This is a genomic window from Paenibacillus sp. JJ1722, from assembly GCF_048282685.1.
GTDB lineage: Bacteria > Bacillota > Bacilli > Paenibacillales > Paenibacillaceae > Paenibacillus > Paenibacillus polymyxa_B.
Genome location: NZ_CP182500.1, coordinates 4991490 through 5049160, shown reverse-complemented (window position 1 = coordinate 5049160; position 57671 = coordinate 4991490). Strand labels below are relative to the sequence as shown.

The 57671-nt window shown below is 46.0% G+C and carries 61 protein-coding genes and 1 riboswitch (2 of these 62 cut by a window edge); of the genes, 44 read left to right on the top strand and 17 right to left on the bottom strand.

What is annotated here, in order from left to right:
- The 4 genes from ACM1ND_RS22580 to ACM1ND_RS22565 all read right to left on the bottom strand — a co-directional run.
- Positions 1-688 carry the start of an amino acid permease gene (locus ACM1ND_RS22580; RefSeq protein WP_023990305.1) on the bottom strand. 779 nt of this gene lie to the left of the window's left edge, so only the first 688 of its 1467 coding nucleotides appear in the window; it begins with the start codon at positions 686-688; the stop codon falls past the left edge of the window.
- Between the two features lie 134 nt (positions 689-822).
- A riboswitch (Lysine riboswitch) is annotated at positions 823-1025 on the bottom strand.
- 121 nt (positions 1026-1146) lie between these two features.
- Complete coding sequence (locus ACM1ND_RS22575; RefSeq protein ID WP_264454534.1) at positions 1147-2280, bottom strand: virulence factor; 1134 nt, start codon at positions 2278-2280, stop codon at positions 1147-1149.
- Positions 2281-2608: 328 nt separating this feature from the next.
- A complete protein-coding gene (locus ACM1ND_RS22570; protein ID WP_023990303.1) occupies positions 2609-3841 on the bottom strand; it encodes an MFS transporter in 1233 nt (410 codons plus the stop codon).
- Between the two features lie 89 nt (positions 3842-3930).
- Complete coding sequence (locus ACM1ND_RS22565; RefSeq protein WP_023990302.1) at positions 3931-4485, bottom strand: MarR family winged helix-turn-helix transcriptional regulator; 555 nt, start codon at positions 4483-4485, stop codon at positions 3931-3933.
- A gap of 351 nt (positions 4486-4836) precedes the next feature.
- Between ACM1ND_RS22565 and ACM1ND_RS22560 the strand changes: the two genes are divergently transcribed.
- The 4 genes from ACM1ND_RS22560 (at position 4837) to ACM1ND_RS22545 (ending at position 8550) form a co-directional block, all read left to right on the top strand.
- On the top strand, positions 4837-6183 hold the full coding sequence (locus ACM1ND_RS22560) for a cytochrome ubiquinol oxidase subunit I (RefSeq protein ID WP_023990301.1): 1347 nt from the start codon (positions 4837-4839) through the stop codon (positions 6181-6183).
- Positions 6180-7211: a cytochrome d ubiquinol oxidase subunit II gene (locus ACM1ND_RS22555; protein ID WP_023990300.1), complete on the top strand. Its 1032-nt coding sequence runs from the start codon at positions 6180-6182 to the stop codon at positions 7209-7211. The genes ACM1ND_RS22560 and ACM1ND_RS22555 overlap by 4 nt, the downstream gene beginning before the upstream one ends.
- Before the next feature lie 6 nt (positions 7212-7217).
- On the top strand, positions 7218-7328 hold the full coding sequence (gene cydS / locus ACM1ND_RS22550; protein WP_007432143.1) for a cytochrome bd oxidase small subunit CydS: 111 nt from the start codon (positions 7218-7220) through the stop codon (positions 7326-7328).
- A 211-nt stretch (positions 7329-7539) separates the two neighbouring features.
- Positions 7540-8550 carry an MBL fold metallo-hydrolase gene (locus ACM1ND_RS22545; protein WP_028541835.1) on the top strand — a complete coding sequence of 337 codons (1011 nt, stop codon included), beginning with the start codon at positions 7540-7542 and terminating at the stop codon, positions 8548-8550.
- A 95-nt stretch (positions 8551-8645) separates the two neighbouring features.
- Here ACM1ND_RS22545 and isdG read toward each other — a convergent pair whose 3' ends face one another.
- The 4 genes from isdG to ACM1ND_RS22525 are packed head-to-tail and all read right to left on the bottom strand — an operon-like array spanning position 8646 to position 11774.
- A complete protein-coding gene (isdG, locus tag ACM1ND_RS22540) occupies positions 8646-8996 on the bottom strand; it encodes a heme oxygenase (protein ID WP_023990297.1) in 351 nt (116 codons plus the stop codon).
- 1 nt (position 8997) lies between these two features.
- Positions 8998-9789 (bottom strand): ABC transporter ATP-binding protein, encoded by a 792-nt coding sequence (locus tag ACM1ND_RS22535; RefSeq protein WP_071558250.1) that lies wholly within the window; start codon positions 9787-9789, stop codon positions 8998-9000.
- Positions 9786-10784 carry a FecCD family ABC transporter permease gene (locus ACM1ND_RS22530; protein WP_175405192.1) on the bottom strand — a complete coding sequence of 333 codons (999 nt, stop codon included), beginning with the start codon at positions 10782-10784 and terminating at the stop codon, positions 9786-9788. The genes ACM1ND_RS22535 and ACM1ND_RS22530 overlap by 4 nt, the downstream gene beginning before the upstream one ends.
- 9 nt (positions 10785-10793) lie before the next feature.
- Positions 10794-11774 carry an ABC transporter substrate-binding protein gene (locus tag ACM1ND_RS22525; protein WP_418026585.1) on the bottom strand — a complete coding sequence of 327 codons (981 nt, stop codon included), beginning with the start codon at positions 11772-11774 and terminating at the stop codon, positions 10794-10796.
- Positions 11775-12173: 399 nt separating this feature from the next.
- Between ACM1ND_RS22525 and isdC the strand changes: the two genes are divergently transcribed.
- The 8 genes from isdC (at position 12174) to ACM1ND_RS22485 (ending at position 22760) form a co-directional block, all read left to right on the top strand.
- On the top strand, positions 12174-12689 hold the full coding sequence (gene isdC, locus ACM1ND_RS22520) for a heme uptake protein IsdC (RefSeq protein ID WP_322156422.1): 516 nt from the start codon (positions 12174-12176) through the stop codon (positions 12687-12689).
- Between the two features lie 72 nt (positions 12690-12761).
- Positions 12762-13229 (top strand): NEAT domain-containing protein, encoded by a 468-nt coding sequence (locus tag ACM1ND_RS22515; protein WP_418026584.1) that lies wholly within the window; start codon positions 12762-12764, stop codon positions 13227-13229.
- A 32-nt stretch (positions 13230-13261) separates the two neighbouring features.
- Positions 13262-13759 carry an NEAT domain-containing protein gene (locus ACM1ND_RS22510; protein WP_418026583.1) on the top strand — a complete coding sequence of 166 codons (498 nt, stop codon included), beginning with the start codon at positions 13262-13264 and terminating at the stop codon, positions 13757-13759.
- Between the two features lie 89 nt (positions 13760-13848).
- On the top strand, positions 13849-17841 hold the full coding sequence (locus ACM1ND_RS22505) for an NEAT domain-containing protein (RefSeq protein ID WP_418026582.1): 3993 nt from the start codon (positions 13849-13851) through the stop codon (positions 17839-17841).
- A gap of 281 nt (positions 17842-18122) precedes the next feature.
- Positions 18123-19082, top strand: coding sequence for a heme ABC transporter substrate-binding protein IsdE (gene isdE, locus ACM1ND_RS22500; protein ID WP_053326090.1), 960 nt, complete (start codon positions 18123-18125; stop codon positions 19080-19082).
- 14 nt (positions 19083-19096) lie between these two features.
- Positions 19097-20080, top strand: a complete 984-nt coding sequence (locus ACM1ND_RS22495; RefSeq protein ID WP_028541843.1) for a FecCD family ABC transporter permease — start codon at positions 19097-19099, stop codon at positions 20078-20080.
- Positions 20070-20849 carry an ABC transporter ATP-binding protein gene (locus ACM1ND_RS22490; protein ID WP_023990285.1) on the top strand — a complete coding sequence of 260 codons (780 nt, stop codon included), beginning with the start codon at positions 20070-20072 and terminating at the stop codon, positions 20847-20849. The genes ACM1ND_RS22495 and ACM1ND_RS22490 overlap by 11 nt, the downstream gene beginning before the upstream one ends.
- 282 nt (positions 20850-21131) lie before the next feature.
- Complete coding sequence (locus ACM1ND_RS22485; RefSeq protein WP_023990284.1) at positions 21132-22760, top strand: ABC-F family ATP-binding cassette domain-containing protein; 1629 nt, start codon at positions 21132-21134, stop codon at positions 22758-22760.
- A gap of 180 nt (positions 22761-22940) precedes the next feature.
- Here the strand turns inward: ACM1ND_RS22485 and ACM1ND_RS22480 are convergent, their stop codons facing one another.
- The gene (locus tag ACM1ND_RS22480) at positions 22941-23126 is read right to left on the bottom strand and encodes a hypothetical protein (protein ID WP_013311941.1); all 186 of its coding nucleotides are present in this window, start codon (positions 23124-23126) and stop codon (positions 22941-22943) included.
- Positions 23127-23536: 410 nt separating this feature from the next.
- Between ACM1ND_RS22480 and ACM1ND_RS22475 the strand changes: the two genes are divergently transcribed.
- Both ACM1ND_RS22475 and ACM1ND_RS22470 read left to right on the top strand, forming a co-directional pair.
- Positions 23537-24406 carry a cation diffusion facilitator family transporter gene (locus ACM1ND_RS22475; RefSeq protein WP_028541844.1) on the top strand — a complete coding sequence of 290 codons (870 nt, stop codon included), beginning with the start codon at positions 23537-23539 and terminating at the stop codon, positions 24404-24406.
- Positions 24407-24597: 191 nt separating this feature from the next.
- On the top strand, positions 24598-25764 hold the full coding sequence (locus ACM1ND_RS22470; RefSeq protein ID WP_418026581.1) for an SH3 domain-containing protein: 1167 nt from the start codon (positions 24598-24600) through the stop codon (positions 25762-25764).
- Positions 25765-25889: 125 nt separating this feature from the next.
- On the opposite strand, the gene ACM1ND_RS22465 is transcribed toward ACM1ND_RS22470, so the two are convergent.
- Positions 25890-26057 (bottom strand): DUF1328 domain-containing protein, encoded by a 168-nt coding sequence (locus ACM1ND_RS22465; RefSeq protein ID WP_023990280.1) that lies wholly within the window; start codon positions 26055-26057, stop codon positions 25890-25892.
- Positions 26058-26317: 260 nt separating this feature from the next.
- On the opposite strand from ACM1ND_RS22465, the gene ACM1ND_RS22460 reads away from it, so the two are divergent.
- From ACM1ND_RS22460 to ACM1ND_RS22410, 11 genes are all read left to right on the top strand, one after another.
- Complete coding sequence (locus tag ACM1ND_RS22460; protein WP_339200896.1) at positions 26318-26839, top strand: DUF948 domain-containing protein; 522 nt, start codon at positions 26318-26320, stop codon at positions 26837-26839.
- Between the two features lie 51 nt (positions 26840-26890).
- Positions 26891-27409, top strand: a complete 519-nt coding sequence (locus ACM1ND_RS22455; RefSeq protein ID WP_418026580.1) for a hypothetical protein — start codon at positions 26891-26893, stop codon at positions 27407-27409.
- A 96-nt stretch (positions 27410-27505) separates the two neighbouring features.
- Entirely contained in the window at positions 27506-27847 is a 342-nt protein-coding gene (locus ACM1ND_RS22450) for a general stress protein (protein WP_023990277.1), read from the top strand.
- A 235-nt stretch (positions 27848-28082) separates the two neighbouring features.
- Positions 28083-29264 carry a PP2C family protein-serine/threonine phosphatase gene (locus ACM1ND_RS22445; protein WP_023990276.1) on the top strand — a complete coding sequence of 394 codons (1182 nt, stop codon included), beginning with the start codon at positions 28083-28085 and terminating at the stop codon, positions 29262-29264.
- Positions 29248-32967, top strand: a complete 3720-nt coding sequence (locus ACM1ND_RS22440) for a response regulator (protein WP_316244191.1) — start codon at positions 29248-29250, stop codon at positions 32965-32967. Before ACM1ND_RS22445 ends, ACM1ND_RS22440 begins: the two co-directional genes overlap by 17 nt.
- A gap of 79 nt (positions 32968-33046) precedes the next feature.
- The gene (locus ACM1ND_RS22435) at positions 33047-33916 is read left to right on the top strand and encodes a CheR family methyltransferase (protein ID WP_023990274.1); all 870 of its coding nucleotides are present in this window, start codon (positions 33047-33049) and stop codon (positions 33914-33916) included.
- 19 nt (positions 33917-33935) lie between these two features.
- On the top strand, positions 33936-35606 hold the full coding sequence (locus ACM1ND_RS22430; protein ID WP_023990273.1) for a response regulator: 1671 nt from the start codon (positions 33936-33938) through the stop codon (positions 35604-35606).
- A gap of 99 nt (positions 35607-35705) precedes the next feature.
- A complete protein-coding gene (locus ACM1ND_RS22425) occupies positions 35706-36044 on the top strand; it encodes an STAS domain-containing protein (RefSeq protein WP_023990272.1) in 339 nt (112 codons plus the stop codon).
- 18 nt (positions 36045-36062) lie between these two features.
- Positions 36063-36515: an anti-sigma B factor RsbW gene (gene rsbW / locus ACM1ND_RS22420; protein ID WP_023990271.1), complete on the top strand. Its 453-nt coding sequence runs from the start codon at positions 36063-36065 to the stop codon at positions 36513-36515.
- Positions 36512-37285, top strand: a complete 774-nt coding sequence (locus ACM1ND_RS22415) for a sigma-70 family RNA polymerase sigma factor (RefSeq protein WP_013311929.1) — start codon at positions 36512-36514, stop codon at positions 37283-37285. Before rsbW ends, ACM1ND_RS22415 begins: the two co-directional genes overlap by 4 nt.
- Before the next feature lie 120 nt (positions 37286-37405).
- A complete protein-coding gene (locus ACM1ND_RS22410; RefSeq protein WP_023990270.1) occupies positions 37406-38365 on the top strand; it encodes a magnesium transporter CorA family protein in 960 nt (319 codons plus the stop codon).
- Positions 38366-38480: 115 nt separating this feature from the next.
- On the opposite strand, the gene ACM1ND_RS22405 is transcribed toward ACM1ND_RS22410, so the two are convergent.
- From ACM1ND_RS22405 to ACM1ND_RS22390, 4 genes are all read right to left on the bottom strand, one after another.
- Entirely contained in the window at positions 38481-38957 is a 477-nt protein-coding gene (locus ACM1ND_RS22405; protein WP_068938233.1) for a DUF5665 domain-containing protein, read from the bottom strand.
- A gap of 93 nt (positions 38958-39050) precedes the next feature.
- On the bottom strand, positions 39051-39452 hold the full coding sequence (locus ACM1ND_RS22400; RefSeq protein WP_023990268.1) for a YtxH domain-containing protein: 402 nt from the start codon (positions 39450-39452) through the stop codon (positions 39051-39053).
- A 42-nt stretch (positions 39453-39494) separates the two neighbouring features.
- On the bottom strand, positions 39495-39752 hold the full coding sequence (locus ACM1ND_RS22395; RefSeq protein WP_013311925.1) for a GlsB/YeaQ/YmgE family stress response membrane protein: 258 nt from the start codon (positions 39750-39752) through the stop codon (positions 39495-39497).
- 137 nt (positions 39753-39889) lie between these two features.
- On the bottom strand, positions 39890-40594 hold the full coding sequence (locus ACM1ND_RS22390; RefSeq protein ID WP_264454541.1) for a phosphatase PAP2 family protein: 705 nt from the start codon (positions 40592-40594) through the stop codon (positions 39890-39892).
- 231 nt (positions 40595-40825) lie between these two features.
- Between ACM1ND_RS22390 and ACM1ND_RS22385 the strand changes: the two genes are divergently transcribed.
- Entirely contained in the window at positions 40826-41545 is a 720-nt protein-coding gene (locus ACM1ND_RS22385) for a pirin family protein (protein ID WP_418026579.1), read from the top strand.
- 193 nt (positions 41546-41738) lie between these two features.
- On the opposite strand, the gene ACM1ND_RS22380 is transcribed toward ACM1ND_RS22385, so the two are convergent.
- Positions 41739-41966 carry a DUF1128 domain-containing protein gene (locus ACM1ND_RS22380; protein WP_013373034.1) on the bottom strand — a complete coding sequence of 76 codons (228 nt, stop codon included), beginning with the start codon at positions 41964-41966 and terminating at the stop codon, positions 41739-41741.
- Between the two features lie 120 nt (positions 41967-42086).
- Between ACM1ND_RS22380 and yyaC the strand changes: the two genes are divergently transcribed.
- Both yyaC and ACM1ND_RS22370 read left to right on the top strand, forming a co-directional pair.
- The gene (gene yyaC / locus ACM1ND_RS22375) at positions 42087-42677 is read left to right on the top strand and encodes a spore protease YyaC (RefSeq protein WP_023990265.1); all 591 of its coding nucleotides are present in this window, start codon (positions 42087-42089) and stop codon (positions 42675-42677) included.
- Positions 42678-42766: 89 nt separating this feature from the next.
- The gene (locus tag ACM1ND_RS22370) at positions 42767-43561 is read left to right on the top strand and encodes an alpha/beta fold hydrolase (protein WP_023990264.1); all 795 of its coding nucleotides are present in this window, start codon (positions 42767-42769) and stop codon (positions 43559-43561) included.
- A 95-nt stretch (positions 43562-43656) separates the two neighbouring features.
- Here the strand turns inward: ACM1ND_RS22370 and ACM1ND_RS22365 are convergent, their stop codons facing one another.
- Complete coding sequence (locus ACM1ND_RS22365; RefSeq protein WP_418026578.1) at positions 43657-44223, bottom strand: pyridoxamine 5'-phosphate oxidase family protein; 567 nt, start codon at positions 44221-44223, stop codon at positions 43657-43659.
- Positions 44224-44620: 397 nt separating this feature from the next.
- Here ACM1ND_RS22365 and ACM1ND_RS22360 point away from each other — a divergent pair, with 397 nt between their 5' ends.
- Positions 44621-45277: a DUF6483 family protein gene (locus tag ACM1ND_RS22360; protein WP_069080833.1), complete on the top strand. Its 657-nt coding sequence runs from the start codon at positions 44621-44623 to the stop codon at positions 45275-45277.
- Positions 45264-46478 carry an SAM-dependent methyltransferase gene (locus ACM1ND_RS22355; protein WP_341056679.1) on the top strand — a complete coding sequence of 405 codons (1215 nt, stop codon included), beginning with the start codon at positions 45264-45266 and terminating at the stop codon, positions 46476-46478. Before ACM1ND_RS22360 ends, ACM1ND_RS22355 begins: the two co-directional genes overlap by 14 nt.
- An 81-nt stretch (positions 46479-46559) precedes the next feature.
- Here the strand turns inward: ACM1ND_RS22355 and ACM1ND_RS22350 are convergent, their stop codons facing one another.
- The gene (locus tag ACM1ND_RS22350) at positions 46560-46883 is read right to left on the bottom strand and encodes a hypothetical protein (protein WP_023990260.1); all 324 of its coding nucleotides are present in this window, start codon (positions 46881-46883) and stop codon (positions 46560-46562) included.
- A gap of 144 nt (positions 46884-47027) precedes the next feature.
- Between ACM1ND_RS22350 and ACM1ND_RS22345 the strand changes: the two genes are divergently transcribed.
- From ACM1ND_RS22345 to ACM1ND_RS22280, 14 genes are all read left to right on the top strand, one after another.
- The gene (locus tag ACM1ND_RS22345) at positions 47028-47642 is read left to right on the top strand and encodes a DedA family protein (RefSeq protein WP_013311915.1); all 615 of its coding nucleotides are present in this window, start codon (positions 47028-47030) and stop codon (positions 47640-47642) included.
- 1 nt (position 47643) lies between these two features.
- A complete protein-coding gene (locus ACM1ND_RS22340) occupies positions 47644-48213 on the top strand; it encodes a thioredoxin family protein (RefSeq protein ID WP_418026577.1) in 570 nt (189 codons plus the stop codon).
- A 3-nt stretch (positions 48214-48216) separates the two neighbouring features.
- Positions 48217-48846: an MBL fold metallo-hydrolase gene (locus ACM1ND_RS22335; protein ID WP_023990259.1), complete on the top strand. Its 630-nt coding sequence runs from the start codon at positions 48217-48219 to the stop codon at positions 48844-48846.
- A gap of 243 nt (positions 48847-49089) precedes the next feature.
- Complete coding sequence (locus ACM1ND_RS22330; protein WP_023990258.1) at positions 49090-49299, top strand: hypothetical protein; 210 nt, start codon at positions 49090-49092, stop codon at positions 49297-49299.
- Between the two features lie 80 nt (positions 49300-49379).
- On the top strand, positions 49380-49769 hold the full coding sequence (locus ACM1ND_RS22325) for a hypothetical protein (RefSeq protein ID WP_013311911.1): 390 nt from the start codon (positions 49380-49382) through the stop codon (positions 49767-49769).
- A 368-nt stretch (positions 49770-50137) separates the two neighbouring features.
- Positions 50138-50425 carry an Asp-tRNA(Asn)/Glu-tRNA(Gln) amidotransferase subunit GatC gene (gene gatC / locus ACM1ND_RS22320; RefSeq protein ID WP_013311910.1) on the top strand — a complete coding sequence of 96 codons (288 nt, stop codon included), beginning with the start codon at positions 50138-50140 and terminating at the stop codon, positions 50423-50425.
- 27 nt (positions 50426-50452) lie between these two features.
- Positions 50453-51910, top strand: a complete 1458-nt coding sequence (gene gatA / locus ACM1ND_RS22315) for an Asp-tRNA(Asn)/Glu-tRNA(Gln) amidotransferase subunit GatA (protein ID WP_023990257.1) — start codon at positions 50453-50455, stop codon at positions 51908-51910.
- 26 nt (positions 51911-51936) lie between these two features.
- Positions 51937-53382, top strand: a complete 1446-nt coding sequence (gene gatB / locus ACM1ND_RS22310) for an Asp-tRNA(Asn)/Glu-tRNA(Gln) amidotransferase subunit GatB (RefSeq protein WP_013311908.1) — start codon at positions 51937-51939, stop codon at positions 53380-53382.
- Positions 53383-53511: 129 nt separating this feature from the next.
- Entirely contained in the window at positions 53512-53973 is a 462-nt protein-coding gene (locus ACM1ND_RS22305; protein WP_418026576.1) for a GNAT family N-acetyltransferase, read from the top strand.
- Between the two features lie 98 nt (positions 53974-54071).
- On the top strand, positions 54072-54785 hold the full coding sequence (locus tag ACM1ND_RS22300) for an MgtC/SapB family protein (protein ID WP_028541862.1): 714 nt from the start codon (positions 54072-54074) through the stop codon (positions 54783-54785).
- An 82-nt stretch (positions 54786-54867) separates the two neighbouring features.
- A complete protein-coding gene (locus tag ACM1ND_RS22295) occupies positions 54868-55521 on the top strand; it encodes a hypothetical protein (RefSeq protein ID WP_254348993.1) in 654 nt (217 codons plus the stop codon).
- A gap of 7 nt (positions 55522-55528) precedes the next feature.
- On the top strand, positions 55529-56932 hold the full coding sequence (locus tag ACM1ND_RS22290; protein WP_418026575.1) for a DUF4097 family beta strand repeat-containing protein: 1404 nt from the start codon (positions 55529-55531) through the stop codon (positions 56930-56932).
- A 108-nt stretch (positions 56933-57040) separates the two neighbouring features.
- Positions 57041-57472 carry a Fur family transcriptional regulator gene (locus tag ACM1ND_RS22285; RefSeq protein WP_013311903.1) on the top strand — a complete coding sequence of 144 codons (432 nt, stop codon included), beginning with the start codon at positions 57041-57043 and terminating at the stop codon, positions 57470-57472.
- A gap of 185 nt (positions 57473-57657) precedes the next feature.
- Positions 57658-57671, top strand: the beginning of a protein-coding gene (locus ACM1ND_RS22280; RefSeq protein WP_310168916.1) for a glycosyl hydrolase family 18 protein. 1705 nt of this gene lie beyond the right edge of the window; only the first 14 of its 1719 coding nucleotides appear in the window; its start codon is at positions 57658-57660; its stop codon lies off the right edge, out of view.

Here is a 57671-nt window from a genome sequence, read left to right as displayed (position 1 = left end):
TTTCGCTCTCTCCAGCGGCTACCCCAATCAGCTCCGTTCCCTGAAAGGAAAAGCCCGCTGCCATGAATACGCCCAATACAGCAAAGAATCCGCCATGGAACGGGGCGTCTCCTACCGTGAAGTTGGCAAAGCCGATCGCAGGGCCACCCATAATGCCAAAGATCATCAGCACACCTACAGTCAAAAAGATGACGACGGTCACAATTTTAATCATGGCGAACCAGTATTCAGACTCACCGTAGCCTTTGACGGTCAACGCGTTCAGCGCGAAGATTACGGCTAGGAATAACAGACTCCACCAGGCAGAGTGGCTTTCCGGGAACCAGTATTTGATGAGCACGGTCGCTGCTGCCAATTCGGCAGCAATCGTCACCGCCCAGTTGTACCAGAAGTTCCAGCCCATGGCGAAACCAAAAGCCGGATCGACGAAGCGACCTGCATAGGTGTTAAAAGAGCCAGATTCAGGCATAAATGTAGCCAACTCACCGAGGCTGGTCATGAGGAAGTAGACCATGAGACCAACTGCTGCATAAGCCAGCAGGGCACCACCGGGTCCAGCTTCGGCAACCGCGCCTCCACTGGCGAGGAACAGACCTGTTCCGATAGAGCCGCCGAGGGCGATCATCGTCATATGGCGGGCTTTGAGACTTTTACGCAAGGTTGCGTCAGGTGTTGCTTTGTGTTGCACGTTCAAACACTCCTTCATGAAATTGTATTTCATGTCAGGGCAAGAGCCAGAAGGAGGGGGAGTATATAAATCAAAAAACCGCAGGGAATACGCCTGCGGTTTTGTCTATGCATTCCGCACCATACCTTCTTCTATAACAAGATAGCTCAACACACGTGTCTGTGTTAGGACAGCGTGTGACAGTTCTGCTCCTTTCGGTTAGCAGCCCCAGCATTCGGAGTATTTACAAAGAGTCAGCTCCGCATACTTCGGCGGGTGTACCTTTCCACTGGAATCTCAGACGGCTCTTATCGTCTCCTCCGGTGTACTGATTACATCCGCGACCTCTACCTCATCATAAAACAGGGTTGATGAGGTGTATGACATGATATTTTATTGTATAGCGAACTACAGTATATCGTACCTGTACATCTTCTGACAATCGACAATTTTTTGAAAATCACTCGTAGAATCTTAAATTAAGAGTTCCGCTTGGCCATCTGCTGCCAAACTGTTCCCGCGGCTTGTTCGCCTGATTCGATGCGCTCCAGCGCCATTTTAGCCTGTAGACTAACCTCGAATTCGGGATCATCGACGGCCTTCTCCAGCGCATCACGCGCATCCTCGGTTCCAACCTCGTATAAAAAACGTGCCGCCCGCCAGCGCACCAACTTGCTGCTATCCGACAGGGCTCCGATCATTGCGCTGGTAGCGACCGGGTCGCCGATGTCCGACAACGTGTCGCCTGCGGTGCGGCGTACTGCCGCTGAAGGATCGCGCAGTGCCTCGGCTAGCAGATCCATCGCCTCCGGTGAGCGAATATCGCCCAGATAGACGACGCCCAGCCGCCGCAGCTGCATTTTGTCGTCATGCAGCGCTTGCCGGATAAGCGGCAAATGCTCGGGCGTCGGTTCCAGCCGATCCAGCGCAGCGTAGCGTGTGCGCCAATCCTCGTGCTGCAGGGCCTGCCCCAACTCGGCATCGCTCCACTCGCGGCGTTCCTCCACGAATTCGCTGTTGTTTGCGCCGTGGGCAATCGCCTGTTGGATAATCTGCTCCAGCCGCTCTTGCGGAAAGGCAGCTTCCAGTTCCTGCTCGACCTCGCGTGCAATGTCCGGCAGTTCACCATAGCGGACGCCGTAATCACTCAGCTTGCGTTCCTTAATCAGCGTTGCACTCGCTACACGGGTAACGGCTTGCACAAAGCGGTCGGACAAGGAAATTCGTTCCTCCTGCTGCCCCGTCTTGACTCGAATTTGCATAGGAATGCCGCGAAAAAATTGCACAAAGACCTGTGCCTCGCCAAATGCTTCTCCAGAGGTTTCCTCTGGCAAATCCCAATTGGCGTCAGCGCCTTCCTCGCCTAGCCGATCCCGGACTTGACCCAAAATAGTGGACCAGTCTGCATTCCCTTTGCGGTCAAGGGCTACAAAGTCGGTCGTGTGAAACACGCTTTTGACCCCTTCAATGCCCAGCATGCGCCGGATAAATGGAGGAGCGGAACGCTCATTGTCCCGTGTATATGTTCTGCGGATACCCGCTTCCAGTCGCTCATCCAGATGCAGCATCATGGTGTTCGGACTGGGAGTTGGCTCAATAGATGTTATTTTCATAGCTCAGTACAGCCTCCTGTCAAAAGTTCTCCATATATAGCTTATCTGTATTGTAACTCATTCTGCGAATGTCTCCAAAGAGAAGTTCGTGTTTCCGAGGAAAACACAATGACATATCTCACACTAACTCACGTAAACATGGCTGATGAATATGGAGGTTTTTTTAATAAAAACAGGATGCTATATAAGCCGAACTCGAAAAATTAACATGAAAACGGAGTAGGTGGAATGGTGCTGTACAAGCGTAGCGGTGGCGATGGGAAGCACCATCCGACTGCGCAGTGGCGCTATAGGTAGCTTTTAAGTTTGGTTTATAGTTTGATGCTGTCTATGCATTCCGCTTCAGCGGATCGTTCTGGTGGCTGCGAATGAGCAGGGAGGCGATAAAGCCTAGAGACAGAACAGCTGCCAGCAGCATAAATGTAGTCGTCTGATTACCGCCATTATCCATCAAGCGAATGGAAAGCACAGGAGCTAGACTTGTACCAGCAAACAGGATGAAGGTATATAGTGAGACAGCTATAGCCCTCGCTGCACCGCCGAGCTGGCCGACGATTGCTATGAGTGAAGGAACACTCAGGGCAATGCCGCTGACAAAGCATACACTCAACACCACGATAGTCATAAGAGAGTGTGTCATTCCCATCAGCGCCAAACTCAGAATGGAAAGAATAAGAGCTGTACGTAATATAAGGTGCACACCGTATTTCTGGGCTAGCTTTCCGGCGAATGGTGAAAGGAGCATGCCGATGATACCAGCGGATCTGACATAAAGCATCTGTCGGCTATTCAGGCCAAATTCAGGGCCGCCAAGATAGCTACCCAAAACCGTATACATGCTCACAAAGGACATCAGGAGAACAAAAGCAACCGTATAGCTTAACCATAAAGGATACGAGCGCAGAACGGTCCCCAACTGACTGAAAGCTGCCCAAATGCGAACACCTCGTTGAGGGGAGGGGGTTTTAGGCAGGAAAAAAAGGACGATTAGGAAGGTAATTGCATACAAAATGCCTAGCATCCGAAATACCGTATTCCACCCCATTTGTTCGCTAATGACAATACTAAATACCTGACCAGCGATACCTGCTACTAGAAAACCGGTGCTGATAAAGCCGATAGCCGTTACCCGTTTTTCGGTCGGGAACATATCGACAGCGTATGCAAGAGCAACGGGAGAAAAGGTGGCCGCAGCTAAACCCTGAAGCAAGCGCAGTGTAACTAATACAGAATATTGACTGGTTAAGCTGATGGATAACGAAATAATCGTTAATGCGAGCAGTCCGGTGACGATAACCTGCTTTCGTCCAAAGCGGTCAGACAATCCACCATAAACAAGACATCCTGCCGCAAAGCCTAAGGAAAAGATACTGCCCGGCAGGGCTGCTTCAGCAAGTGTTTTTCCAAACACTTTAGCAAAAAGAGGGACCAAAGGGATCGTCACATACAGGCTGGACATAACGGCAACCGCTGACCAGCATAGGATTACAGTCATCCATGCATAAGGGAGAGCCACATTTTCTTTCTGTATAACGGTATGATTGGTTCGTAATTTACTCATCAATGAACACTCCTTGATCATAAAATAAACAGCTTGTTGATACGCGTAATTAATTATATTAGATAACCTAATTATATGTTTAAAAAAATTTATCTGCCCACCCCCAATCTGCCTTCCATATGATGATGGATTTTTTCTATAATCCGCGAAAAAACGACCTGCTCCTCTGGCTCCAAAATACTCGCTAGAGAAGCACAGGAAGACCAAAATACAGGGAGCACCTGCTGTACAAGATGAGTCCCCGCTTCTGTAATGCGTACATGAATTTTGCGTCGATCTGTAGAATTATGTTCTCTGATAATCCATCCTCGTTGCTCTGTCCAGTCCAAGATTGATGTAACAGATGCACGACGGATTCCCAGACGGTCGGCAATCATAGAGGGGCTCATCTGAGCCTGAGATTGGTGTAGTGTCAACAGCAACAACAGATCTAGCTTACTCTCTGTGAGGCCGTAGGCAGATAGATCTAGATCGATCGCGTCCAGCACGTTATCACCCGTCCACAGCAAGAAGAGACCAATGCGGGCAAGTTGTCGGTCCGTTCCTGCAAGGGCAGTTTGATCCATTAACTCCAGATAAGGTTCTGGACCCAGACGGGGAAGGGGTTGCTGGACGGTGTCCCGCTTACTTTGTTTTGGTGGCATAAGTTCACCCTTTTCATATAATTAGGTTATCTAACTATATATCAATATAACGTATTGAAATGCATAAGACAATATCTAAAAAGAAATACGGCTACATTCAATGTATAAGCAGGGTTAAAACTCGGAAGAATGAACCAAACTGTGAATAGGTTACCAAAATGCGCCAATAGATAAGTGAAGGAGGCGTTCCTATGTTCCGCAAGCAGGAAAGAACGCTCATTATTGTATGTATAGTAATTGCGGCCATTATGCTATATGCCGTAATTAAAAGCATAGCTCGCTTGACTCCTTAGTTGGTAATCCAGAGTGATCCGCGATGTTTAAAATGTGAAATGAAGGAGTGAAACCCATTTGTCTTCATTGGACCCTGTATTGCTAAGCCGGATGCTGACCGGAATTACCCTGTTTGTTCATATCGTATTTGCATCCATCGGCGTTGGCGTACCCTTAATGATTGCACTAGCAGAATGGCGTGGGCTGCGAACCGGTGATCCGCATTATACACTGCTGGCCCGACGGTGGGCGCGAGGGTTTGTCATTACCGTTGCCGTGGGTGTCGTTACAGGCACCTCCATTGGTCTACAGCTCAGCTTGCTTTGGCCCACCTTTATGCGGGTGGCTGGACAAGCGATTGCGCTGCCCCTGTTTTTGGAGACGTTTGCTTTTTTCATCGAAGCTATATTCCTGGGCATCTACTTGTATACCTGGGATCGGTTTAAAAGCAAATATTTTCACCTGATGCTGCTCATCCCGGTAGCGATTGCCTCATCTGCATCAGCGGTTTTTATTACGACTGTGAACTCGTTCATGAACCAACCTCAAGGTTTTACACTCAAAAATGGAGTCATGACTGATATTCATCCCATCCAGGCCATGCTAAATCCGGCTACCCCGACTAAAGTTTCTCATGTACTGGCTTCTTCGTATACATTGAGCGCTGGGGTGCTGATGGGACTGGCGGCTTACAGCATGCTGAGGGGACGTAATCACCCTTATTTCAAAAAGGCGCTGAAGCTGACTGCCACCTGTACCATTGTGTTTGCCATCAGTACCGTGATGATTGGAGATGCATCCGGTAAATTTCTGGCCAAATATCAGCCAGAGAAGCTGGCCGCCGCCGAATGGCATTTTGATACGATGACGCACGCGCCCTTCGTATATGGCGGATATATGGATAAGAACGGTGAAATCAAGTATGCGCTGAAAGTGCCTTATGCACTTAGTGTGTTGGCCGGGAACCTGCCCAGTACGGAGGTCAAGGGCTTAAATGATTATCCCGTAGATGAGCGTCCGCCACTGTCTATCCATTATATGTTTGACCTCAAAATCACTACAGGGGTGCTGATTCTCGTCATTCCACTGTTATATCTGATCCGCAAGCGTTTGCCAGGTCGCAAACCATACCCCAGATGGCTGCTGTTGGCGCTCATTCTGGTGGGGCCGATGGCGATGGTAGCTATTGAGCTCGGATGGATGTTTGCGGAGGTCGGTAGACAGCCATGGATTTTACGCGGATATATGAAAGTCTCCGAAGCAGCGACCACTTCTACGAGTGTCGGGTGGATGCTGGTGCTGTTTGTTATTTTGTATCTGGTGTTGTGTTTCTCGGCCATTAAGGTACTCAGCAAGCTATTCCGCAATAAGGATGCGGTAGAAGAGATAAGGCAGCTGGGCCTGGAAGGGGCTGAAGGCAAGTGAGCTATGAGATTGTAGGTATCGCCATTTTGTGGACGTTCCTGTTCGGATATTTGCTTGTGGCATCCATTGATTTTGGTGCAGGGTTTTTCAGCTTTTACAGTGTGTTAACAGGCCACCAGAACAAAATCCACAATATCATTCAACGGTATCTGTCCCCGGTGTGGGAGGTAACAAACGTATTTCTCATCTTTTTTGTGGTGGGATTAAACGGGTTCTTCCCGGATGCGGCATATTACTATGGTACGGCGTTACTCGTTCCCGGCAGTATTGCGATTGTGCTTCTTGCCATCCGAGGAGTGTATTATGCATACAATACGTATGGGCATTCCGGTAAAAATAATATCGTCTACATGGCGTTATACGGTGCGACAGGGTTGCTGATTCCGGCGGCACTATCCACGGTTCTCGCCATTTCGGAAGGCGGCATTATTGTAGAAAACAGCACAGGTGTTCATCTGCAATGGGGCCAGCTATTAAGCAACCCCTACACGTGGGCGGTTATTATTCTGGCGCTGGTGAGTGTATTGTATATCTCGGCGATGTTTTTGTCCTTTTATGCCAAAAGGGCAGGGGACAAGGTTGCTTTCGAAATCGTACGAGGGTACGCGTTGCTCTGGAGTGCTCCTACGATTTTGGCGAGTCTGCTCGCATTTTTTCAGATTAACAAACAAAATCCAGATCATTTTACCAATATGCTGAACATAGCCTGGATGTTTGTTGCATCCTTCATATGCTTTGCAGGAGCAGTTTATCTGGTATGGCAGCGGCGGCATCTGGGGGTTTCATTCATATTGGTGATGCTGCAATTTGCATTTGCCTGGTATGGCTACGGCCGCTCGCATCTCCCGTATGTTCTGTATCCCTACATTAATGTCTACGACAGCTTTACAAATTCTACGATGGCGTATGCATTGATTACGGCGTTTGTTGCGGGTCTGCTGGTGCTGATCCCTTCGCTAATCCTGATATTAAGATTGTTTCTGTTCGATGCAAAATATGTGCGCGGACATGAAGGGAAGAAAGGGTGAGTTAGAGTGGCTGCTTTCGAGCATTTTACGATTATGTACGAGTCACCTATCATTATTGTCGTGGCGATTGTGTTTTTGTTTATTTATTCGGCACGCTTTAAAAATCCACAAGACTGACAACAACAGGTGGAACAGGCCTTCCTGATTGATTCGGGAGGTCTGTTTTTGCTGTATTATCGCAGAATTTCCTTTACAGACGTGATTGAATTATACTTTACATATATCAGGATGTTGCATCATTTTATGTTCACACTCGAGTGACAATATATAGTTAAATTGAACCGCTGCGTTTTTTGGAAAACGGGTTCATCAGGGAGGGAGCTGCATCATGCCCAAAGTTCGTTTTAACAATATGGATCATGTAAATACCGATAAAACAATCAAGCAATTCAGACAATGGCGGCAGGAGCGACGCAGCAAAATAAAGGATTATACATTCGTTGTGCCAAACCATCCCCCGGAGCTGGAGTTCCTGCATAGCAATCGGGAGATGGCGACAGCGACCTGGGTGGGACATTCCACCTTTTTCATCCAGTATCTTGGGCTGAATATCGTCACCGATCCGGTATGGGCAGAGCGTATGGCTCTTGATAAAAGGTTGGCTCCGCCCGGCATTCGTATTCAGGATGTACCACCACTGGACATCATTCTGCTGTCTCATTCACATTATGATCATTTACATTTAGAATCGTTGCGGAAATTATATCGTGCAGATACGCTGATGCTCGTACCCACGGGGTTAAAGGCGAAAATGATCCGCAAAGGTTTTCGTAACTGTCATGAGCTGCAATGGTGGGAGCATTTTACGGTAGGAGGGGTGCGATTTACGTTTGTTCCAGCCCAGCATTGGACACGACGCACGCCGTTTGATACGAACACTTCGCATTGGGGGGGATACGTTCTGCAAAATGAGCAGCAGGTGATTGGCTCTGCCACGTCCGTCACGGAACCTCATCCTCATTCGAATACAGATTCAGAGCATACACCGACGTTGTATTTTGTGGGAGACACTGGATATTTTCGTGGGTTTAAGGAGATTGGCGAGCGCTTTGCCATTGACCTGACCTTTATGCCGATTGGTGCGTATGAACCGGAATGGTTCATGACCTCGCAGCATGTGACACCGGAGGAGGCATTGCAAGGGTTTGTAGATTGCGGCGCAGATCAGATGATTCCGATGCACTACGGAGCCTTCAAGCTAGCGGATGATACGCCAAGAGAGGCGCTGGATCGGCTCGAAGCGGAGCGTGAGCGTAGGGGTATTGCGAAGGAACGCATTCATGTTCTGGGGCACGGAGAGACGCTGAAAATTGGACGTCGCTGCTCCACTACAATTTGAGGAATTCGACATAATCCTTATAGAAAAAGCGACTCTGCGGACAATTGATGTTGTCTGCGGAGTCGCTTTTTTTGTTTTTAGGCTGTGATGCAGGATTAAACTGCTTCCGTATCACTCGCCAAAGAGGAATCGCTGTTGGCGATGGGATGACGAACGATTTTAACTTCATAGAACGTGATTTTATTTTCAATAATATAGTCCGGAATTTGACGGTGGCTATGGGATTCGCGGAACGCTTCGCTTTTCGTCCAGCCTTGGAAGTTCTCCTTTTCTTTCCAGCGTGTACTGATCGTTACTTCCTCATAATCCTTCGTGTTTTCAGTCAGCAGCACTTCCAGACCGAGAAAACCTTCCATTTTTTCAACTTTTCCTTCTTTGTTAAATCTTTCGATGAGTAGATGTGCATTGCCCGGTGTGATTTTAGATGTATTTGTAACGATAACCATATTAAATTCCTCCTGAATGATGTGGTATGGTCGGTATAATAACCGGATAGCCATTCTCAAATTTGATGGTAGCGTTCATTTCATAAATGTCGCGAAGAAAAGCAGACGTCAAAATCTCACGGGGTTCGCCGGCAACGGCGATTCGTCCCTTTTTAAGCGCAATCATATGATGACAATAGGCCGCAGCTTGCTGCAAATCATGCAGTACCATAACAATCGTCAAGCCGGACTCGTGATTGATACGCCGCAGCATATCCATAACTTCAAATTGGTGGGCGATATCCAGAAAAGTGGTCGGTTCATCGAGCAAAAGAATATCCGTTTGTTGGGCCAAGGCCATTGCAATTCGTGCTTTTTGTTGTTCACCTCCCGATAGAGTATGGAACATCCGATCTGCATAGGGCTGTATGCCCGTGATCTTCATGACATGGTCCACGATTTGCTGGTCCTGTCCGGTATGGCGTACCCTCAAGCCATTGGCATGAGGAGATCTTCCGTAAGCGACCAGCTCGCGGACCGTCAATAACGGCAGCATATCCTTCATTTGCGGTAGCATTGTAATCGTCTGGGCAAAATCACGCCGCTTGTATTCCTGCACGGGCTTGCCGAGGACGGAAACCTGACCCTGATCCTGCTTGAGCAGCCGGGTCATGATCCGCAAAAGCGTGGACTTGCCTGAACCGTTCGGTCCGACGATCGCAGTGAGCTGACCAGCGGGCAAGGTGATATTCACATCGTCCAGCTTGAAATACCCATGTTGTAAGGAGATATGCTTACCCTGAATGGCTGTCATCCGAAACTCCCCCGTTTCTTGAGCAGGATTAAGAAGAACGGTGCCCCGATGACGGCCAGCAAAATACCTACAGGCAGTTCAATCGGGTCAAACCAGGATCGCGCCACCGTATCTGCGAGAACAACCAGCGTTCCGCCGCCCACAATGGAAAGGGGAAGGAGGAACCGATAATCTTCCCCGATCAGCAGCCGTATGACATGGGGAACGACCAGTCCTACAAAGCCGATCAACCCGGCTACACTGACTGCTGTACCGGCAAGCAGGGCAGAAAGCAGGATAATGAGCATGCGTTGAAGCTCTACTCGCTGGCCCAGCAGCTGTGCTGAATCGTCGCCCAGCAGCAGTAGATTAGCAGGTTTAATCGCAAAGAAAGAGGCGATTAATCCAATGATGGCGTAAGGAGCCATGAACTCTAGATGATGCCAACTTCTTCCGTTTAATCCGCCGGATAGCCAAGGAAGAACGGCCTGTACGCGGTCGCTGTACATGACCATTACGCCGTTGGTGAGTGCGCCCAGCAGCGCGTTGATCGCAACGCCAGCGAGCACAATTTTAACAGGCGATGCCCCTCGGTCCCAAGCCAGCAGATAAATGACGATTGCGCTCAGAAAGGCTCCCAAAAAGGCGGTTATCGGAAGAAGGTAGCTGAGCTGTGGAAGCATCACCATCGTAATGACGGCGGCAAGTCCACCTCCAGCCGATACACCAATAATGCCAGGGTCAGCCAATGGATTTTTCATGACACCTTGAAGAAGTGCTCCGGAAGCTGCGAGACAAGCTCCTACCAGTAAACCTACTAATACTCTGGGTAGCCGGAGATCCATCAGGATCGTGCGATATGTAGATTCATCATTATGTAGCAAAACATGATTAATTTCTTGAAGTGGAATCGACACCGAACCGTAGGCCAGACCGTACACAGAGACGGCCAGCAGTAGAATCGGAAGGGTAATCCAGGCGATGGTGCGTCTTCTGGCGCGCTGTAGTTTGTTCATCTCCATCGCCTATTTCGCCGGATACAGCTTTTGATGCATCAAATCCAGCGCTTTAGTGACACGTGTGCCCGGATTCGTACCGAACAGATCTGAAGGTAAAACCTCGACCTGATTGTTTTTGACTGCTCGGATTCCGTTCCAAGCTGCATTTTCCTGCATTTCCTTTATAAATGCGGCTTTAACATCTTCCGTATTGCCATGGGTCATGATGAAGATGTAGTCAGGGTCAGCCTGTATGATGCGTTCTGTGTTCAGCTGCGCGTATTGTGGGAAATTTTGCAGGCCCGGAAAATCAGCGGCGATGTTGGAGCCACCTGCAGCTTCCAGAATGTTTCCACTCAGTGAATTCGGCAGTGCCGCCATATACGTAGCCGGGGCTCCGTAGACCAGCAACACCTTCGGTTTGGAGGCAGAAGCGGTTTCCTTTTGCAGCTTAGCTATTTGTTGGTCAATTTGCTGATTTAGCTTCACGGCCTGAGCCTGCTTTTGCAGTAATTGTCCGAACAGCGTAATTTGCGACTGAATATCGTGAACTGAATTGGCTCCCGTCAGCAGCAGCTGTGAACCGACTCCTTCAATGGCTGGAATGTCTTTTTCATTCATAGGATAATTGCCTAGCACGACATCCGGTTTGAGCATCGTAATTTTCTCCAGATCGACTTCATGAGTGGAGCCTACTTGCTGAACGTTCTCAGCAGCAGGTACGATGGCAGGTCCATTGGAGTTGGGCCTGCCCACGGCAGTTCCACCCAATGCGTATATGATATCCAGATCGCCATTGCTGAGCGCAATGATATGTTGAGGGACCTTTTGAAACGCTAACGTCCGTTTTGAAAAATCAGTAACTTGAATCGCCGCACTGCTTGTCGTGCCAGAAGTGGCAGATACGGATGCACTGGTTGGTTTGTGATCTGCGGTCGAGGCACCATTACTACATCCGGTAACTGCCAATAAAAGCGCTGCGGACGACCACAACACATAAGATTTCATGTTATTCCTCCTGCAATTTTCGAGTTAAACAATAATGATAATCATTTTCATTTATGTATAAGAGAATGATAATGAATATCACTGGGGATTGTCAATTGAAAAAAGCAAATTTTTAAATAAATTTTGAACTAAAAATAAAAGGGGTATATTCGAATTATAGAAGAAGGAACTACAAATTTTTCTTAAAAAATAGCATATATCAAGGGGTTATGTACATGCAAATACATATTGACATTTTCGAAAAGTGTAAGATATATTGGTGATGGGTTTACTTTATTTTGCGAAATTCTGGAATAGAAAGGTGGGAAGACACGGCTCAAAAAGAGCTATTTTTTTTAATTATCAATTGAGAATGATAATCAATTACTTAAATTCTCGTGGGGAGGGACTGCTGTCATAATGAAGAAGGGGTATTCTGCAATTATTGCTGTGTTTCTGCTGGTGAGTGTGCTGAGCTTTTGGCCAACTTCGTCATCTGTAGTAGCCGCTGCGGCTTCTCCAAAATTGGCGGATGGTACATACACGCTCAAATACAATATCCTCAAGGCAGAAAATGATTCGGTGTCCATGGCTAATGATTATTTTGAAAAACCAGCTAAGTTGTATGTAAAAAAAGGTCAAATGACCATGCAAATTAAGCTGAATCATAGCGAATGGACAACTGGGTTTAAAGTAGATTACAAAGGCAAAATCATCGATACAAAGGTCATCCATAAGGATGCCAAAACCGATACCCGCACCGTACAATTTCCAATTACGAGTGTGAACAGCCCGCTAATCTCTAAAATTCATGTTACTGTCCCTGCGTATAACTACGATCATGACTATACGATCCGCTTCGCTTTTGATTCCAAAAGCGTCAAAAAAGTAGCAGCCGTCCAGTCAGCAAAATCAACTAAATCTTCCAAGAAGTAAATTCAAGCCATCTTTATCGTTCATAAAATCAACACAAATTAACGCATAAAAAATTGAGGAGTGTGTGTAGATATGAATATGGTAATGAATCGCTTTGAGCAATTTTCTTTTAAGAAGGTATTCGTCGCATTGATCATGACATCGCTTGTTTTTGCACTCGTTGCTCCATTCTCAGCTAAAGCGGCGGCAGCCGACGGCACGTATAACGTAGACTATACCGTTCTGAAGGATCAAACCAATGAAACTTCTCGATTGGATAGCTACCTGACGAAGCCTGCTCAGGTTACGGTAGCTAATGGCAAAAATGTCGTTCGTCTGACTGTGAAAAGCAGCAATCTGATTACAACGTTCAAAGTAGAGCAAAATGGCGTACTGCAAGATGCGACTGTGGTAAGCACAGATACTGCGAACAACACTCGTGTAGTGGAATTCGAAGTTGCTGATCTGAATGCAAAAGTGAATGCTTACGCTGAAATCACAATTCCAGTAATCGGCTACACAGGCAAGTACGATGTACAACTGCAATTCGACGAAATCTAATCCAAAATAAAACGTAAAAGGAGATTAAGAACATGAACATGATTATGAATCGTATGGAAAAATTGTCTTTGAAAAAAGTAATGCTTACTGTACTGATGGCAGCGCTTGTTTTTGTGGTACTAGCTCCACTTTCTGCCAATAAAGCGAATGCGGCTTTGCCTAATGGAACGTATAACGTTGATTATACAGTGTACAAAGATGGTACCAATGAAACCTCATACATGGACTCAAACGGTTATGTCGCCAAACCCGCTACATTAATCGCTAATAATGGTCAATACAAAGTTAGAGTAGCTATTACTAAAAGTGCTTGGGTCACTGAATTCAAAACGCAACAAAACGGCCAGTATGTGAATGCGAGTGTGGTAAGTACCTCAGGTGATACAAGAATAGTAGAGTTCCCTGTAAGTAGTTTTTCCCAAAAATTGAATGTTAAGTTGCATGTAAGTGTGCCTAAAGAATACACTGGCGGCATTCCATATGATCACGATTACACTGTTCAATTTTTATTTGACGAAGATTCCATCTAATAGTGGAGTAATTATACATTGATCTTATACTCATTTGGAATTCTATTGAGCTCCAAATGAGTATATTTTAAGTAGGGGGATTAATACACTTGAAAAGGCAATTGAAAAAATACTTAATGACGTTTGCAGCTATTGTTATGCTGCTCTCAGTTGTTTTCCCATTTGCTCCGACCGTATCTGCTTCTGATGAGACAAGCTCATCAACTGAATCTGGTGTATCCGAGCCCTCTGTGACGCAAGATGTATATCCGATAGAGCCAAGTCCAGAAGAAGTGGTTCCAACAGTAGATGTGGCAAGTGCGTACACAGTAGCAGCCGCAGACTCACAGAGTTCCAGCACTGTGAAGGATACTAATGAATATTCTATTAGCTACGTTGTTAAAAGTGAAAGCAAGGTGTCAGGGGTAGTGACTTCCCCTTATAATGATATGTTCCTAAAGCCAGCTACGTTGACGGTTGAACAGAGTTCTACTGTAGGGCAGGCTACGTATCATGTTTCTTTAATTCTCGACAATCCTAATACTCCCTTTACAGATATCGAATTTAGACAAAACGGAGAAACCGTTCCTGCCCATATTTCAGATTTAGTAAAAGGGGAAAAGACGTATGAACCACGAACAGTAACATTTGATGTGTATAATTTGGAACAGAAAATTGATGTGAATTACAATTTAAATAATAGACTCAGACAAAACTGGATTGAATTTGATCCATCAACTATAGCTTTAAAAGAGGGACCCGTAACTCCCCCTACCCCTTCACCTGAGCCGGAAGTTCCCTTGAAACCGGGTGTCCTTAATTTTACAATACTGAAGGACAAATCAGAAGAAGTTTCTGTGATGGACGGTTACGCCTCAAAGCCTGCAAAGCTCGTTCAAAAAGGAGATAAATGGTATATTCAACTGACGTTTAATAACAGTAGCTGGATTCCTTCATTTCAAACAGAGCAAAACGGTAAATTTGTAGAAGCAGCAACTATTTCAGAGGTTAGTGACGCTAATCAGCGTACGGTTGAGTTTGAAGTAAGCAACTTATCCAATAAATTGAATGCTTACACTCATGTGATTGTGCCTGGTTTGGAACTGGGAGGAGTACCATACGATCATTGGTATCATGTTCAAATCAAGTTTGACACAAGTATTACACCTGACCCTAGTGCACCACCGACCTTGGCGGATGGAACGTACTCTATTAACTTTAATGCGCTGGATGCAATAAAAGATCAAGCATCGAGAATGGCGCAATATCTGGTGTCTCCAGGGACTTTGACGGTATTGAAGGGGCAAAAAGAAGTTTCCTTCACCATTAAAGACAGCACTACAGTAACGGAATTCAAAACAGAACAAAATGGAACGTTGACGGATGCGGATATTGTAAGTGAGGACAAAACAGCCAATACGCGTGTGGTGAAATTCAAGGTAGCGAATCTGGATACAGTTTTGAACGCACAAGTCCATATTCTCATGGGTACGTATAGTGCAGACCACAAAATACGCCTTAAATTTGACCAGCCAGGAACGGACAACGGTTCAACTCCAGTAACGTCAAATCTGGACTTTACGCTGTTAAAAGACGGTTCAAGTGAAAAGTCCATGATGGATGGATATACAGAAAAACCGGGTACCCTGGTTGAACGTAAGGGCAGGAAATATGTACAGTTCACTTTGAAAAAGAGCAAACAGATTGACGGCTTTAAAGTAGAACAAAACGGAGTATTGACCAATACGGCCGTAGTAAGCGAAAATCAAACGGCGAATACACGTGTTATCGAATTTGAGGTTAAAGAAGTGCCTGCCAAGCTGAACGCATGGGTAAGCATCAACTGGCCTGAGTTAAATTATGTGGAAACATATAATGTCGATCTCCAATTAGGAACGGCAACATCCCCGGTTGATCCTGGGACGCCAGGTACGCCTGGAAAAGTTTTAGCTGATGGAACGTATTCGATCCAGTTCAATGCATTGCACGCAACAAAAGATCAAAAATCGGCAATGGCGCAATATTTATTATCTCCGGCAACACTGACGGTATCAAAAGGCAAGTATGAAGCTTCCTTCACGATCAAAGACAGCGCCACAGTGACGGAGTTCAAAACAGAACAAAACGGAACGTTAACAGATGCAGATATCGTAAGCGTGGACAAGAAAGCGGACACACGTGTTGTGAAATTCAAAGTGGCCGATTTGGACGCTATTATGAATGCACAGGTACATGTGAGCACGACCTATCCAGGTGGGGTTTATGAGATGGATCATAAGCTTCGTCTTCAATTTGACCGCAGCAGCATTGCGGTAAAAGGAACAGACGGCGGCACAACTCCCGTGACTGAAAACGGCAGATACAGCATTGATTTCTCCGTACTCAAAAATGGAAGCAATGAAATATCTGTGATGGATGGCTATATGCAGAAACCAGCCACGCTGTTAAGACAGTCCGGTAAAAATGTGATTCAGATCAAAATGGACAAGAGCAGTTGGATTAAAACGTTCAAAGTAAATGGTGCAGAGGCTCAGGTTGTCGATCAATCGAGCTCCGCAGATACAAGAACAGTACAATTCGAAGTACCCAATCTGTCGGATAAAGTGACAGTGAATACGCATGTCATCGTACCTGGATTGGATTTGGGTGGCATCCCTTATGACCACGTATATGATGTGCAGTATCAATTCGAGCCTGCTACCATTCGCAGCTTTGTCGAGCCTTCCTCTTCGGGTGCAGCTGATCCCATTGTTAAATTGGATTTCGACAAGCTTGCCAATGGTAAATATGCTTTGAAATTCAGTATCGTTTTGTCTGATGGTTCCACAGGAGTGGATTCTCCGGCTCAACGCTTCATCACTGACGAATCGGCGCAATTGGTCGTGGAAGGCGACAAACGGTTTGTAGGTCTGAAGCTGCAAAACAGTAATGAAGTGAAGGCGCTGCGCATTTGGGACAACGCAAGCGGGGACTACCGAGACGCAGAAGTGACCCAGGAGGATGCAGCAAGCAATACGAAGCACGTTCGTTTTAGCGTGAATGACTTTAAAAACAATGTAAAAGGCCAACTGGTTGTCTATGAAGCCCCTAAAGTGGCAAGTGCCACTCCGATGGTCTTTAAGACTGAGGATCGGGTAGAGAAGGTATACGATTTTGAATTTAAATTTAACACCAGTGATGTTTCTTACTACAACGAAACTAAAGCAGACGAAGTAGAGCAAGGGAAAAACAACTTAGCGGATGGAGAGTACAGTGCGAACTTCCGTGTGCTGGCGAACGGAACGGACAAGGATTCTCTAGCGGCTCCTTTTGTACAGAGTCTAGCGAAGTTGATTGTGAAAAATGGGAAGGTTCAGGCTCATGTAACCGTTACGGACAACCAGGCTTTGAAGCTATTCCAAACGGATTTTGAAGGCCGTTATGCCAATCCGACGATTATGGGTTCGGACACCAAAGGTGACACGCACACTATTGCATTCGAAGTGCCTGATCTAGATAAAAAGTTGAGTGTGTACACACAGGTATATCTGCCTGAGAAATACATTCTAAATGAGAAATTCGGCGGACAGATTCAATTTGACCGTGCATCGCTTAAAGGTGAGGGAGACAATGCAGCTACAACTGCAACCGCTACTGAACCGACAGCAGCATCTACGGACAAGGCAGCAGAAACGACCACACCTGTGGCAGAAAAAAAACCAGTAGTTGAGCAACCGATTCAAACGGCTTCCGAGAAGCAATACACGATTAATTACAACGTATTTAAAGACAAAACGAGTGAAGCTTCCGTTATGGACGGTTATCTCGACAAGCCAGCCACACTGATTGAAAAGGGAGACAAGCGCTATATCCAAGTGACCTTGAAAAATAGCTCTTGGATGCCAACTCTACAAGTGGAGCAAAACGGTACCCTGAAAGATGTAGAAGTGATCTCGACATCCGGCGATACACGTGTCGTTCAATTCGAGGTAGGAGACTTGTCCCAGAAAATCAGTGCTTACACACACGTCATTGTGCCTGGCTTGGTCCTTGGCGGAGTGCCGTATGATCACTGGTATACAGTTCAGTTTCAATTTGATGAAGCAAGCCTGAAAGCGAAGTAGCCTCAGGTTGTGACATCAATGAAGCCCGAATAACAGCAAAGTTTGTATGCGAGCAAGTCTTGGTGCCCCGGCGTCAAGACTTGTCAGCATTTACATACCCGAGGAATTTTGCAAAAATCCAATAAGCGACTTCTAATGAACAATATGTAGATCGAAATGGTCTAGTTCGTCTATATATTGCACTTTGGAGCACTGGAATCGAATTTTGCAAAATCCGGATACCCGAAAAGTTGGGGTTCCTAATGTTGTTCTATATTTTGAATTGAGGTGACTGGATTTTCATGAAACGGTATATAGCATTGGCTCAAGGAAGATCGTTTTGTTTGTATATGTTAATCGGCATCGTGATCTTGTTGCTGGCTGGATGTTCGGGAGGAGCACAGGCTGGACAGAATCAGAGCGATGGTTCGAAATCAGCGGCAACATCTAATGCAACCGGAAAGTCGTCTGATGGTAAAGCTCAAGCTCCTCGTATTGTGGCGACTACGGTAGCCATTGCGGAAATCACGGATGCACTGGGCCTGGATTTGGCAGGCAAGCCGACAAGCACGAAAGTGCTGCCTGACCGTTACAAGGATGTGCCTGATGTGGGTAATCCGATGAGTCCTGATATGGAAAAAGTGATGTCATTGAAGCCGACGGACGTACTGTCGGTGACGACACTGAAATATGATCTGGAGCCTAAATTTAAAGATTTGAAAATCAATGCCGAATTTTTAAATTTTGAAAGTCTCGCGAATATGCAAAAAGAAATTCAAAAGCTGGGAGACACGTTTGGCAAAGCCGATAAGGCCAAAGAGATTAATGGAGCTTTGGATGCGAAAGTTGCCCAGATTCAACAAAAGATCAAAGGGAAGAAATCCCCTAAAGTATTGATTTTGCTGGGAGTACCAGGAAGCTATCTGGTGGCTACCGAGCATTCCTATATTGGGGATCTGGTTAAAATTGCAGGCGGAACCAATGTGGTTCAGGGCGAGAAGGTGGAGTTCATTGCCCACAATACCGAAGCCTTGCAGCAATCCAACCCCGATATCATTTTGCGCGCTGCACACGGGATGCCGGATGAAGTAGTGAAAATGTTCGATGAAGAGTTCAAAACTAACGATATCTGGAAGCATTTCAACGCTGTGAAAAATGGGCATGTCTATGATCTGCCTGAACCGTTGTTTGGCACAACAGGGAATTTAGCGGCAAACTCGGCGCTGGATGAGCTGATGAAAATGCTGTATCCTTCGAATTAAAGGAAGCTGATGACATGTCCAAAAAAGTATGGAGCCTTATTGTTGTAATTGTCTTGCTCGTTGGCGTCATGCTGTATTCAGCGATGACAGGCAGTCTCAAGGTGGATTTGAGTCAGTTGATGACCGGATTGTGGACAGGTACAGATGATCAGGTGAATGTGGTCAAGGACCTGAGACTACCGAGAATTTTCGTGTCCGTGATGGCAGGTGCAGCACTTGCAGTAGCGGGTGTTTTGCTGCAAGCCGTCATGAAAAACCCACTGGCGGATGCAGGGGTTATCGGCATTTCTTCGGGAGCGGCATTGATCTCGCTGATTGCGGTGACGGTCTTTCCTGCGCTTTATTTCTGGATGCCGTTCTTTTCATTTATTGGCGGTGCGTTAGCCTGTCTAATGGTTTATGGTTTTTCATGGAAATCTGGCTTGCATCCGATTCGTCTCATTCTGATCGGGGTGGCTGTGAACGCCATTTTTTCCGGCCTAGGTCAGTCGTTTAACTATCGAGGCAGTTATGCAGTCACTAGCATTAATCAGGTTACCACTTCAACCTTGTCTATGAAAAAATGGGTAGATGTCGAGGTTATTGTGACCTATGGCGGGATTGGGCTAATTTTAGCCATGCTCGTGTTCTCTTGGTGCAATTTCTTGTCCCTTCAAGATAAAACAGCTAAAAATCTGGGATTCAATGTAACGCGTGCACGACTTTTGATTTCTGTGATTGCAGTGCTGCTTGCAGCAACGGCTACAGCCATCGCGGGAGTGATTGCCTTTATCGGTCTGCTCGTTCCGCATTGTGCCCGCTACCTAGTTGGCTCGGATCATAAGTGGTTGATTCCATTTTCCGCCTTATGCGGCGGCTTGCTGCTGCTGCTCGCGGATACACTGGGGCGGACAGTGCTTGCTCCCAATGAAATCCCGGCTTCTATTATTATGGCCGTCATTGGCGGGCCGTTCCTGATATTCCTGATCAGAAAGGCGGATCGCACCTATGGACATTAAGGATATAACCTTCTCTTATGATCGGAAAACAGATCGTCTGCATGCTATTAATGCTGTTATTGAGTCGGGACGGATCACTACCATTATCGGTCCCAACGGATGCGGCAAATCAACGCTGCTCAGCGTGATGTCCAACAATGCTGTTCCCCGCTTGGGCCAAGTGATTCTGGACGGCAAGGAGATAGCCCACTACAAGCCCAAGGAGCTGGCCCGTCAACTGGCGGTAGTCCATCAGCAGAACGAGGCACCTTCCGACTTGACTGTAGAAAAGCTCGTAAGCTTCGGCAGGTTGCCGCATAAGAACATGTTCACAGCGAGGCGTGACGAGGATGAGGAGGCGATTGAGTGGGCAATAGCCTGCACTAACCTGAACGAACGTAGAACTCGCACATTGGATCAGCTCTCAGGAGGAGAACGGCAGCGTGTATGGATTGCAATGGCCTTGGCACAGCGGACGCCAATTTTATTTTTGGATGAGCCGACCACCTATTTGGATATGTACTACCAGCTTGAAATTTTAGAGCTCATTCGGCAGTTAAACCAGGAACATGGACTGACAATCGTGATGGTGCTGCATGATATCAATCAGGCTATTCGGTATAGCGATGTGATGATTGCCATGAAGGAAGGGCGTATTATAGCGAACGGCCCACCTACAGAGGTCGTTACATCTGAACTGATCCAGACGGTCTATGACGTGGAGGTCGTAATCAAACAGGATGATGAAGTCGGCATGTACCTCATTCCGTTAGGTGTCGGGGTTTCCTGACAATTACAAGCGCATGGAACATCAATGCCGCGACTGAATAACGCGTCTGTCCTAACGGCATCTCAACGAATTTAGAACATGAAAATGGTTCTGGTCCATGTGTTTGTCAGGCGACAATGGTGGAGACAGAAGCATTTTTTATTTTATTTATAAGATATTGGATGAGATTCAGGGGCGGTTATACTTATACTACGGTTCGAATCCGATCTTTTGTGTGTTATACTATTGCCGTCGGTAATTTTGTGTTTAGCACTTTACTAATGATAAGGATGGTATGCTTATATGATCAGTACAAGCGGCGTAACGCTTCGTTATGGTAAACGCCCACTTTTTGAAGACGTAAATATCAAATTTACTCCTGGGAACTGCTACGGCCTGATTGGGGCGAATGGCGCGGGTAAATCCACCTTTTTGAAAATTCTTTCCGGTGAAATTGAAGCCAATTCTGGCGAGGTTCACATGACACCGGGTGAACGGATGGCAGTCCTCAAGCAGAACCATTATGAATACGATGAATTCCCGGTTCTGGAAACCGTTATTATGGGCCACACGCGTCTGTATGAAATCATGAAGGAAAAGGATGCGCTGTATGCCAAAACGGAATTTACCGAAGCGGACGGTCTACGTGCCGGTGAGCTTGAAGGTGAATTTGCGGAGCTGAACGGATGGGATGCCGAGCCAGATGCAGCTTCCTTGCTGATCGGTCTTGGTATTCCCCGCGACCTGCATGACAAGAACATGTCTGAGCTGAGTGGTAATGACAAGGTACGTGTTCTCCTGGCTCAAGCGTTGTTTGGTCGTCCGAACAATTTGCTGCTCGATGAGCCTACCAACCATCTGGACCTCGAATCCATTCAATGGCTGGAAAATTTCTTGATGGACTATGAAGGCACCGTCATCGTTGTATCCCATGATCGTCACTTCCTGAACAAGGTATGTACGCATATTGCGGATATTGATTTTGGCAAAATCCAGATGTACGTCGGAAACTACGACTTCTGGTATGAGTCTAGCCAGCTTGCGCTTGCCTTGACTCGTGATGCCAACAAGAAGAAGGAAGAGAAGATCAAGGAACTGCAAGCCTTTATTCAGCGCTTTTCCGCGAATGCTTCCAAGTCCAAACAGGCTACTTCACGTAAAAAACAACTGGATAAAATTACGTTGGATGACATCCGTCCATCGAACCGTAAATATCCTTTCCTGAACTTCAAGCCTGAACGCGAAGCAGGCAAACAACTCCTGACAGTAGACCGCCTCAGTAAAACTGTTGAAGGCGAGCAAGTGCTGAATGAGTTCAGTCTGGTTGTGAACAAAGGCGATAAAATCGCGTTTGTTGGCCCGAACGGCATGCCTAAATCGACGCTCTTCCAGGTGTTGATGAACGAGATCGAAGCGGATAGCGGAGAATTCTCTTGGGGGATTACAACTAGCCAGGCTTATTTCCCGAAAGATAATTCCACCTATTTTGAAGGTGTGGATATGAATCTTGTGGAATGGCTGCGTCAATATTCCAAGGATCAGGACGAAACGTTCCTGCGCGGCTTCTTGGGACGTATGCTTTTCTCTGGAGAAGAAGCGCTTAAGAAAGCAAGTGTGCTGTCCGGGGGCGAAAAGGTTCGCTGTATGCTGGCGAAAATGATGCTGAACGGTGCCAATGTGCTGTTGCTGGAAGAACCGACCAATCACTTGGATCTGGAATCCATTACAGCGCTGAACAATGGTCTGATTGATTTTGACGGTACTATATTGTTCACATCCCATGACCACCAGTTTATTCAAACGATCGCGAATCGAATCGTGGAAATTACACCAAACGGCGTAATCGACCGTACGATGAGCTATGATGAATACTTGGAAAATGAAGAAATCACAAAATTGCGTGAACGTATGTATCCGGTAGAAATCGGCTAATATCCAAACCGGCTAACTTCAACAACTAGATAAACGAAAGAGGAGCTCCTTAGGCCATTTAGATGGCGGGGAGACTCCTCTTTTTCGTTTTTGTGTCATGCCCATAGCTTACTCGGTTCCGGAGTGAGGTAAGATAGACCTCGTCCGATTTTGCGTACAATATATATACTATGGGGTGGCTTATGATCCGCCTGTACGACGGCGTTGGTTGTTCGGCTTCTTCGTATTTTGGCTTTTCAGTGTTTTGGCGGAACCGCCTTGAAAGCCGCCCTGCTGTGAAGCGCCGGACTGCTGTTTTTTTTGTGCCAGCTTTTCCCGAATGGCATCTGCGAGATTAACTTTACGTGGTTCATTAGCATCGCTCATGAATAAATTCCTCCTGTTGCCGCCAAATTCATGTCAATCATGCTGGATTGAATAAAAACGCGGCTGTGTCCTCATTTTATACGTTTTTAAAAGAAGGGACAAGGGCAACAATGATAACACACATCTGGGGTGGGTTGGAAGAGAAAACCTCTGTTTTTTGCGTGAAGTAAAAAATGTTTTGTATAACCTACAGGAATGGGGCCTGGCAATACTTTTTCGTTGTTACTACAGCGATGCAGAGCGGAAAGACTGTTTCTCTAGACCCACACAAAGTTCGTCTGCTATCCTGAAAATAACAGTTAACCAAAGAAAATTGATATTATTCAGGGCAGCAACGCTGCTATTTTTATTTTTGGGCCCGGTGAGATCGTTCTGCTGGGAACTATATATTTGAAGGAGTGTCCTACGTTGTGGTAAATGTCTATGAAGAGATACGAAAAGGTGAGCGTGGGGCGTGGGTGAGCATTGCTGCTTATCTCTTGTTGTCCGCCTTTAAGCTGATTAGCGGATATATATTTGCTTCTAGCGCGTTGCGGGCGGATGGCTTCAATAATGTCACCGATATTGTAGTGTCGGTTGCTGTACTGGTTGGACTGAGAATTTCCCAAAAGCCACCGGACTCTGACCATGCCTATGGACATTTTCGGGCAGAAACGATCGCGGCGCTGCTGGCGTCCTTTATTATGGCTGTCGTCGGTTTGCAGGTGCTTATTGATGGGATCGGGAGCATTTTCAAGGGCGGAAAGCAAATACCGGATATCACCTCCGCGGGTGTAGCTGTGATTTGTGCAGTGATTATGCTGGGAGTGTACCTTTACAATAACAGACTGGCACGGCAAATTAACAATAAGGCTTTGCTGGCAGCGGCCAAGGATAATCTATCGGATGCACTTGTCAGTGTTGGGGCAGCAGTTGGCATTATCGGCGCACAGTTCGGCCTACCCTGGCTGGATACTGTAGCTGCGATCGCGGTAGGATTTATCATTTGTAAAACAGCGTGGGATATTTTTAAGGATTCCACGCACAGCTTGACCGATGGATTTGATGAGCAAGAGCTGTCTGACTTACGGAGTACGATTGCCTGTATACCTGGAGTAGAGGGGATTCGGGACGTTAAGGCACGTGTACACGGCAATCATGCGCTGGTGGATGTGGTCATTGAGGTCAATCCGCAACTCAGCCTGATTGAAGGGCATCGGATCAGCGACCGGATTGAGGAACGTCTGCAAGAGGTTCATAATACGATGCATGTCCATGTCCATGTAGAACCCAAATTATAGATTAATTATTAAATGTTTAGTGCTAAAAGTGACTTTAGACCTATATGCAAAAGGCGTATACGCTTCCTTTTGTGACGTTTGGATTATATCTCTCTTCCTGCTGCTTTTACTATAATGAAGGCATGTCCGGCTATATTCGTCGGAATTGGATATGCTCTTCAAATTCGTAAAAACAGCCAGGAGGTGCAACATTGAGAAGACGCGTGATGGGAATGCTCATGACGTCAGCCGCGCTGTTGGCAGCAATTCATGTGGCGCCGGGTCAGGTTGACGCAGCGGCATCAACAGCATCCACAGGACAGAAGGCGGTTATTCAGGCGGCTGTAAAGCTTAGATCTGGTCCTTCGACTACAGGGGATGTAGTCAGCTTTATGAAGCAGGGAGAGGCCGTAACGGTATTGGAGAAAACGAACAGCTATTGGTATAAGATCAAGACTTCTGATGGAGTAACCGGATACACTAGCAGCTCTGACAAGTACATAAAAATTGGCGCTACCAGTGTCGCTGCTGCTGTCACCCCGTCTACCACTCGTAAACCGGAAGCCGCAGAGTCAGTTAAAAATGTTTCAGCTAAAGAGGCTGTAGCCTCAGTGAATAGTTCTGCCGGTCAAACGAAAGCCACGATTCAAACGTCCGTTCGTTTGCGGGCGGAGGCATCCACTTCTTCCGAGGTTTTGGGCTATTTGAATGCAGGGGATGTCGTTACGATTACTGATCCAAGTAATGCCTATTGGTTCAAGGTTACCAATGCTGATGGTACGGTGGGCTATGTCAGCTCGTCTCCACAGTATATTCGTATTGGTGAGGGCGTTGTTGTGCAGCAGCCTGTGGCTGCTCCGGTGACAACCACTCCTGATACTACCGCAATACCTGTGACAGCATCTCCTGCGTCAACTACGAACATGTTTTCCGGTGATGCAGCGGCTGCAATAGAGCAGGTTATTAATACGGGGATGACTTATCTCGGAACTCCATATGAATATGGTTCGGATCGTAACAGTACGGCCACATTTGATTGCTCGGCATTTACACGTCAAATTTTCCGTCAGGCTGTAGGTATCCAGCTTCCGGCAGATTCCCGTTCACAGGGTGAGTGGATCAAGCAAAACAGTCAGCCGAATACAGACATGACTACGCTGAAGCGTGGCGATTTACTCTTCTTTACAAATTATAATGCATCTTCCGGGGCGTACACGTCCTTGGATAATTCCTCTCAAACGATTACACACGTAGCTGTATATTTGGGAGACAACAAGCTTCTCCATACGTTTTCTGTAGCGGGTGGCGGTGTAAAAGTTACGGATTTCAGCAAGCCTTGGCAGGACCGTTTCCTGTTTGGGGGCAGCGTGATTCAATAAAAGCGCCGTTAACCGTAAAAAAGCTGCATCAAAAAAGGATGTTCCACAGCCCTGTTGACCAGGGTGGGAACATCCTTTTTTTATAAACATTAGAATATTGCTTTTGTACAGCTAGCATCCGATAACTATGAAACCCGTCTTCTTCCGGTAAAGAGTGAAATGACGAACAACACCAGAAATATCACAAATAATATTTTAGCGATTGTAGCAGCTATGGACACGACGATACCAAAAAAACCTAAGATTCCGGCGATCACAGCAAAAATTAAGAATAAAGCGGACCATTTTAGCATGTTCTGTATCCTCCTTTAATTGTATATAATGTGGCATACTCACGCCCCGATAGAGCGTGGTTGCAGATGACGGTGACTTCTATAGATTACTCGTGGCTGTGCCATCGTTATATGTTGTTTTAAACGGTGCGAGAGTCCGTGAATCATAACGTTTGGAGCGGAGAAGAAGCCAGCCTGGACGTTGTTTCGTGTCTGAATCTAAAGGGTAACTATGCAGTAATCATAAACATCATCGTGAAAGACGAAAGAGAGGTTACGCCATGTTAACACAGGTCAGCATTTTTATTATTGCTATCGCATTTGCAGTTCTCGTTATTTTCCTCATTAAAACGTTGAAAGCAGCACAAGGCTCACTGGATAAGGTGACTCAAACCTTACAGGATGTGCAAAAAACGGTAGATGAACTGAGTTATGAAGTAAAACAAACGGTTCGACATGCGAATGACATCACCGCAGATGTTGATCATAAATTGAAGCAAGTGGAGCCAGTGATGGAATCGGTTAGAAACTTGGGGGAGGTACTCAGCGAAGTGACGCTGGCTGCCAAGCAGGCTTCAACAGCGTTAATGACACGGTTTCAGAAATCGCATAGCGCTGCGAGTAATACTTCCAGAACGGATAACGCGATTAAGGCAACGACACCGAGTAGACCTTTGACCGCAACGGAGCGGACGGTTCAGAGCTACAATGCGACTTATGAAGAGCCTGCGGCCAAGCCGGGTAAAAACTGGTTGGGTTATGTAGACATCGCTGCTGGGGTGTGGCAGAAAATGCGTCAGTAGCATAGTGGCTGAACCGTAAACTACAGGAAATTCATTGAAAGGGTGAGATTTATGATGAAGACGTTATTACTAGCTGCTGGTTTGCTCACTCCCTTTTCCAGACAGGATACGGTTCAGCAAACCGTTTCCCCGCAAACAGCGGGGCATATAGTTAGGACTGTGCAGACGATACCCGCTCCACATGCTGTACCAGCAGATTTTCATACCTTAAATGGCATATCTTTGGATGATACACGTGCCGATGTATTGAAAAAGCTGGGCAAGCCACTACGAGTCAAAAAGGATATGCTGCTGCTTTCTACAGAATACCAATATCCAGATGTTGTAGTTGGTATGCGTGATGACGTCGTTTCTTATGTGCATGTAGACCCTGCTGCCGGTCGAATCAAGGTAAATGATGAGTGGCTGCCGCTGCAACGGAAAACGCTGGATCAGGCGCTGGGTGGCTCGCAATTCACGGCGGAAGACGGAGAGGTCTATGTACGCGGACAACGTGCAATCAAAGTGTTTATGGATGAGACGTCTGATAAACCTAAGTATGTCGAGTTTTTTGATGAAACGGAATGGTAATTGATATTTCCGAGGCGTGACATAACATGGAAGTTTCAAATGGATGTGTGAAGTGTAATAGTCAGAGAAGTCAATCCTTAAAGGAGCGTGAGAAACATGAATCAGACCAATCATAAATCTTATGCCAAAGTGGTAGATAACGGTGTACAAGCCGTTGAAGCAGTAAATGAGTTGCGTAACACGGGCTATCGTTATGAGGATGTGTTCGTGCTCGCTCATGATCAGGATCGGACAGATCGTATTGCTGATACGGTGGATGCCAAGGAAATCGGGATTAAGGAAGAGGGCGTTTTCGACTCATTAGCCAACTTGTTCCGTTCCCGCGGCGATGAGCTTCGCGCTAAAATTACTTCCTTGGGATTTACAGATACCGAAGCTGACTTTTATGAAAAAGAACTGGATCAGGGTAAAGTGCTGGTCATTGCTAAAAAAGCGTGATATTGCTGTTCACCATAAAAGCAGAGTGGCATTAGATTCGAAAAAGAGGATGTTGACCGCAGCACAAGTGTTTCGCGGGTCCTCCAAAAACATAGATAAGGAATGGGGTTCCAGCCTCATTCCTTATCTATGTTTTTGGAATGCCTTCTTACGGAAACACTACTTCTATTGAACAAGGGTGTTGCCGTTTAAGCAGGTATAGTATAATACATGAGTTACAGATAAGGAGAGGCCAATGAGAATTCTAATTGTTGACGATAACCCGACGAATGTCATTATTATTCGTGAAATACTGAAAAAAGAAAATTATCGGGATGTGATCTCTGCTAGCTCGGCCGCAGAAATGTTGGAGCATCTGGGAATCGGCGATCGTACCATTAGTCTTCGACCCCGTCCTTCAGATATTGATTTGGTGCTGCTGGACATGATGATGCCTGAAATGGACGGCATTGAAGCTTGCAGTATTGTGCAGGAATATGAGCATTTAAAAGATATCCCGATTATTATGGTAACGGCAGTAGGCGATTCCAAAAAATTGGCCGAAGCTCTGGATGTGGGAGCCGTCGATTATGTCACAAAGCCGATCAACAAGGTAGAGCTAATGGCGCGAATCCGGTCTGCTTTGCGTCTCAAACAGGAGAAGGACTGGCATAAGGATCGGGATCAGCGAATTCAGGATGAGTTGAAGCTGGCCGCGATGGTGCAGCAGGCGGTGCTTAGTCCTGCCATTCAGGACCCGGTACTGCAAGTGAATGCGCTCTATCAGCCTTCCTTTGAACTGGCAGGGGATTTATATTCATGGTATCCGTTAGGGGAGGGGCGATATGCCATCATTTTGCTTGATATGATGGGGCATGGCATTTCTTCCTCGCTGTTCTGCATGTTCATTGCGTCTGTACTTAAGGATACGGTGACCACATATGTGGAGCCTGAGAAAGTCATACAAGAGCTGAATCGTCGTTTTAATCAACTGGATCTGGGCAAGCAGCTGGTACAGTATTATTTTACGGCGATTTATATGGTGATTGATACCCGTTCACGGCGAATTGACTATGTAAATGCGGGACATCCTCCCGGTTTGCTGTTCAACCAGGATGGCAGCATTACCAAATTTGACCGTGCATGTAGCCCGGTTGGTTTGTTTGATAAGATTGATGCAGAAATGCACACGATTCATTATGAAGGAACTGGACATATCGCTTTGTATACGGATGGCTTGCTGGAAGCGGTGGAAGGTGAATATGAGGAGCAGTTGGAGTATCTGACTGAGTGTCTACGTAAGTATGAGGATTGGAATGAAGAAGCGATGCTGGATGCATTTTTTCGTAATGAGGCGCCACAGGATCGCGATGATGATAAGTGCCTGATCTGGATTTCATTGAAAGAGGGAGAGAGCTTGCATGAAAATCAGAAATAAACTGCTGATCGGCTTTGGATCGCTCATGGCGATCCTCCTTGTGCTGACGCTAATCAGCTATGACCGTATGGGGAGCCTGAATGAGCAGCTGAATCAGGTTTACCAGGACCGATATGTGAAGGTCCGGAAAACAACGGCTATTCGTGGTCAGGTGAATGATATGGCCAAAGTTATGGCCAACCTGATTTTAAATCCGGGCTCCTCCGTCGGCGAGGCCAAACGTGAGCTCGATGATATTTCCGCTACTGGAACGAAAGTGCTGGCAAGTCTGCAAACAAATTCAGGCACCAGTGAAGAGCAGCAGCAGGTTGATCGGGTAGCCGTCGCCTGGAATGAATTTCTGAGTTACGAACAAAGGTTAGTTTCTTTGCTGGGACAAGATCGCATTGATGAGGCTAACGCTTTTCGCAATAGTACTGGTTTGCCTGCTCAAGAGGAGGCAATGGACAGCATTAATGCCCTTGCCGTTTTTCAGGATCGGGAGATTGATAACGACATGAAGCAAGCCAATCAGGCCTATGAGGAATCTGTACAGATTACCACAATTCTGATGGCCGCCGGTCTGATCATGGGCTTACTGGTTATTTTGTGGGTGCTCCCAAGCATTGCCAAAGGTCTAAATATCGTTAGTCTCATGATTAATGGTTTTGGCAAGGGAAAGTACAGGGCCATCAGCCGAATGAGTGTTGCCTCCAAAGATGAAATCGGTGAGGTCGCTCGTGTATTTCAACAAATGGCCGGGGACTTGGAAGAAAAGCGGAAATTCGAGCATTCTGTCCTTCAAACGCAGAAGGATCAAACTTGGCTTAATGCCAATACTGCTCGGGTGACTGAGCTGTTCCGTGGTGTGAATTCACTGGAGCAGGTTGCTCAGATGTTCATTAGTGAGTTTACGCCCATCTTGGGAGGCAGCTATGGAGCCATCTATTTGCAAGGAAAAGATGTAGAAGACAACCGTTTTAAGTTATACGGCTCCTATGCAAAGGTGACTGGCGAAAATTCGATTAGGGACGTTATCCATGTGGGCGAAGGATTGCTCGGACAATGTGTTCTGGATCGTAAGCCGATCTTGATTACAGAGGCTCCTGACGGATATTTGTCCATAGGCTCTGCCTTAGGAGAAAGTAAGCCAGTGGGAATTATGATTTTCCCTATTTTGTTCGAGGATGAGTGCATCGGTGCTATAGAAATAGCGTCACTGGATCGCTTCAGTGATCTGGAAACGAAGCTATTTGCTCAATTAGTAGAGAGCTTGGGGATCATTCTGAACAATATCAAGGGACGGATGCGTGTAGAGCAATTGCTGCGCGAATCCCAGGCACTTACTGAGGAATTGCAATGCCAGTCCGAGGAGCTGCAAACTCAGCAAGAGGAACTCAAGCGCTCCAACGAAAATTTGGAGGAGCAAACAGAGGAGCTCAAGCGTTCAGAGGAATTGTTACAGCGTCAACAGGAAGAATTGGAGCATTTTAATACTGAACTGATTGCCAAAACTAGAGCGCTGGAAGAACAAGTTCGAGAAGTGGAAGAAAAGAACGATGAGATTGAACATGCACGAGCTCAGTTGGAGCAACAGGCCATGCAGCTAGGAATCACAAGCAAATACAAATCTGAGTTTTTGGCCAATATGTCTCATGAGCTGCGTACTCCGCTAAATAGCTTGCTTATTCTTTCTCAGCTCTTGTCTGAGAACAAGGAAGGCAATCTCAAGCCAAAGCAGGTGGAATATGCACAAACCATTTATATGTCAGGCGCGGACTTGTTGAAAATGATTGATGAAATTCTGGATTTATCCAAAGTGGACGCTGGAAAAATGGATATTAACCATGAAGCGGTCCATTTGAAGGAACTGGAACTGTTTGTGGAGCAGAATTTTGCTCCGGTCGCAGCCAAACGTGAGCTTCAACTGCATACCGAAATCGAAGAGAACTTGCCAGATGCCATTATCAGTGACGGTTATCGTCTCAAACAAATTTTACGTAATTTGCTGTCTAATGCCTTCAAGTTCACCACGGAAGGTTCTATTAGTTTCATTGTATCTCGGGCAAACGGAGAGCAGCTTCCTGGTCTGCTAAATCCACGAAGATCCTATCTGGCTCTATCTGTGCGTGATACGGGCATTGGGATTGCTTCCGATAAAACGGATCTGATCTTCGAAGCCTTCCAGCAGGTAGACGGTACAACCAGCCGGAAATATGGGGGGACAGGACTAGGTCTGTCGATCAGCCGCGAGCTTTCCAGATTGTTGGGCGGCGTTATTACGGTGGAATCCGAGCAGGGACAGGGCAGTTGTTTTACATTGTATTTGCCGGAACAAACACCAACGGCTGAGGATATGGAGTCTCATTCGAGAGAGGAATTTAACGGTGCGGATGTGAATTCGGATTTTGAGAGTGTCGCAGCCTCGGTAGAAACGGACCTTCCCATGATTATGCCTGCTAAACGGTTGCCATTATATCAGATGCCTTCGAAAAACAAAGCGGAGGACATTATACATCCGGGGGACGACCGAAACGAGATTACCTCGCAGGATAAAGTGCTGCTGATTATTGAGGATGATATTAATTTTGCTAATATTTTGTACGATATGGCCCGTAGCCGGGGCTTTAAAGCACTGATCGCTCTCCAAGGAGACGATGGGCTCAACATGGCTCAATCTTATTTGCCGGACGCTATTATACTAGATATTCAATTACCTGTAATGGATGGATGGTCCATTTTGGGTGAGCTAAAAGGAAATTCATCAACACGTCATATTCCAGTGCATGTTATTTCGGTCATAGATGATGTGAAGCAGGGCTTAATGATGGGCGCGATTGCCTATCTCAAAAAGCCTTCCTCGAAGGAAAGTCTGGATAAGGCATTTTCACATATAAAATCGTATACGGACCAAATGGTCAAACGTCTCCTTGTGGTTGAAGATGATGATAATCAGCGTAAATCCATTATTGAGCTGATCGATCATGATGATGTTGCCATTACGGCGGTATCGACAGGTCAGGAAGCACTGAATGAGCTGGCTACTCAGCGGTATGACTGCATGGTACTGGATCTGATGCTGAGCGACATGACTGGTTTTGAACTGCTGGATCGTATTCGAGAGAACGAGCAGCTAACTGATCTGCCGATCATTATTTATACAGGCAAAGATCTGGATAGCAAAGAAGAAACGCAACTTCGCAAATATGCAGAGTCTATTATTATTAAGGATGTTAAATCGCCGGAACGGCTTTTAGACGAAACAACGTTGTTCTTGCATCGTGTAGAGGCGAATCTTCCTGAGGATAAACGCAAAATTTTGCAGAAGCTATACAACAAGGAAGAACTGTTTGAAGATAAAAAAATATTGTTGGTAGACGATGATATTCGCAATGTATTTGCTCTGTCCAGCGTGCTGGAAAGCTATCGTATGGAGGTTACCTTTGCGGAAAATGGAAGAGAAGCACTGGAACTGCTGGAACAGACACCTGATTTTGATCTGGTTCTGATGGATATGATGATGCCGGAAATGGATGGATATGAAGCGATGCGACGTATCCGGCTAATGCCACAATTCGAGAAGTTGCCTATTATTGCCCTGACAGCCAAGGCCATGAAGGATGATCGTTCCAAGTGTATTGAGGCAGGCGCTTCCGATTATGTAAAAAAACCGATTCAAACCGAACAGCTTTTATCATTAATGCGGGTGTGGTTGTATTCGTAACCCAAAAAATTGGGTAATATAAATCGACACATGATTGGAGCGGCACAGGCAAAACCTATTTAGGAATTGGAGAGAGATTATGACATCTAAGGATATGGCGGATAATGCTGCTAATGAAGTGAAATCGAATGATACTGAGCGGGAATTGATTGAGATTGAGCTGTTGCTGGAAGGTATACATCGGCTGTACGGCTACGATTTTCGTAACTACGCTCTGCCATCGATTAAGCGGCGTGTTTATTATCATGCGCAGTCCGAGAATGTAAGCACGATATCAGGACTTCAGGAGAAGGTGCTGCATGATCGCAGCGCCTTCGATAGACTGGTGCAAAGCCTTTCCATTCCGGTGACCGAGATGTTCCGTGACCCGGAGCTGTTTCTGAATTTTAGGCAGAAAATCATTCCTATTTTGCGAACGTATCCGTACATTCGAATATGGCATGCAGGTTGCTCCACAGGTGAGGAAGTATATTCTATGGCGATCTTGCTGCATGAAGAAGGCTTATATGATAAGGCCCGCATTTATGCGACGGATATGAATAACCTGTCTTTACAGCAGGCGAAGGAAGGCGTATACGGGATCGACAGAATGAAGCTGTATACCAAAAATTATTTGGAGTCCGGGGGCACGCAATCGTTCTCTGAATATTATACAGCCAAGTATGATTCAGTGATGTTTCATCCTTTTTTACGGAAAAATATTATTTTTGCGGAGCACAACTTAGCGACTGACCGGTCCTTTAACGAGTTCAATGTTATTTTTTGCCGGAATGTCATGATCTATTTTAACGACGAACTTCGCAACCACGTGCATGGGTTGTTTTATGATAGCTTGAGTCATTTTGGTGTGTTGGTGCTTGGGGCCAAGGAATCCATACATTTTACCGATTATAGTGATTCCTACGAGCCGCTGGACCGGATAGAAAAAATTTACCGGAAGATTAAATAGAGATGCTTAGGAGGATTCCATGGGGCTTCATGAACCGATTCATATATTGCTGGTAGATGACAGACCTGAGAACCTGCTCGCTCTTGAGGCGGTGCTGGAGAGTGAACAATATAATTTGGTAAAGGCCACATCCGGGGAAGAAGCGCTGCGATGTCTATTAAAAGATGAATTTGCAATCGTAGTCCTCGATGTACAGATGCCAGGTATGGATGGAATTGAGACCGCAAAGTTAATCAAGGCCAGAGAGAAAACGAAGGATATTCCGATTATCTTTATTTCAGCTAACAGCAAGGAAGCGGAGCATTTATTTGCGGGGTATTCAGCGGGCGGTATTGATTATATGGTGAAGCCGTTCATCCCTCAAATTCTCAAGTCCAAAATTGAAGGCTTCGTGCAAATGTATCTGACAAACAAGCGCTTGAAGACACAGTCCATGCTGCTTCATCAGAAGACCCAGCAGCTGGAGAAGATGAACAGCGAACTGATTGCCGCCAAGGAGGCAGCAGAGATTGCTGCCAATGCCAAAACGGAATTTCTGGCGATGATGAGCCATGAGATCCGCACACCTATGAACGGCGTCATTGGCATGATTGATTTGCTGATGGAGACGGAGCTGCAAAGTGACCAACAGGAATATGCCGATATCATCCGTCGTAGTGCAGACGCGCTGGTAGCAGTCATTAATGATATTCTGGACTTCACTAAGCTGGAGTCAGGCAAAATGGAGGTAGAGGAATATCCTTTTGATCTGGTTTCCTGTATCAAGGAAGTTTTCAGCCTATTTACGGTAGAGGTGAACCGAAAGAACTTGGAACTGGTTTATTTCCTCGATGAACAGATGCCTCCTGTGTTATATGGAGATATGGGAAGATTGCGTCAAGTATTGATTAACCTGGTATCCAATGCCGTCAAATTTACAGACCGGGGCGGGGTGTATGTCTTCGCATCTGTCAAAGAGCAAAGCGACAATGGACTTACCGTTGAGTTTTCTGTGAAGGATACAGGCATTGGTATTGATCCCGCTAAGGTTGGAAGGCTGTTTCAGCCCTTTTCCCAACTGGATTCTTCAATGACGCGTAAATATGGTGGAACCGGGTTAGGACTCGCCATTTGTAAAACCTTAGTGAATATGATGGGCGGAGATATCCGTGTAGATACGAGCGGAGAACAGGGCGTGACGTTTCATTTTACAATGAAGCTTGGCTTTGCTCAGGAAAATGAACTGGAGGGGGAGTCCAGCCACGACTGGGAAATTCCACATCGGGAATCTCCAAGCCGTAAACCTGTACTGGTCGTAGATGATCATCCGATTAACCAGAAGCTGATGGTTAATATACTGGATAAGCTCGGTTTAGCTTCAGATGTGGCAGCAGATGGGCAACAGGCGCTTGATATGGTCATGGCGAATCAGGACTATGACTATATCTTTATGGACTTGCAGATGCCTGTGATGGACGGTCTAGAGTGTACGGGTAGAGTGCGTGAGCAATTGGCGGGAAGATCCCAACCTGCCATTATCGCCATGACGGCTAATGTGATGGAGGGTATTCAGCCTCGATGTATTGAAGCTGGGATGAACGATTATATCAGTAAGCCCGTTAAAATCAGCAGTGTAAAACAGGCGTTGCTACGGCATTCTCCGGACCATTTTCCAATGCAGCCGGGTAAAGAACAAATCAATGAAGCCTAGATGGTGGCATTTGGTAGTGTTTAAAAAGTTATACCGTGATTCAAACGATCGTATAATGGGTTAGTATGTAGGGAAATCTTTTTTCGGGAGAGTAGGCCTATGAATACAAATAAAAATGAGAAGTTTAATGCTATTACAGAAACAACCGATGGCGTAAATACCGTTTATCTGAGTGGAGAGTTGGATCTTTCGGTAGCACCTGATTTTCGTCTGGTGATGGAGCCTTTGGTGGGGGAGTCCAGCCAAGATTTGATTATTAACTTGAGAGACCTTAAATACATTGACAGCACGGGGATTGGTATCTTGTTATCCATTTTAAAAGCAAGGCATGGGATGGAGTCTCGCTTTGCTGTTCAAGAGGTACCGCCTCAAATTCAAAAGCTGTTTGATATGACTGGTATTGCCAAATTCTTTGTCCCCCAGGAGAATTCCCAATAGGAAAGGAAAGAAAAAGAAATGAATGCTCAAATTCAAAAAGTAGTTCTTAATTTGCCGGCAACTGCTGACTTTGTTGATATTGTAAGATTAAATTTATACGGTATTGCCGCGAAAATGGGATTCTCTTATGAGGATATTGAAGACATGAAAGTGGCTGTATCGGAAGCCTGTAATAACTCTGTCCTTTATGCATATGGTCATGAGGGGGGAGTCGTGGAAGTAATATTCGAATTTGATGAAGTTTCGTTGTCCATTCGTGTCAAAGATGAAGGGGAGAGCTTTGAACGTGTGGAGGACCCGTCCCGTATCGCATCCTTGCATGACAAGGAGTTGAATGATGCGCAGATAGGCGGATTAGGCTTTTATCTCATGCAGGCGCTTATGGACGATGTCCATATCTTGAATGAGACAGGAAAAGGCACCGAAGTGGTGCTTGTAAAGCGACTGACCAGAAGTGAGGAAAGAGTATGAATGAAAAGGTAACTCCCCCGGAGTCGATGGATGAAGCCGTTGGTCTAATCTGGGAGTACCAGCAAACAAAAGATAACGAGATTGCTACCGTGCTGATCCGTAAGTATGAGCCGATGGTCAAGATGGCTGCTGGGAAGATCTCCCGTAACCGTCCGGACTTATACGAGGATTTATATCAGACCGGTCAGATGGCTTTGATACGTCTGCTTCAGCAATACGATATCAGCTTGGGTATCCCATTTGAACCATACGCTATGAAAAGTATGCTGGGACATATGAAAAATTATTTGCGCGACAAATCCTGGTACATCCAGGTTCCTCGCCGCATTAAAGAAAAGGGTGCGCTTGTTCAACATGCTATTGATGAACTAACCGTTAAATTGGAACGTTCACCCAATGTGGATGAGATTGCGACCTATTTGGATCTTACCGTGGAAGAAACGATTGAGGTGCTTGCAGGCCGTGAGTGCTATCACTATGTTTCACTGGACTCGCCTTTATCCCAGGAAGAGAGTGCAGCTACATTAGGCGAGCTCATTAGCTCGGATGCTAACGATTATGACACTGTGGAAAAACGAATGGATTTGCAGCAGGCTTTAAGCCAACTGAAGGAGCAGGAACAAAAGGTGCTTCTTCTGGCATTTCAGGACGGTCAATCTCAACGTGCGATTGCACAGACGTTGGGCGTATCGCAGATGAGCGTTTCCCGTATTCAGAAGCGGGCAACGGAAAAGCTGAAGCAGATTATGTCTAATTCCTCTATTTCATGAGTAGATGGCAGATTATATGGCTTAAAATATTTGACGTCACATCGTAAGGACACGTTATTCCGATATGGGAAGCGTGTCCTTTTTATAAAGCGAAAAAGGTTGGGAGGAAGGTTGGAATCCATGACAGCATTTGAACAGATTTCTTCCTTTCGTGGAGGATGGGAATGGTGGGACATCAGTGCTGGGAATTGGCAAGATTCGGTCATACAGCATTTGAGGGAGAAGCTCCCAGAAGCCTCAGAATGGCTGGACAAGGTAGAGGACATTCCATCCAGCTTTATATCTGTGCGCTTTCCAGATGGCAATCAGCCCTTAATGTACGGGTCGCTGATCTACTCTGTTCAGGAGGAGATCGACAGTCAGCGCAATTGCAACAAGTTTTATTTTCTGGTCTTAAATCAGAAGTTAGTGACGTTAAATCTGGATCAAAATACCCGTGAAATCATGCACACCGCGGAACGCCAAAAAATGCTGGAACAGTGTGAGGATGCAGCTGATGGCATGTTTGTATTGGCGAGAGCTGTGCTCCATTACTTTCATACAGGTATGGATAAGTTCGAGATCAACCTGAGAAGACTGGAAGAGGACATGGAGAAAAGGAATGCTCGTACGCTGATGGATTCTATATTGAATGCACGTTTCGAGCTGTTGTATTGGAGCAATATGTTCATTCCCTTTTCAGAGCTGGTGACGGCTTCTCGGGAGGCATATCTGGATAAACTGGAGGAGAATCGTTTTTTCAAGCAGTTACTTTACCGTGTTACTCGGATGGAAGGACTTTTCCTGCATTATGAAAAGGAAATCGACACATTGATCTCCATTGACGACGCCATTTCCGCATTTAGAGGGAATGAGATTACGAAGACGCTGACCATTGTCACCGCCGTATTTACACCAGCAACCGTAGTGGGCGCTATATGGGGCATGAACTTTGAAAATCTGCCTTGGATTAAAACAGGCTGGGGTTTTACCACCGTGATTATTGCCACACTGCTAAGTATGGCGGGAATGTACGGCTGGCTGATGATGAAGGGGTGGACAGGAGACTTATTGAAGGCTAACAAGCGCAACAAATTGTAGCGGCTGATTACAGCTGTTACAATTTACAAATAAAAAACGATCCATCGTAACTGGAGGCTCTTTGAGGAGTCTGTTACCGGTTACGATGGATCGTTTTTAAATGAGATAAGGACAATTACTTAGTACCTTGGCTCATTTTGATATATCCTAATAATTCGGCGATGAAATCTCCGATGACCGGAAGATTTAATTGCACCAGGAAACTGAGCAACCAAGCGAGCAAGGCGAGTATGACCACTGTACCCAGCGTAAGACCGAGACCACGTGCAATGCCTGCGGTCAGATTGCTCATAATTCTTCTTTTCGTGCTGGAGTAGTTCTCTATAATATCTTTGAATTCTGCTTTTTCCAATGTATCTGCGATTTGATCTAGGCGTTTGTTAAGCCGCTTGACCTCATGGCGAAGTTCAAAAGGATGCTCATTTACATCAAAGTCTCTCTCCTGATCATGTGTTTTAACATGATGATGAGTAGAAGAGGTCTGCTTGGATGAAACCTCATCTGGCTGATCTTGAGCCTGTAAGGGATGAAAGGTTCTTTTGTTGTTCGCGGTAAGATCATCTCCATAGGAGTTTGGCTTGCTCATTGTCATCCCAGCCTTTCTATCATTTAAAAACAGCCAGCTTCTTGCATGCTGGCTGTTCAGTGTCTAGGGCTTATTTTTTTTCATCTGAATGTGTAACTATTAGGAATTAGCATTCAATTGTTTCTGTGTATCCTTGGCCGCCTGAGCCGTTGCATCCATAACTTCTTTATCCGCTTTGGCCGCTTCATTAGCCACATCGGCAGAAGCTTTGGTTACGCTGGAAACGATATTGTCTTTGCTCTCGGATACCGTTTTGGCTACATCTGCTGTTTTGGTGGAAACGGTTTTGGCCAAATCTGTCGCTTTGCTGCTAACTACAGATGCCACATCCTTTGTTTTATCGGAGACAACTGTAATTTTATCAGACAGATCACTACGCAAATCACGACCCGGCTTCGGCGCGAACAGCAGGGCTGCGGCAGCACCAATCAAACCTCCAATAAATAAACCTTTTGCAAAACCTGAAGTACTTGCCATATTTTGATTGTCAATGTTACTCATGTTATATCACTCCTCTTATAGAATAAAAAATATATATAAATTTTAGGTAGCCCTTCTTAATAGCCTGGACACAAGTCCGAGCAAGAACACGAACAATGCGGTTCCGAGTATGGCTGGAATGACTGCAAAATCTCCGATGACCGGGCCCCAGTCTCCCAATAGCATGACACCTAGCCAAGCTCCTACAAATCCAGCAATCATAGAGCCCGCAATGCCGCCAGGCATTTCATGACCAGCCAGTGCATCGCCAATCAATCCGATAATAATAGCCATTACAATACTTAGTACAATTCCCCACACAAGGATCGCCTCCCTTATCCTAAGTTCACAAAACCATAACGTTTTTAATGAAGGCTGAGCTTCGATATTGCTGAGCCTTGCTTACTTCGTATATAAACGTCGTGACCCGGAGTGAAACAAAAAGCCGTCTCGGACATTTACCGGTGGGGAGTGGAAGGAAGCTTCATGCGCGCTCGCCAATAGATCACAGGAACGGTAAACACCAGCCAAATTATACCTGCAATATAGCCACCCACAATATCTGTAGGAAAGTGAACGCCTAGATATACGCGGCTTAATCCAATCAAGAGAATCAGTAGTGCACCAAGAACACACGGAAGAAAGAGCGAACGCCCACGAATCTTTCGTTCCATGGCCCAAATGGCAAATATCATTCCGAAAAATCCCATGGAAATCATCGCATGACCGCTGGGAAAACTATAGCCCCCGGCTTCAACCAAATGTTGAAGTGACGGGCGTTCCCGTTGCAAAATTTCCTTAATGAGCGTATTCAGCACCCACATCGCCGTAAAGCTGCTTAGGATCGCAAAGGAATAAGCTTTTGAACGAAGACTGACCCAACACAAGGTAGCAGCACCGAGGGCGATGATCAACGACATGCGGAATGAACCGAAAGATGTAATGAATATAGCGATGGTTAGCATTTGGTAACGAGCAGCTGCTGTATCTGGAAAAATGGCATCCTGTATGCGTTCATCCCAATATAGAAAAGGAGCTGTGCCAATCCATTTCACAGAGTAGGCGACGAGAAGTAACACAGCGATCATGGTAATAGATGCATACAGACTACGGCGCAAATAGCTCGGTAGGAAACGGGATGATTGGGGTTCATGAGATAGCATATGTAATAAATCTCCTCCTTATGGCTGTGATAGATTCAATTTTTCGTACTATTAACTTAACTAATAATAAACTTAAGAGCAAAACCCGACGGAGACGACAGGCTGATTGAGGCATATAAGCCCGGGGTAAAGGGATCGTATCACAGCGTTTGTAATGCCAGGGCCGGAAGTGGAATAGTCATCACGAAGCAAAGCTGCTTTACGGAACTGTAATCCATGGAGGTGTTAAGGATGATTAAAATAGTGACATCGGCAGAAAGACATACCTCAAATAAAGGATGGATTCATAGTGAGTTTAGCTTTTCGTTTGCCGATTATGAAGATCCGAGCAATGCCCATTTTGGCTGTATGCTAGCCCATAATGATAACGAGCTTGAACCGCAGCAAGGCTTCAAAAGACATCCGCATCACGATTTGGAAATCATCACCTATGTAATTGAAGGCCAATTGCATCATAGCGACAGCTTAGGACATGAGCAGGATTTGAAAAGCGGCTCGATCCAGGTTCTGAGTGCAGGCACGGGAATTGAACATGAAGAGCGAAATACTGGGGATGAAAGACCGGTTCGCTTTTTGCAAATGTGGTTTTTACCTGAGAGTCCTGACATCCAGCCTTCTTATCAGGTCCAAAGATTCAAGCACAGTGAACGCCTAAATCGGCTTCAGCCTGTTGTGTCTGGTTCAGAAGTGGAGGGAGCGTTATCCATCGCGCAGGATATAAATCTGTATCTGAGCAGATTGGAGAAAGGACAGCAACTTGAATATCCACAGCAAGGGGAGCGCCGTACCCACATTTATGTAGTTAGCGGTCATGTGGAAGTTACGTGCCAGGATGGGGATTTTCAGTTAGGGCCTGGTGATGCCGCGCGAATTCAAAAAAGCTGTACATTAAAGATACGAGCTACAGGGAATGAGGATATATCTGAACTGGTGTTAGCTGATTTGCCTTGAAGCATCCTTGAGTGAAGAAGTGTATGAAAATGCGTATATGCAATCGAAAAAATAAAGCTCGTATCCCGTTGCACGTCTGCTGAGACGACCGGAGATACGAGCTTTATTTACGCTGACAGGGCTACTATCATGAAGGCTGTTGCTCATGATGATAGGATGTAATACAGCTAAGCTGGCTGTCCTACAAGCTGATTCAGGAGGACTTGCGCAATCTGCCCAGTTCAGAAACAATAGCTTCAACCTCTGAAATGCTCAGGTTAGGCTTGCTTATCACCATATCATAGACATCATGAATGTCCTCGTATTGCTCCAGCGAGAAAGCGGATGCCTGCATAGCAGCACCACTCGCCATACGGAGCTTGGTTTTAATACCCTCAATCATATACTCAATGTTGGCATGAGACGGTACAGACAAATCCATCGTTAATTTTCCATCCTTTCATAACAGGGGAAGTTGCCTGTATTGTATCATGTTTTTGTTGTAGAATGTACTGAAAGCCAGATTACCGATATACAACCGAATCAAGGAGGATGGACAAAGTTGTCTTTGTATAATCGAGCTTCCGCACCCGGTCGCTCGTCCTTAGAACATAATGTAAAGAAAACAGATCGAGATGGACTCGCGCCGTTTTTCCGAGAAATTCATCATCAGCATGCTATAGATAAGTTGACTTTTGTTTGCATCGGTACAGATCGCTCATCGGGTGATTCACTCGGGCCACTGGTAGGCACCATGCTCAAGGAGCAAGGCTTTCCGCACGTGATTGGCACAATGACGGAGCCCTGTGATGCGGATCATCTGGTTTCATACTTGGAGTGCATTCCCCAAGATCATCATGTGATCGCCATAGATGCATGTCTTGGACAGCACGGCTCAACGGGAATGTTTCTTATTGCGCGTGAACCGCTAACTCCTGCGCGATCGGTGGGGCTGTCTCTGCCGTCTGTTGGTCATTATAGTGTTGCAGCGATTGTGAATGAGCGCAGCCCCAAACCCTATTGGACACTCCAAATGACGTCGCTTCACTTGGTCATGACAATGGCTGCGCATATTGCTAATGCGGCGGCTTATGAATTTGGTTTGAAAACAGCTTCGCAAGATTTTCCAGAGGGTTACCGTTTCAGATATTGATGGTCTGCTTAATAATATACATCAGCATTGTTCTACTTAATAATATATTCAGCTCCAATAGATTATATACAGAGAAGGAAGGGTTCCATATGGAAAAGGTATTATGCGAAGGAACGACGATCTGCTATGCCGAACAGGGAAAAGGAGAACCAATCATTTTATTGCACGGTTTTTGCGGAAGCTCCTCCTATTGGGATGAGGTTGTTCCATTGCTGTCCCAAAGCTATCGTTGTATTGTTCCAGACTTGCGTGGACACGGACGCAGCGATGCTCCACTAGGAGCCTATACTATTGATCAAATGGCAGATGATGTGCTTAAACTTCAAGAACAATTGGACATCCCTCAGGCTGCCTGGTTTGGCCACTCCCTAGGAGGCTATCTAGCCCTTTCGGCAGTGCAGAGACATGCAGAGCGCCTTACAGCCTTTGGACTGATTCATTCCACAGCTTATGCAGATACGGACGAAGGTAAAGAAAAGCGGAATAAGGCTGTATCCACCATCCAAACGGAGGGGATTACGACCTTTGTAGATGGACTCGTACCGGGACTGTTTGCTCCTGATCATGTGGAGTCGATGTCCAGCCAATTACTGAAAGTCAAAGAAATTGGCTACAAAACACCACCACAAGGAGCCGTAGGAGCATCACTGGCTATGCGCGAGCGTACTGATCGTCGGGATGTATTGTCGGCTTCTGCATTGCCAGCCCTTTTAGTAGCGGGTGAGCAGGATCAGGCGGTTCCTCCAGCGCGGACGTTTACAACAGATCGGGCCGGAGTAACTCAGGTTACCCTACCGGAAGCAGGTCACATGAGCTTGTTCGAAGCACCGGAGTTATTAGCGAACGCTATCTTGACATTTTTAGAGCAGAACTTGAAAAAATAGACTAAGGGAAGCCCAAAAAACCGGAACCTTCTGAGGTGATAATCAGAAGGTTCTGGTTTTTTGTGTAGTCAATTATTTTTAGGAGTGTAAGGTGTCTAATTTATGTTGCTTTTGTTAAAGGCAAACGCTGTCGGCAAACCGTCAATACTCTCCAAATTTTTCTCATAGGCATATCTTTTAAGTGCTTCTTCTCCCATCTGAATTGAGACTTCCTTCAGCTTTTCCCGTTCGCTCGTGTATGTCATGAAGGGAACCGCAAAACCACATGAATTCTGAACCATGTGAATGTCCACAACAATGATTTGTCTTGCACCGGGAAGCGGGTTGAAGAGTGGGTACAGCTCATTCCATTGCTTAGTATCAGGCAGCGCGACGGTACCAGTGCCATAGAGCTTTAATACACTGGGAGCGCCCTCAAATGCACAAAACATGATTGTTACCCGTCCGTTCTCGATAATGTGGGCGCTCGTCTCGTTGCCGCTTCCCGCCAAGTCGAGATAAGCTACCCTCTGGCCCGATAGAATACGGAAGGAATCATATCCCTTGGGGGAAAGGTTAACGTGCCCTGTCTTGGATAGCGGTGCTGATCCTACAAAGAAAATGTGCTGCCGCTGTATAAACTCTTGATGTTCCGGTAATATCGAGCTAAATTGTTTACCCAAACTCCATCATCCTTTCTCACAAAAACATTCATATAAATTTTTGTTTCTAATGAAAGTAATTAATATGAATTCTTTTATGGAATGTTTAAATATACTGATTTTATTTTTGTTTCGTATGAAACAAAAATATCACGACACTAACAAAGAAGCAATATTGATTTTAAAAAAACTCATCATTCGCTAGTCACATGATCAGCTACAAAGTACTGTACCGTAGGAATTTACTGCCATACGTGAGCATTCTGACTACCTGATCATTGATGTTATTAACTGAGGGTGAAGGTTATGAGTGGTATTTCTGCATGGTGGGGCATTTGGCTTTTAGACAAGGATGTCATACAATCAGAAGACAGAGTTTCTGGTTGTCTAGGCATCGGGATGAAAGGAAGGGAACGGCTTGCTTAGAAAAGATTATTTGCTCAGTATGATGGAAGAATTGACATCCGCAGTAGCATCGGTGCTCGGTCTAAGGCGTGAAAATAAACACGTCGAAGCGCTAAAACAGCTAGATGACCTGCTCAACAAGCAGTTTCGTCTTCGTTCAGATTTGCTCAGACGATTGCCGCCGGAACAAATTATTGAGCTTTTCCGATTGGGCCCTGGAATTGAAGCGGATAAGCTTCAGCAGGTGGCTCGCATTTTGGAAGAAGAAGCCGTGATTTACCTGGAAACCAGCAGAACAGACGAGGGCATACGAATCTTGATGAAATCTCTTCATTTATATTTGTACAGCGATACGAATGGCGCGACTCGTGATCTGCAGGTCTTGCCTGAACGAATAGCGTGTATCGTGAAACTGGTGCGTGAATATGAGCTTCCCCCTGAAACCAGCAAACTGTTGGCTGTTCATTACGAGCGAGAAAACAGGCTGGACGAAGCCGCCGATGTCTGGTTTGGATTGGCATGGGAGCAGCCAGAGCTTCTATCCGAAGCGGAGACGTTTTATAGTCAATTACTGGATAAGACCAATGCAGAGCTGGAGCTGGGTGGAATTTCACGCCAGGAAGTCACCGAGGGTTTGACCGAGATCACCCAATTACATGAAAGAAAGTGAGATGTACCTTTTGGATTCACTGCGCGAACTTATATACCAATTGACCACGGGAGGCTCCCTCATCACAGCGACGCTGAGTCAGCTTCGCAAACGGGAGGATGCTTCTTTTACTAAAGTGCAAATCAAACCTGTAGAATTGAAAAACAAGCTGCATTACCAGTTTGCTTTTCATTATAGCAACAAAGTCATTCATGAAAATCTGACCCCTGACGAAGCTAATGAGCGTATGACTGCCTTGTTTGAGGACACGTTCCGCCAAGGACTTTTATGCGCCAAGGATGCAGACTACCAAGTGCTGATCAGTAAAAAATATAAAGTATCCATTCTGACAAAGTCACCGAGCAAAAGTAAAGCCGACCTGTCTCATAATCGCAAAAAGCAATATGTGCTCGAAGAAGGGGAACGAATTCCTTTCCTGATTGAGCTGGGGATTATGAATGAGGATGGTAAGGTACTGGCCCGCAAGTATGATAAGTTTCGTCAAATTAACCGGTTTCTCGAAATGGTGCAGGATGTATTGCCTAGCCTTCCGGTAGGCCGCCCATTGACGATTGTGGATTTTGGCTGTGGCAAATCGTATTTGACCTTTGCGCTGTATCACTATTTGGCTGTACAGCAAAAGCGACCATTGCAGATCGTTGGTTTGGACTTGAAGGCAGATGTCATTGAAACCTGTAATGTTCTGGCTCAAAAGCTGCAATATCGACAGTTGGAGTTTCTGGTTGGTGATATCGCAGACTATAACGAACTGGAACAGGTGGATATGGTTGTTACCTTGCACGCTTGTGATACTGCAACGGATGCGGCGCTGGAAAAGGCCGTCCGCTGGGGAGCTTCTGTCATTTTGTCGGTTCCGTGTTGCCAGCATGAGCTGTTCAGCCAACTGGAAAATCCGGTATTGGAGCCGTTGCTTTCCCATGGTATTTTAAAGGAGCGTTTTTCAGCACTGGCAACGGATGGAATCCGGGCCAAACTGCTGGATATGATGGGATATCGGACACAGCTGTTGGAATTTATCGACATGGAGCATACACCTAAAAACATTCTGATTCGTGCCGTCAAAGGGCAAGCGGGAGAACAATCCGTTCTGTGGCATGAATACACAGCATTTCGGGATTTTATTCATGCTGATCCTTATTTGGAACGCGCTTGTGCGGATTTGCTTCCCGATGGAGCAGGGAAAAAGCAGACACACAGCTAGGAATATAGTAAAAGTGGAGCCACTGCGGGGTGGCTCCACTTTTTTTGTAGTTCACGGTTCATAGTTGCAGTACGCAAACATCTATCCACCATAGGCACTTCTAAAAGCGGTGCACAAAACATCGCGATCCACCTTCCACAATGCTGCGAGCTCCTCACTGACATCTTCGTCCCACCAGTCGCATAGTAGTTTGCGGTTACTATGGTTTTCCGCAATCCAGATAAGGTGTCCGACGACCTTGCGGCAGTATAGCTCCTCGCCCTGCTTGACCAGATCAGGAGCAATGTGAACAGGCAGACGTTTGCAGGTTCGATACAACTCTTTGATACATGCGCGGCGAATACCACGAGCCGTGGGTAAACGGGATTGTGAATTGTCATGTTTGGGGAATTTGCCGGGAGGCATATTGTACCCCCTCCTCTCTCTCTCAACTTATGCGGGCAGAGGGGTCGGGGTCACTGACCTCCCTATTTGGGCGAAGTGGCGACTTGTTCTGCCGCTGTGATACACTAATGGAAATAGAGAAACAGGCAGGGAGTGGGAAGAGAAATGGACCAAATATCTAGTATCATTAATTATTTGTTTGAGATCATTCGTAGTCTTGGGTATTTTGGTATTATGCTAGGCTTGATGGTTGAGGTCATTCCAAGCGAAATTGTCCTCGCTTATGGTGGCTTTTTGGTATCCTCGGGTCATATTAATTTTTTTGGCGCAGTCGTTTTTGGAACGATTGGCGGGGTGCTGGCCCAGTTGTTCATTTACTGGATTGGGCGCTATGGCGGCAGACCGGTATTAGATAAGTATGGGAAATACATACTTATCAAAAAAAGTCATGTCGACCATGCTGAAGCCTGGTTTAACAAATACGGCACAGGGGTCATTTTCACAGCTCGCTTTATTCCTGTTGTGCGTCATGCCATCTCAATCCCTGCCGGGTTGGCTCGAATGAACGTATGGCGCTTTACTATTTTGACAACGCTAGCGATTATACCTTGGTCTGTTTTGTTTATATATTTAGGTATGCTGCTAGGAGACAAGTGGGAGCAAATTGACGAAGTGGCAGCACCTTACATCAAACCGATTTTGCTGGTTGCTCTTGCACTCTTGATCATTTATTTTGTTATCAAATGGATTTTGTCCAAAAACAAAAAAGGAAGTGTATAACATGAGCCGTACTAATGTATCGCAGTACTTCGGAAAGGGCTTAAGCCCTGAACAGTTTATGGAGGGCATGGAAAAGAACAAAGAAGCCTTCCGCTCTGGGTACGATCAGTTTGTGTGGAATCGCGAAGAGGATAGAGAGTATTTTGAAAGCTTGAACCATCGGGATGATCTGCGCGTGCTTATTTTGGCTGCCGACTGGTGTGGGGACGTGGTGCGCAATGTGCCAGTTGTGTTCCGTGCGCTGGAGAATAGCGGGATTCCGACCGAAGTATTAATCTTGGAAAACCATCAGGTGCTGATGGATGACTTCCTGACAATGGGTGGACGTGCTGTTCCGATTGTGATTTTTGCGGATACAGGAGGTCACGTACTTGGCCACTGGGGACCACGCCCTGCACATGTCCAACAAATTATGATTGGATTCAAACGTGAAAATCCAGATCGGGAAGCTGATGATTATCAAGAAAAAATCGCAGTTGCTCGTAAAGAAATGGCTGAAAAATATGGGGAGGGAACCGAGGTCCATCCTGTAATTGTTCAGGAATTACGCGAGCTGATCTCGGGATTTTAACTTATGACGTTATCTATTCGCAGCTTTAATCTCGGTCCTCTCCAAACAAATGCTTATTTGCTTCAAGGGGATGATCCGCAGCGCGCCGTTATTATTGATCCGGGGATGAATCCGGGTCCTTTGCTCAGAGCTATTGAGCCACTGACCATTGAAGCTATCCTGCTGACTCATGCCCATTTTGACCATATCGGTGGAGTAGAGGAGATTCGCAATACCAAAGGCTGCCCGGTTTATCTGCACGCCTTGGAGCAAGACTGGCTCACATCTCCTAAGCTGAATGGTTCCTTGATGTGGCCAGAGGCATCCCCTCCGATCTCGACGGAACCTGCCGAATATGATTTGGCAGAAGGTCAGCAATTGAACCTGATCGGGCACACGTTCCGGGTTTTCCATACACCGGGCCATTCACCCGGAAGTGTCAGCTTTTTGTGCGGCAAAGATCTTTTTTCCGGGGATGTGCTATTTCGTCAGGGCGTCGGACGCACGGATCTGACGGGTGGCCGGGAACGGGATCTATACGATTCTATTCAGAACAAATTGTTTCCGCTCGGAGATGACGTTACAGTCTATTCCGGTCACGGTCCCAAAACGTCTATCGGTTATGAGAAAGCTAATAATCCGTATATCCGGTAAATGTGATGAACGTTTTCAGTAGGGGCAAAATCAAAGGTGTGACAGGTTTTGCCCCATTTCGACAACAAATTATAAATTATGTATAGACAAAGGTTTTTATTTTTGTTAACATAAATTTATTAAAGTTACATACTAAACTCGCGAAGCACGCAAGCTGTGGATGAATCCCGGTTTGCGTTCTTTTTTTTGCCCATTAAGAGGATAAAGAGGCATGAGGCCGTCAGATCACAAGGGGGAGCAAGAATGAAAAGAAAACATATATTTGGGGTACAACGTGAGATTGGAGGTAGTTTCCGTGTTCCCAATATAATAGATATTGAAGATTCTGTGGTAGGTTCCGAGCCGAAGATCATGACTTGGAAAAAGGTGAAACGACGGAGCGGAATCCCTTCACAAAACTGGCATGTGAGGCTGAATGAACACAGGTTGGGACGTGGAGACGGTCGATTATGAAGATACATAGATGATATAGACAAGCTACTTTTTTTTTAGTAGACTTAGCAGATAAGTTCAGACAAACGGGGGGGCTAACGATGCATCATTTAGGAGCTAGAATTATGATCGTCGCGGATGCTTTTGAGCAGAATCTTCCTGTGGGCGAACATGGTTATATCATTGCTTACGACCGTAATGCGGACAATGCTTTTGACTATGTCATTCGCGTACCGAAGGTGAACCGCAACTTTTTTGTACCATCCGGGGACATCGAGCTGGAAGAGAGTATTCTCAAGCTGGAAGCCGAGCGGATTGAGCGTGAAGCGCTGATAGATTACGCCCTTGCTACTCATAATGAGAAACTGTTCAAGCATGTAATGAACGGAGGTCTTGATTCGGTAGAGACTGAAGAGGAAGAAGAAACCGCGGCAGAGTTGTTGTCACAGGCTGATTTTATCAGACAAGTCAATTTGCGTGCTTGGATATAGGAGTCGGCTACTGCCGACTCTTTTTAAAAATATATAATGGGCACAATCTCAGCTCCTATAGTTTTCTCGAAAGAGCACCGAGAGGTGCTTTTTTTATATCCTTTTAGCAACATTTACCTCATTGATGTACAGTTTGCTTCTGTACCGCGTCAAAGATTGAATTGTAAAGGGTTCTATCCTATAATTAAAAACGTTATTTCGAAGTTCGGTGCAGCATTTTTTAATATTAGGATTTTGCAAAATTCAATTCCAGTCGCTCCGAAGTGCAATATATAGATGAACTAAACCATTTTGATCTATATCTTGCTCATTGGAAGCCGCCTATAGAATTTTTTGCAAAATCCTCATATACATGAGGAGGGTTTTGTATGAACATTTCCACGGAAGATGTCCGTCACGTAGCCAAGCTGTCCAGGTTGAATCTGACCGCGGCTGAGGAAGAAACGATGACAGGACAATTAAACGCCATTCTCCATTATGCGGAGAAGCTGAATGAGCTGGATACGGAGCAGGTAAAACCGACCACTCATGTGCTGCACGTCAGCAATGTCATGCGAGACGACGAAGTTCGCGAAAGTTTGACACATGAGCAAGTGATGCGCAATGCACCTGAAGAAGAAGACGGACAGTTTAAGGTTCCTGCTGTTCTGGAATAGATCTCATATTTGAAAGGAGGATGCAAATTGAGCTTGTTCAATAACACATTGCCCGAGATACATAACAAGCTGCATCAAAAGGAAATTTCCGTGAGTGATCTGGTGGGACACGCTCTGGAGACGATTGGTGCGCGGGAAGACAAGATCAGAGCTTATATTACCGTTGACGAGGAACAGGCCCGTGCATCCGCACGTCAGCTGGATGATCAGCTGATTTCCGGAGAGGAAAGAGGGCTGTTGTTTGGCCTGCCGGTTGGTATTAAGGATAATATCGTGACAGAAGGGCTGCGTACAACATGTGGCAGTCAGTTTTTGAAAAATTTTGATCCCGTTTACGATGCCACAGTTGTTAGCAAGTTACGCGCAGCGCAAACCGTGACACTCGGTAAAATGAACATGGACGAATTCGCCATGGGCGGCTCTAACGAGAACTCCAGCTTTTTCCCTGCACGTAACCCTTGGGATTTAGAACGTGTTCCCGGCGGTTCCAGTGGCGGCTCAGCTGCGGCTGTTGCAGCGGGTGAGGCTTATTTCACACTCGGTTCGGATACAGGTGGTTCCATTCGCCAGCCTGCTTCTTACTGCGGTGTAGTTGGCCTGAAACCAACCTATGGTCTAGTATCCCGTTTTGGACTGGTGGCTTTTGCCTCCTCTTTAGACCAAATTGGACCCATTACTAAAAATGTTCAGGATTCAGCCTATGTCCTACAAGCCATTGCAGGTTATGACCAGAAGGACTCCACTTCTGCGAAGGTAGACATTCCTGATTATTTGAACGCTTTAACCGGGGATGTAAAAGGACTTCGTATCGCTGTGCCTAAAGAGTATCTTGGTGAGGGCGTCGATCCTCAGGTCAAGGAAAAGGTGCTGGATGCACTGAAAACGCTGGAAGGACTGGGTGCTGTTTGGGAAGAAGTGTCTCTCCCTCACACAGAATATGCGGTAGCTACATATTACCTGCTGGCTTCATCCGAAGCGTCATCCAATCTGGCCCGTTTTGACGGCGTGCGCTATGGTGTGCGTTCTGACAATCCGGACAACCTGCTTGATCTATACCATCAGTCCCGTACGCAGGGGTTTGGTCCCGAGGTGAAGCGTCGGATTATGCTGGGTACCTATGCACTCAGCTCCGGGTACTACGATGCCTATTATTTGAAAGCTCAAAAAGTGCGCACACTGATTAAACAGGATTTTGATCGTGTATTTGAACAATATGATGTGATTATCGGACCTACTGCACCGACAACTGCTTTCAAAATCGGCTCGCAAGTGGACGATCCATTAACAATGTATTTGAACGATATTTTGACGATTCCGGTAAGCTTGGCTGGTGTGCCAGCCATCAGCATTCCGTGTGGTCTTGCGGATGGAATGCCAGTCGGACTACAAATTATCGGAAAAGCCTTTGACGAGTCTTCCGTGCTACGCGTAGCTCATGCTTTTGAACAAAATACCGAATTTCACAAGCAGCGTCCGCAGCTGTAATTTGCCAAAAAGGAGGGAACCTATTCATGTCTACAACTACATCCAAATATGAGACGGTCATCGGACTTGAAGTGCACGTGGAATTGCATACGAAGTCTAAAATATTCTGTGGATGCTCGACATCCTTCGGAGCACCACCCAACTCTCATACATGTCCGGTCTGTCTCGGTCATCCAGGGGTGCTGCCGGTATTGAACCGTCAGGCCGTTGATTATGCGATGAAAGCAGCAATGGCCCTGAATTGCACCATTGCTGATGTGAGCAAGTTTGACCGCAAGAACTATTTTTACCCCGACTCACCTAAGGCTTACCAAATCTCACAATACGATCAACCCATTGGCGAAAATGGCTGGATTGATATTGAAGTGAATGGTGAGACAAAGCGTATCGGTATTACCCGACTGCATCTGGAAGAAGACGCAGGGAAATTAACACATGTTGATGGTGGCTACGCATCTTTGGTCGATTTTAACCGGGTCGGCACACCATTGGTCGAGATCGTTTCGGAGCCGGAAATATCTTCGCCGGAAGAAGCCAAGGCCTATCTGGAAAAAATACGTGCCATTATGCAGTATTGTGACGTATCCGATGTGAAGATGGAGGAAGGATCACTTCGCTGCGACGCGAATATCAGCCTTCGTCCGCATGGACAAAAAGAGCTGGGAACTAAAGCGGAACTGAAAAACATGAACTCCTTCCGTGGCGTACAGCGCGGACTGGAATATGAACAGTTCCGGCAGGAGCAGACGCTGGACGAAGGCGGAACGATTGTACAGGAGACACGTCGTTGGGATGAAGCGCAAGGTAAAACTTTATCCATGCGTGGTAAGGAACAGGCTCATGACTATCGTTATTTCCCAGACCCGGATCTTGTTACACTGCATATTGATGAAGAATGGAAAGAGCGCATCCGTGCTTCGATTCCTGAACTGCCTGACCAGCGTAAAGCACGCTACACTTCGGAATATGGATTACCTGAGTATGATGCCCAGGTGATTACGTCCTCCAAGCCATTGGCCGATTTGTTCGAGGATAGCCTTCAATTCACCAAGGATGCCAAAGCAGTATCCAACTGGATTATGGGGGATTTACTCGGTTATTTGAACAGTGCCGGTGTGGAGCTGTCGCAGGTTAAATTGACCGGACGGGGCTTGGGTGAAATGATCGGACTGCTGGAGAAGGGAACGATCAATAGCAAAATCGCTAAAACGGTCTTCAAGGAAATGCTGGAAAGTGATAAACTGCCACAGCAAATTGTTGAAGAAAAAGGGCTTGTACAAATCAGTGATGAGGGTGCAATCCTGACGATTGTCGAACAAGTTGTAGCAGCTAACCCGCAATCGGTCGAAGATTACAAAGCTGGCAAGCAAAAGGCCATCGGCTTCCTAGTCGGTCAAGTGATGAAGGAGAGCAAGGGGAAGGCAAACCCTGGTCTTGCTAATAAGTTGCTGACGGAAGTGCTGAACCGCTAATGGCATAGATTTGACAGGGGCTTGTCTTTTAGGGACAGGCCCCTTTTGCATAGCGCTGAGAACGGTTGGCGCGAACAAGCTTTAGAATCCTGATGGCATTTTATGAGTTTCCTTAGGAGGGAAAACAGCATGGTTACCCTATGTTCATTGGAAGATGTTGATATCGTCAGTCAGATATGGCGTCTACAGCACGTTGCCTATAGGTTGGAAGCTGAGCTGATTGGGTTTGATGAGATTCCTCCACTGATGGATACATTGGATACGCTGAAAAGCTGTGGAGAGTCTTTTTATGGGTGGCTGGAGGACGGTGAATTGCTAGGAGCACTGGCTGTGCAGTCTGAGTCGCCCGATTCGCTTACCCTTACACGTATGATGGTTCACCCGGATCATTTTCGTAAAGGCATTGCGGACTCTTTAATGAAGCATGTTTTGAGTGAATATCAAAATATCCCGTTGTTTATCGTCTCTACAGGAACCTTAAATACTCCTGCGGTGACATTATATCGAAAACATGGCTTTCGCCCCGTATCTGCGGCCGAGGTCGCCCCAGGCGTGGAATTAACCACCTACCATCTGCATAAGGTGGAATAGCATTGAGATATCATTAAATTGGCATTAAAAATGCACATAAGCCCACAAACCGCGCACCCGGAGTGGGAAGCACGACATAACCGGGAGGAGAGACTCGAATGAATAATCCGTGGATTATAGACGATTCACATATCATTTTACGGCTTTTACTGTCCATGCTTCTCGGTGGATTCATTGGTTTTGAACGCGAACGTTCCAATCACGCAGCTGGTTTGAGGACTCATATTATGGTCAGTCTTGGTTCGACGCTGATTATGCTACTCTCCATTTACGGCTTTGCCGATTTCATTAAAGAAGTTAATGTACGCATAGATCCCGCTCGTTTGGCTACGGCTGTGATCACTGGCGTAGGCTTTTTGGGTGCAGGGACGATTATGTTCACAGGTAAATCCATTACCGGACTAACGACTGCGGCTTCCATTTGGGTCGTGGCTGCTATTGGCCTTGGGGTGGGAGCAGGCTTTTATTTCCCGTCTATAGCGGCGACAGTGCTCGTATTTTTAAATTTATGGGTGTTTAACAAAGTTGAACTTCGGTATATGCGTGGACGCAAGCGTCATCTTATTACATTGTACGGATTGTCCTCTCACGGACTGCTGGAGCAGATTTCGACTTATTTAGAGCAAGAAAAAGTGGAAATACGTAAAATAATGATTAAAGAACATGAAAATGTCCCATTTCACGAATTACACCCAGATCGGCAGAGTATGGAAGTTTCCCTAGAGGTGCTGGCCCGTCATGATTTTAATCCCGTACGTATTGCAGCTGATTTACGACAATGGGAAGATATAGCTGCTGTCTCCGTCGAGTAATAGTCTCCCTTTTTTTAACAGTTACTCTTAAATCCGATTGGGGTACTATGTAAGCATCGAAGTATTTTCAGCGGAGCCACGCATGGGATTCAAAGGGGAGGATGGCATGAACTCGGAACAACCGTTACCGTCTGGAGAGACTGGACAGCTACAAGCGTCGGAACAGCGGGAACAGCCCAGACAGGGGAAACGTCTAAAATACGCTAAATTTCGCAAAGTGATTGCTATTATCATGGCGGCATTGTTACCCGGACTGGGACATCTTTTTTTAGGACTGTTTATTAGGGGGCTTAGTTTTATTGTATTGCTCCTGCTAGATATTTTTGCGATGTTGTATGTTTCCTCTGACGGCTTGAGGATCAACATTCCATTACTTATTTTGCTTGGATTGTTCATACCCGTTTTATATTTTTATAATGTATATGATGTCTTACAGTCAGCAGATTACATGGTTCGTTATCGGCGTAAGCCAGATCGTTATGCACGAATGGATGCTAGAGGCCAGCAAAGTAGTCCTTTTTATGCATGGGAGAGAGGCTTTGCTTTTGCTGTGCTAATGGTGGCAGGCGGTGGACTTATGATTTTGTTTCGCATGAAACCTCGCTGGTTGAGTAATTTCTTTGAGGATTATGGATTCCTTACGCTGGCCATTTTATTAATGATGATCGGTTTATTCCTTTTTCTAAGGGAAGCCTTTCTGAACTTTAAGCGTAAAAAGTTGAAAGAAAGAGGGTGAAGCTGGCGTGCACCGCAAAATAAGAGTCGGGCGCTACACCTCTTCGCTTCTGTTGATGGCTGTAGGCATTTTGCTTATTGTAGATGTGTTTCAAAATACTGAATATATGCTTCAGCTCCTCGTTTGGTGGCCCGTAATCTTTGTGCTTTGGGGACTGGAGTATCTGATTTTTTTTGCCATGTACTATCGGAAAGAAGGCAAGTCTGACAACGGAAGGCGATTCAGACCTGACCTAAAGGGGATTCTGTCCGCTTTGGTAGTGGCAGCCTCGGTTTTTATCGTGACCCAGCAAAATCATTATATGTATCTGTGGAACCGGGTCAGTCTCAATCTGACGTCAGCCTCTATGGATTTTAGCCAGGCTAAAGAGAATCGGTATGATATGGGTGGTATGCTGGTACCTGTAACTATGCAGACGTCCGATTTAGTAGTTGATTCGGTTAATGGTGATGTAACACTGATCAGACGGCCTGTGTCCAATATAGAGGTACGAGGTACTCTGTGGGTGGATCAAGCGCCTGCTGCCGAAGCGGACAAGATTGCTCAAGCTTCTTCACTGACTTCTACCGACGGCAAGACTATCCAGATTCGTCCGGAGGCAAAGTCGTACGGAGCATCAAGCAAACGTCAGCCTCGTGTGAACATGCTGATCACCGTGCCGGAGGACCGGCGGTTCAATGTGCAGATTAGAACCTCCAACGGGAATATTTCCTTGGATGGAGTTGATGCAATTGACAGCATTCGGCTTGAGAGCGGTAATGGAAATCTCACTGTTAATGACGCTATCGGCAATGTCAAGGGAGGCACGCTGAACGGTCAGGTTAAATTGCATCGGATTTCTGGAGATGTGGATGTGCGCACGAACCGTGGCGACATGCAAGCAGGCGATATTGAAGGAGCTGTGACACTGCATACCATGGTAGGTGATATTCAGCTCGCTCGTTCGGAAGGGGACATCACCGTAGATACTCAGAATGGTGACATGAATGTGCTGAATTCTATAGCCAAGCTGAATGCAAATTCGCTTAATGGCTCTATCAAAGTGCATAGCGAGCAGATAGGCGGAGATTGGAAAATATACAGTGCTGTCGGTGATATCGTATTGGATCTTCCGTCGAATGGAGATTTTCAGTTAGAGGGTTCAAGCAGTTATGGTAATCTTCAATCCGATTTTCCATTTAAAATAGACAGTAAAAGTATTTCAGGCCAAAACGGGACAGGCAAGTATGCGATCAACGTAGAGGGCAACAGTAATTTAACCATTAAAAAGTTACTGATGCCGTCGTTACCCGACTTGGATGATTCCGGGGGTACGACTGCGCCCGATACATCTGAAAGCTCTGCGGCTGAACCGGGAGCTTCTGAGACAGATACCTCTATAGGAATATCCGGCGACAATACGGCGCGTTGACAAGAAACTTGAGTAGACCGTACAATGTGAGTAGGTTTAGAAGTGAATTGTAAATAGATGCGTGGTAATTGATAGGATCGTAAGTAAGGGATAAGGCGGTGGACATATATGGCAGCACGCGTCCAGCATGCTTTGGAACTTCTGAAGAAGACAGGTGTACGCATAACACCCCAGCGTCATGCCATATTAAACTATTTAATGGAAACTATGGGGCACCCGACTGCAGATGAAATATATCGAGCGCTTGAGTCCAAGTTTCCAAGTATGAGTGTGGCTACGGTTTATAATAACTTAAAGATGTTTATAGAAGCGGGTATGGTACATGAGTTGACCTATGGAGATAACGCCAGTCGTTATGATGCCAATATTTCGGAGCACTATCACATCATTTGCGAAAAATGCGGAAAGATTGAAGATTTCAGTTATCCGTATTTGGCCGATGTGGAACGCCATGCCGCGTTGGAAACAGGCTTCGAGGTGCATGGACATCGTATGGAGTTACACGGAGTATGCAAAGCTTGTAGTAACAAACAAACGTAACGAAACAAGGAATAGAAGTTTTTTGTGCGGTATGTATATATTGTAATGGATTGGAAACGTGAGGAATTCCCCATAAGCGGGGATTTACCGCGTTTTTTTGTTTAAATCACTTTATTTTTGTTTTAAGTAATCTGTTGAGGTTACAAAATACGGAAATTCAAAGTTCATACAATGGAGGTTCAATATTGGCCAGAAATCA

Coding starts and splice junctions, on each gene's coding strand:
- ACM1ND_RS22295 (WP_254348993.1), top strand. CDS start 54,868: ATGGGATTCAAAGGGGAGGATGGCATGAACTCGGAACAACCGTTACCG.
- ACM1ND_RS22410 (WP_023990270.1), top strand. CDS start 37,406: ATGACAGCATTTGAACAGATTTCTTCCTTTCGTGGAGGATGGGAATGG.
- ACM1ND_RS22460 (WP_339200896.1), top strand. CDS start 26,318: ATGTTAACACAGGTCAGCATTTTTATTATTGCTATCGCATTTGCAGTT.
- ACM1ND_RS22350 (WP_023990260.1), bottom strand. CDS start 46,883: ATGCCTCCCGGCAAATTCCCCAAACATGACAATTCACAATCCCGTTTA.
- isdE (WP_053326090.1), top strand. CDS start 18,123: ATGAAACGGTATATAGCATTGGCTCAAGGAAGATCGTTTTGTTTGTAT.
- gatB (WP_013311908.1), top strand. CDS start 51,937: ATGTCTACAACTACATCCAAATATGAGACGGTCATCGGACTTGAAGTG.
- ACM1ND_RS22570 (WP_023990303.1), bottom strand. CDS start 3,841: ATGAGTAAATTACGAACCAATCATACCGTTATACAGAAAGAAAATGTG.
- ACM1ND_RS22465 (WP_023990280.1), bottom strand. CDS start 26,057: ATGCTAAAATGGTCCGCTTTATTCTTAATTTTTGCTGTGATCGCCGGA.
- ACM1ND_RS22530 (WP_175405192.1), bottom strand. CDS start 10,784: ATGAACAAACTACAGCGCGCCAGAAGACGCACCATCGCCTGGATTACC.
- ACM1ND_RS22490 (WP_023990285.1), top strand. CDS start 20,070: ATGGACATTAAGGATATAACCTTCTCTTATGATCGGAAAACAGATCGT.
- ACM1ND_RS22535 (WP_071558250.1), bottom strand. CDS start 9,789: ATGACAGCCATTCAGGGTAAGCATATCTCCTTACAACATGGGTATTTC.
- ACM1ND_RS22305 (WP_418026576.1), top strand. CDS start 53,512: ATGGTTACCCTATGTTCATTGGAAGATGTTGATATCGTCAGTCAGATA.
- ACM1ND_RS22485 (WP_023990284.1), top strand. CDS start 21,132: ATGATCAGTACAAGCGGCGTAACGCTTCGTTATGGTAAACGCCCACTT.
- ACM1ND_RS22335 (WP_023990259.1), top strand. CDS start 48,217: ATGACGTTATCTATTCGCAGCTTTAATCTCGGTCCTCTCCAAACAAAT.
- ACM1ND_RS22370 (WP_023990264.1), top strand. CDS start 42,767: ATGGAAAAGGTATTATGCGAAGGAACGACGATCTGCTATGCCGAACAG.
- ACM1ND_RS22340 (WP_418026577.1), top strand. CDS start 47,644: ATGAGCCGTACTAATGTATCGCAGTACTTCGGAAAGGGCTTAAGCCCT.
- ACM1ND_RS22425 (WP_023990272.1), top strand. CDS start 35,706: ATGAATACAAATAAAAATGAGAAGTTTAATGCTATTACAGAAACAACC.
- ACM1ND_RS22300 (WP_028541862.1), top strand. CDS start 54,072: ATGAATAATCCGTGGATTATAGACGATTCACATATCATTTTACGGCTT.
- ACM1ND_RS22390 (WP_264454541.1), bottom strand. CDS start 40,594: ATGCTATCTCATGAACCCCAATCATCCCGTTTCCTACCGAGCTATTTG.
- ACM1ND_RS22355 (WP_341056679.1), top strand. CDS start 45,264: ATGAAAGAAAGTGAGATGTACCTTTTGGATTCACTGCGCGAACTTATA.
- ACM1ND_RS22455 (WP_418026580.1), top strand. CDS start 26,891: ATGATGAAGACGTTATTACTAGCTGCTGGTTTGCTCACTCCCTTTTCC.
- ACM1ND_RS22515 (WP_418026584.1), top strand. CDS start 12,762: ATGAATATGGTAATGAATCGCTTTGAGCAATTTTCTTTTAAGAAGGTA.
- ACM1ND_RS22480 (WP_013311941.1), bottom strand. CDS start 23,126: ATGAGCGATGCTAATGAACCACGTAAAGTTAATCTCGCAGATGCCATT.
- ACM1ND_RS22510 (WP_418026583.1), top strand. CDS start 13,262: ATGAACATGATTATGAATCGTATGGAAAAATTGTCTTTGAAAAAAGTA.
- ACM1ND_RS22380 (WP_013373034.1), bottom strand. CDS start 41,966: ATGGATTTGTCTGTACCGTCTCATGCCAACATTGAGTATATGATTGAG.
- ACM1ND_RS22385 (WP_418026579.1), top strand. CDS start 40,826: ATGATTAAAATAGTGACATCGGCAGAAAGACATACCTCAAATAAAGGA.
- gatC (WP_013311910.1), top strand. CDS start 50,138: ATGAACATTTCCACGGAAGATGTCCGTCACGTAGCCAAGCTGTCCAGG.
- ACM1ND_RS22400 (WP_023990268.1), bottom strand. CDS start 39,452: ATGAGTAACATTGACAATCAAAATATGGCAAGTACTTCAGGTTTTGCA.
- ACM1ND_RS22325 (WP_013311911.1), top strand. CDS start 49,380: ATGCATCATTTAGGAGCTAGAATTATGATCGTCGCGGATGCTTTTGAG.
- ACM1ND_RS22435 (WP_023990274.1), top strand. CDS start 33,047: ATGACATCTAAGGATATGGCGGATAATGCTGCTAATGAAGTGAAATCG.
- ACM1ND_RS22445 (WP_023990276.1), top strand. CDS start 28,083: ATGAGAATTCTAATTGTTGACGATAACCCGACGAATGTCATTATTATT.
- ACM1ND_RS22495 (WP_028541843.1), top strand. CDS start 19,097: ATGTCCAAAAAAGTATGGAGCCTTATTGTTGTAATTGTCTTGCTCGTT.
- ACM1ND_RS22430 (WP_023990273.1), top strand. CDS start 33,936: ATGGGGCTTCATGAACCGATTCATATATTGCTGGTAGATGACAGACCT.
- ACM1ND_RS22440 (WP_316244191.1), top strand. CDS start 29,248: ATGAAAATCAGAAATAAACTGCTGATCGGCTTTGGATCGCTCATGGCG.
- ACM1ND_RS22565 (WP_023990302.1), bottom strand. CDS start 4,485: ATGCCACCAAAACAAAGTAAGCGGGACACCGTCCAGCAACCCCTTCCC.
- ACM1ND_RS22405 (WP_068938233.1), bottom strand. CDS start 38,957: ATGACAATGAGCAAGCCAAACTCCTATGGAGATGATCTTACCGCGAAC.
- rsbW (WP_023990271.1), top strand. CDS start 36,063: ATGAATGCTCAAATTCAAAAAGTAGTTCTTAATTTGCCGGCAACTGCT.
- isdC (WP_322156422.1), top strand. CDS start 12,174: ATGAAGAAGGGGTATTCTGCAATTATTGCTGTGTTTCTGCTGGTGAGT.
- ACM1ND_RS22345 (WP_013311915.1), top strand. CDS start 47,028: ATGGACCAAATATCTAGTATCATTAATTATTTGTTTGAGATCATTCGT.
- ACM1ND_RS22450 (WP_023990277.1), top strand. CDS start 27,506: ATGAATCAGACCAATCATAAATCTTATGCCAAAGTGGTAGATAACGGT.
- ACM1ND_RS22575 (WP_264454534.1), bottom strand. CDS start 2,280: ATGAAAATAACATCTATTGAGCCAACTCCCAGTCCGAACACCATGATG.
- ACM1ND_RS22415 (WP_013311929.1), top strand. CDS start 36,512: ATGAATGAAAAGGTAACTCCCCCGGAGTCGATGGATGAAGCCGTTGGT.
- ACM1ND_RS22545 (WP_028541835.1), top strand. CDS start 7,540: ATGCCCAAAGTTCGTTTTAACAATATGGATCATGTAAATACCGATAAA.
- isdG (WP_023990297.1), bottom strand. CDS start 8,996: ATGGTTATCGTTACAAATACATCTAAAATCACACCGGGCAATGCACAT.
- ACM1ND_RS22330 (WP_023990258.1), top strand. CDS start 49,090: ATGAAAAGAAAACATATATTTGGGGTACAACGTGAGATTGGAGGTAGT.
- ACM1ND_RS22285 (WP_013311903.1), top strand. CDS start 57,041: ATGGCAGCACGCGTCCAGCATGCTTTGGAACTTCTGAAGAAGACAGGT.
- ACM1ND_RS22525 (WP_418026585.1), bottom strand. CDS start 11,774: ATGAAATCTTATGTGTTGTGGTCGTCCGCAGCGCTTTTATTGGCAGTT.